39 protein-coding genes and 1 tRNA gene are annotated in these 42,802 nt (G+C 56.3%); 29 read left to right on the forward strand and 11 right to left on the reverse strand.

Going from position 1 to position 42,802, the window contains the following annotated elements; translation table 11 throughout:
* The coding region (locus tag ACZM8Y_RS10515) for a hypothetical protein (RefSeq protein ID WP_489501724.1) at window positions 1–361 on the forward strand (361 nt) is incomplete at its 5' end.
* 253 nt (window positions 362–614) lie between these two features.
* Here the strand turns inward: ACZM8Y_RS10515 and ACZM8Y_RS10520 are convergent.
* Window positions 615–1,988 carry an ECF transporter S component gene (locus ACZM8Y_RS10520; protein WP_482330677.1) on the reverse strand — a complete coding sequence of 458 codons (1,374 nt, stop codon included), beginning with the start codon at window positions 1,986–1,988 and terminating at the stop codon, window positions 615–617.
* 332 nt (window positions 1,989–2,320) lie between these two features.
* On the opposite strand from ACZM8Y_RS10520, the gene ACZM8Y_RS10525 reads away from it, so the two are divergent.
* The 5 genes from ACZM8Y_RS10525 (at window position 2,321) to ACZM8Y_RS10545 (ending at window position 5,526) form a co-directional block, all read left to right on the forward strand.
* Complete coding sequence (locus ACZM8Y_RS10525; RefSeq protein ID WP_479858520.1) at window positions 2,321–2,665, forward strand: hypothetical protein; 345 nt, start codon at window positions 2,321–2,323, stop codon at window positions 2,663–2,665.
* Between the two features lie 18 nt (window positions 2,666–2,683).
* Complete coding sequence (locus tag ACZM8Y_RS10530) at window positions 2,684–3,184, forward strand: (R)-mandelonitrile lyase (protein ID WP_479858519.1); 501 nt, start codon at window positions 2,684–2,686, stop codon at window positions 3,182–3,184.
* A gap of 240 nt (window positions 3,185–3,424) precedes the next feature.
* Window positions 3,425–3,733, forward strand: a complete 309-nt coding sequence (locus ACZM8Y_RS10535) for a cupin domain-containing protein (RefSeq protein WP_479858518.1) — start codon at window positions 3,425–3,427, stop codon at window positions 3,731–3,733.
* 380 nt (window positions 3,734–4,113) lie between these two features.
* On the forward strand, window positions 4,114–5,085 hold the full coding sequence (locus ACZM8Y_RS10540) for a DUF362 domain-containing protein (protein WP_479858517.1): 972 nt from the start codon (window positions 4,114–4,116) through the stop codon (window positions 5,083–5,085).
* A 243-nt stretch (window positions 5,086–5,328) separates the two neighbouring features.
* Window positions 5,329–5,526 carry a hypothetical protein gene (locus ACZM8Y_RS10545; protein WP_479858516.1) on the forward strand — a complete coding sequence of 66 codons (198 nt, stop codon included), beginning with the start codon at window positions 5,329–5,331 and terminating at the stop codon, window positions 5,524–5,526.
* A 632-nt stretch (window positions 5,527–6,158) separates the two neighbouring features.
* On the opposite strand, the gene trpS is transcribed toward ACZM8Y_RS10545, so the two are convergent.
* Complete coding sequence (trpS, locus tag ACZM8Y_RS10550; RefSeq protein ID WP_302553103.1) at window positions 6,159–7,250, reverse strand: tryptophan--tRNA ligase; 1,092 nt, start codon at window positions 7,248–7,250, stop codon at window positions 6,159–6,161.
* 207 nt (window positions 7,251–7,457) lie between these two features.
* Between trpS and ACZM8Y_RS10555 the strand changes: the two genes are divergently transcribed.
* The 3 genes from ACZM8Y_RS10555 to ACZM8Y_RS10565 all read left to right on the forward strand — a co-directional run bounded on the left by ACZM8Y_RS10555 (window position 7,458) and on the right by ACZM8Y_RS10565 (window position 10,580).
* Complete coding sequence (locus ACZM8Y_RS10555) at window positions 7,458–8,198, forward strand: hypothetical protein (protein WP_479858514.1); 741 nt, start codon at window positions 7,458–7,460, stop codon at window positions 8,196–8,198.
* A 479-nt stretch (window positions 8,199–8,677) separates the two neighbouring features.
* Entirely contained in the window at window positions 8,678–9,937 is a 1,260-nt protein-coding gene (locus ACZM8Y_RS10560; protein WP_487479879.1) for an aromatic amino acid transporter, read from the forward strand.
* A gap of 217 nt (window positions 9,938–10,154) precedes the next feature.
* Window positions 10,155–10,580 (forward strand): hypothetical protein, encoded by a 426-nt coding sequence (locus tag ACZM8Y_RS10565; RefSeq protein ID WP_302553101.1) that lies wholly within the window; start codon window positions 10,155–10,157, stop codon window positions 10,578–10,580.
* A gap of 145 nt (window positions 10,581–10,725) precedes the next feature.
* On the opposite strand, the gene ACZM8Y_RS10570 is transcribed toward ACZM8Y_RS10565, so the two are convergent.
* Both ACZM8Y_RS10570 and galE read right to left on the reverse strand, forming a co-directional pair.
* Complete coding sequence (locus ACZM8Y_RS10570; RefSeq protein ID WP_482330678.1) at window positions 10,726–11,874, reverse strand: iron-containing alcohol dehydrogenase; 1,149 nt, start codon at window positions 11,872–11,874, stop codon at window positions 10,726–10,728.
* A 38-nt stretch (window positions 11,875–11,912) separates the two neighbouring features.
* A complete protein-coding gene (gene galE, locus ACZM8Y_RS10575) occupies window positions 11,913–12,917 on the reverse strand; it encodes a UDP-glucose 4-epimerase GalE (protein ID WP_482330679.1) in 1,005 nt (334 codons plus the stop codon).
* A 1,692-nt stretch (window positions 12,918–14,609) separates the two neighbouring features.
* Between galE and ACZM8Y_RS10580 the strand changes: the two genes are divergently transcribed.
* The 3 genes from ACZM8Y_RS10580 to ACZM8Y_RS10590 all read left to right on the forward strand — a co-directional run bounded on the left by ACZM8Y_RS10580 (window position 14,610) and on the right by ACZM8Y_RS10590 (window position 16,773).
* Window positions 14,610–15,374 carry an SDR family NAD(P)-dependent oxidoreductase gene (locus tag ACZM8Y_RS10580; RefSeq protein ID WP_302552886.1) on the forward strand — a complete coding sequence of 255 codons (765 nt, stop codon included), beginning with the start codon at window positions 14,610–14,612 and terminating at the stop codon, window positions 15,372–15,374.
* Window positions 15,375–15,800: 426 nt separating this feature from the next.
* A complete protein-coding gene (locus tag ACZM8Y_RS10585; protein WP_487479878.1) occupies window positions 15,801–16,220 on the forward strand; it encodes an MGMT family protein in 420 nt (139 codons plus the stop codon).
* A gap of 13 nt (window positions 16,221–16,233) precedes the next feature.
* Window positions 16,234–16,773 (forward strand): methylated-DNA--[protein]-cysteine S-methyltransferase, encoded by a 540-nt coding sequence (locus tag ACZM8Y_RS10590; RefSeq protein WP_302552885.1) that lies wholly within the window; start codon window positions 16,234–16,236, stop codon window positions 16,771–16,773.
* Window positions 16,774–16,788: 15 nt separating this feature from the next.
* Here ACZM8Y_RS10590 and ACZM8Y_RS10595 read toward each other — a convergent pair whose 3' ends face one another.
* Both ACZM8Y_RS10595 and ACZM8Y_RS10600 read right to left on the reverse strand, forming a co-directional pair.
* Window positions 16,789–17,739 carry a glucokinase gene (locus tag ACZM8Y_RS10595; RefSeq protein ID WP_482330681.1) on the reverse strand — a complete coding sequence of 317 codons (951 nt, stop codon included), beginning with the start codon at window positions 17,737–17,739 and terminating at the stop codon, window positions 16,789–16,791.
* An 855-nt stretch (window positions 17,740–18,594) separates the two neighbouring features.
* Window positions 18,595–19,554 carry a LysR family transcriptional regulator gene (locus ACZM8Y_RS10600; RefSeq protein WP_486850554.1) on the reverse strand — a complete coding sequence of 320 codons (960 nt, stop codon included), beginning with the start codon at window positions 19,552–19,554 and terminating at the stop codon, window positions 18,595–18,597.
* A gap of 133 nt (window positions 19,555–19,687) precedes the next feature.
* Between ACZM8Y_RS10600 and ACZM8Y_RS10605 the strand changes: the two genes are divergently transcribed.
* The 12 genes from ACZM8Y_RS10605 (at window position 19,688) to ACZM8Y_RS10660 (ending at window position 32,129) form a co-directional block, all read left to right on the forward strand.
* Complete coding sequence (locus ACZM8Y_RS10605; protein ID WP_479858890.1) at window positions 19,688–21,355, forward strand: FAD-binding protein; 1,668 nt, start codon at window positions 19,688–19,690, stop codon at window positions 21,353–21,355.
* A gap of 81 nt (window positions 21,356–21,436) precedes the next feature.
* On the forward strand, window positions 21,437–23,125 hold the full coding sequence (locus ACZM8Y_RS10610) for an FAD-dependent oxidoreductase (protein ID WP_302552881.1): 1,689 nt from the start codon (window positions 21,437–21,439) through the stop codon (window positions 23,123–23,125).
* Between the two features lie 179 nt (window positions 23,126–23,304).
* Entirely contained in the window at window positions 23,305–24,765 is a 1,461-nt protein-coding gene (locus tag ACZM8Y_RS10615; protein WP_302552880.1) for an SLC13 family permease, read from the forward strand.
* A gap of 347 nt (window positions 24,766–25,112) precedes the next feature.
* Window positions 25,113–25,526, forward strand: coding sequence for a hypothetical protein (locus ACZM8Y_RS10620; protein WP_005026399.1), 414 nt, complete (start codon window positions 25,113–25,115; stop codon window positions 25,524–25,526).
* 235 nt (window positions 25,527–25,761) lie between these two features.
* Window positions 25,762–26,271 carry a TRAP transporter small permease gene (locus ACZM8Y_RS10625; protein ID WP_475563617.1) on the forward strand — a complete coding sequence of 170 codons (510 nt, stop codon included), beginning with the start codon at window positions 25,762–25,764 and terminating at the stop codon, window positions 26,269–26,271.
* 3 nt (window positions 26,272–26,274) lie between these two features.
* Complete coding sequence (locus tag ACZM8Y_RS10630) at window positions 26,275–27,543, forward strand: TRAP transporter large permease (protein WP_479858892.1); 1,269 nt, start codon at window positions 26,275–26,277, stop codon at window positions 27,541–27,543.
* A 235-nt stretch (window positions 27,544–27,778) separates the two neighbouring features.
* Window positions 27,779–28,147, forward strand: a complete 369-nt coding sequence (locus ACZM8Y_RS10635) for an ApeI family dehydratase (RefSeq protein ID WP_302552876.1) — start codon at window positions 27,779–27,781, stop codon at window positions 28,145–28,147.
* Window positions 28,144–28,872 carry an SDR family NAD(P)-dependent oxidoreductase gene (locus ACZM8Y_RS10640; protein WP_479858893.1) on the forward strand — a complete coding sequence of 243 codons (729 nt, stop codon included), beginning with the start codon at window positions 28,144–28,146 and terminating at the stop codon, window positions 28,870–28,872. Before ACZM8Y_RS10635 ends, ACZM8Y_RS10640 begins: the two co-directional genes overlap by 4 nt.
* A 7-nt stretch (window positions 28,873–28,879) precedes the next feature.
* Window positions 28,880–29,266, forward strand: coding sequence for an acyl carrier protein (locus ACZM8Y_RS10645; RefSeq protein ID WP_482334862.1), 387 nt, complete (start codon window positions 28,880–28,882; stop codon window positions 29,264–29,266).
* Window positions 29,259–30,470, forward strand: coding sequence for a beta-ketoacyl-[acyl-carrier-protein] synthase family protein (locus ACZM8Y_RS10650; protein WP_487479877.1), 1,212 nt, complete (start codon window positions 29,259–29,261; stop codon window positions 30,468–30,470). The genes ACZM8Y_RS10645 and ACZM8Y_RS10650 overlap by 8 nt, the downstream gene beginning before the upstream one ends.
* A 16-nt stretch (window positions 30,471–30,486) precedes the next feature.
* On the forward strand, window positions 30,487–31,005 hold the full coding sequence (locus ACZM8Y_RS10655) for a hypothetical protein (protein ID WP_487479876.1): 519 nt from the start codon (window positions 30,487–30,489) through the stop codon (window positions 31,003–31,005).
* A complete protein-coding gene (locus tag ACZM8Y_RS10660) occupies window positions 30,957–32,129 on the forward strand; it encodes an aminotransferase class I/II-fold pyridoxal phosphate-dependent enzyme (RefSeq protein ID WP_482333876.1) in 1,173 nt (390 codons plus the stop codon). Before ACZM8Y_RS10655 ends, ACZM8Y_RS10660 begins: the two co-directional genes overlap by 49 nt.
* A 967-nt stretch (window positions 32,130–33,096) precedes the next feature.
* Here ACZM8Y_RS10660 and ACZM8Y_RS10665 read toward each other — a convergent pair.
* From ACZM8Y_RS10665 to ACZM8Y_RS10685, 5 genes are all read right to left on the reverse strand, one after another.
* Window positions 33,097–33,744: an IbrB-like domain-containing protein gene (locus ACZM8Y_RS10665; RefSeq protein ID WP_302552870.1), complete on the reverse strand. Its 648-nt coding sequence runs from the start codon at window positions 33,742–33,744 to the stop codon at window positions 33,097–33,099.
* Window positions 33,734–34,162: a hypothetical protein gene (locus ACZM8Y_RS10670; protein WP_337432126.1), complete on the reverse strand. Its 429-nt coding sequence runs from the start codon at window positions 34,160–34,162 to the stop codon at window positions 33,734–33,736. Before ACZM8Y_RS10670 ends, ACZM8Y_RS10665 begins: the two co-directional genes overlap by 11 nt.
* On the reverse strand, window positions 34,159–35,349 hold the full coding sequence (locus ACZM8Y_RS10675) for a phosphoadenosine phosphosulfate reductase (protein WP_302552868.1): 1,191 nt from the start codon (window positions 35,347–35,349) through the stop codon (window positions 34,159–34,161). Before ACZM8Y_RS10675 ends, ACZM8Y_RS10670 begins: the two co-directional genes overlap by 4 nt.
* Complete coding sequence (locus ACZM8Y_RS10680; RefSeq protein WP_479859197.1) at window positions 35,346–36,773, reverse strand: SNF2-related protein; 1,428 nt, start codon at window positions 36,771–36,773, stop codon at window positions 35,346–35,348. Before ACZM8Y_RS10680 ends, ACZM8Y_RS10675 begins: the two co-directional genes overlap by 4 nt.
* Window positions 36,774–37,350: 577 nt before the next feature.
* Window positions 37,351–37,423, reverse strand: a tRNA-Glu gene (locus ACZM8Y_RS10685).
* A gap of 205 nt (window positions 37,424–37,628) precedes the next feature.
* On the opposite strand from ACZM8Y_RS10685, the gene ACZM8Y_RS10690 reads away from it, so the two are divergent.
* The 5 genes from ACZM8Y_RS10690 to ACZM8Y_RS10710 all read left to right on the forward strand — a co-directional run.
* On the forward strand, window positions 37,629–38,858 hold the full coding sequence (locus ACZM8Y_RS10690; RefSeq protein WP_479859198.1) for a tyrosine-type recombinase/integrase: 1,230 nt from the start codon (window positions 37,629–37,631) through the stop codon (window positions 38,856–38,858).
* Between the two features lie 84 nt (window positions 38,859–38,942).
* Window positions 38,943–39,968: a Fic family protein gene (locus tag ACZM8Y_RS10695; RefSeq protein WP_479859199.1), complete on the forward strand. Its 1,026-nt coding sequence runs from the start codon at window positions 38,943–38,945 to the stop codon at window positions 39,966–39,968.
* A 230-nt stretch (window positions 39,969–40,198) separates the two neighbouring features.
* Window positions 40,199–41,281, forward strand: a complete 1,083-nt coding sequence (locus ACZM8Y_RS10700) for a PspA/IM30 family protein (RefSeq protein ID WP_482333880.1) — start codon at window positions 40,199–40,201, stop codon at window positions 41,279–41,281.
* A gap of 246 nt (window positions 41,282–41,527) precedes the next feature.
* Window positions 41,528–41,752 (forward strand): helix-turn-helix domain-containing protein, encoded by a 225-nt coding sequence (locus ACZM8Y_RS10705; RefSeq protein WP_479859201.1) that lies wholly within the window; start codon window positions 41,528–41,530, stop codon window positions 41,750–41,752.
* 127 nt (window positions 41,753–41,879) lie between these two features.
* The coding region (locus ACZM8Y_RS10710; RefSeq protein WP_489501725.1) for a toprim domain-containing protein at window positions 41,880–42,802 on the forward strand (923 nt) is incomplete at its 3' end.

Genomic DNA, 42,802 nt, shown 5'->3' on the forward strand with positions numbered 1-42,802 from the left:
TGATTATGTATGGTATGTCGGAGAGCGATTCCACCAACGAGAGCAAAGCCCGGGTGATGGAAATATGCTCATTGCAATATGTTGGTATTGTACTTTTTTTCTTCCCTTGGTATCTGTCGTAAACAAACTGAAAATTTCATTGGTACTGCAACTGTTAGGAAGTATTATTCTTATTGTTGTTCCATTTGTATTTTGTCATATCAGATACAATCAGAAGAATAAATATTTGATAGGGTTGCAATATAAAAATAAAAAGCATTGGGGACGCCGTCTGCTTATAATATGGAGTTTCTTGCTTGCTGTAATCATAATGGAATTTATTGTTATGATAAAAATTGGATTTTGGCATATTGGAGCCTAACTATAGGCTTTACCTATCGAGGACACAAAAAGGCCGAAACAATAAACTATCCGCTATGCGGGCGGTTGTTATTTGGGACTATATCCTTTTAACTGCGAGGGTGTTGGGTAGTTACGAAGTGAAAAAGAATGGAACACGTTCAAGAAGAGGGATGGTTACGGCGTGTCCGGGAGTTGAAAAAGAGCTGGATGTCTATCCCAAAAATATTCATGCAAGCACACGGGCGAGAGAGGATGTGATTCCCTACGCATTGTTACTGGAATCCATCGTTAAAAGAGGGGAGGGCTCTTTCAAATGAACAGCGATTTTTACCTAACTCTTTAGAATGGTACAACGCTTGATCCGCCGCAGTATATGCTTCCATAAAATTCCGCTTTCCTTCACAGAACGCGACACCAATACTGCATGAAACATCGTATGTCCCCGATATGGACAGTGCGGCTATATCTTTGCCTATCTCGTCAGCTTTCTCAATCATCTTTGCCTTGGATAGATTGCTTACATAGACACAGAATTCATCTCCGCCCAAACGGCCTACCATCCCGTGTCCATCAAAATGAGCCTGAAGAATACTGGCAATAGATATTAAGACCTTATCCCCGGCGGGATGGCCGTATGTATCGTTAAGCCGCTTGAAGTTGTCTACATCCAGTATAAGCAAGAAACCAGAATTGTTATCGCGTAGAGCCATGTCGACATACCGCGTCAGGGTCATTTTATTGTACAACCCTGTCATCAAGTCGCGCTTAGCCTGCTGAGTCAATTTCAGGAGGTATTTTTCAGTTAGGATCAAGACAATGGAGACGACCAAAAATAACGAGATAACGGCTACTAAAAACTGTGCTCCCAACTGCCAAAATTGGCTTAGGATTTTTTCTGATATGGCAACACCTTCACAACGCAATATCATTTCTGTTCGATTGTAAAAATGATACCATAGCCCTAATGTCAATAGAAACATCAATAGGATAAATCCGGCCAAACCCAATAAGATTTTCGGGTGTGCTGCAATACCTTCCGTCTTTTTTATTTCATCACGGATAAAGAGTATTTCTTTGGAATTTGATACGGCGTAAACGCCTATTATGAGCAGGCCGACGACACCCCATTCTATAAAATTTTGTAGAGACAATTTTCGTAATAGTCCATAAAACAGAGTAATGCCGGATTCAGGAAACAGGATTTGTATGGCTGTGATTACCAAAAACGAGTGCAGAAAGTCTGCTAGGATAGCTGCGAACGCTATGCACGCTTTTTTATATCTGGTGTTCTTTTTTGCATGAAGGAAGAGGCAGCCCGCCAGAAACCCAAAGGCCATCCGCATTCCAACGCTGACTATGAGGCTGGATACTGGAGCACCACTGATGAACGGTGAAAAAATTTGATCGGCATACGCTGTAGCAGTCACGGATGCTTTCCACATGCTCGTCAGCCCAAATATTCCACCTAGAACCAGGCCTTCCGCAGGCCCAAACAGTAATGCCCCTATAAGAACCGGCAGTGGCATGAGGGTAAAAGAGATAGGCGGAATAACAATATAACCGAATGCGGAAAAGGCGAGTACCAGCTCCACGGCCACAAGGATGGACAATATTGGAAGATAGAGTGGAGAATTGCGCATAGACATGATGATATTTCTTTAGTGAGTGTAATTTCAAATAGTTTGCTAAAAATTACGCTATCTGTCCATAGCTGATCAGCTGGCCAGTGGGAATTTTATTTTAGGTTGGCTTGAAAATACGGATGATTACCCGATATTCCATTTGGATTCAGTGGTTACATCGGCAAGGGGAATTGGGATAGGCCAGTCGCCGGTACAGCTTTCAGTGACGCCCACATCGGCTATTTCATGCCCGGCGTCGGTTATAAAAATGGATCATACTGAAAATTCAAGCCTTCTCTTGAGCGGGACATTCACTTCTGCAATGAAAGCCGTATTTCAACTATCTGAAATTCAAAATGAATTTTTTAGGAAATCATCGAAAAGGCGAATGTCTCCTTGAGCGCCTTTTCAGTATCTTAAAAGCATGTGGGCCGACAGAGCAGTTCGTCGGCCCGTTTTGCATTGTTAGTGGACTGGTTAAGCAAGCGGCATGTGGGCCGTTGGGTTTTGTTTTGTGCTGGAGTGGGAAGGTTTATGCGGGGAAAGCATCCACGGCCTGTCCACAACAGGCGGGGATTGCTTTCTTTTTTGTTTTAGATCGCGTTTTTTCAGAGAAAAGAGAGGATCAGGCAAGATTAAGAGAGAATTGTGTCTACCGCACGGTTTCGGCTAACGCTATCGTATATTCCATCATCACTTAACCATTAAGGATATATGCTATGAATCGACTCTCAGCAATGATGTTGGCCGTGCTTTGGGCTGTTTCTCAGGGGGTGCTTGCTGTTCCGGCTGAGGCCGCGGAATCCGGCAAGACGGGACAAGTCATCGTGCGAAATGGTGAACAGGCTTCCATCAAGGGGGCGGATACGATTTTTACAGGCAGCGTACGCATTGATCCCCTCTACGCGGCGAACAATGATATGCGCTCCAGCGGAGGCAGCGTCACATTTGAACCGGGGGCCCGTTCCAATTGGCATGTCCACCCTGTGGGGCAGGTGCTGATTGTTACTTCCGGTGTTGGCCGGACTCAGGAGTGGGGCAAGCCGATGCAGGAAATCAGGGCGGGGGATGTAGTCATATGCCCTGTGGGAGTCAAACATTGGCACGGCGCCGCACCGAATAGCGCTATGACGCATATTTCTATTTGTGAGGAAAAGGAGCCCGGCAAGGTTGTAGAGTGGATGGAAAAAGTGACCGATGCCCAGTATAACGGCAAGTGATGCGGGCTGAAAAGAAGTATCTGAAGCCATTCCCTGTTTCCCCGTAAAGTCTGCTGGGGGAAACGGGCAGGAAATAAGGTGCTGTCTGCTCTTCGGAGTAGGAAGCCGTTTCTCCCCCTATAGGGAAAACGGCGATAATGGAGTCCGTCATATGGAAAAAGATACTTCTTCCACCGTCGCTGTGGGTGATTCGGCCATCCTGCGTACAGTTCACAGCCTTCCATATAAGGGGCCGGATACATGGTTTTACCGGCACGGTTCAGATCCTACGTTCCCGGTCGCGTCGTATGTGCTTCAAGCGCATATGCCACCTCTGAGCCGGGAGCCCGTGCTGCATGGCATCCCCATCCTTTGGGGCAGGCTCTGATCATTACGGTTGGAGTCGGCAAGGGGCAGGGAGGGCCGATTCAAGAGGTTCGCCCCGGCGATGTGGTCTTGTTTCCTCCGTGTATCAAACACTGGCACGGAGCCGCGCCCGGCGTCGCCATGCCCCATATTTTCGTGGCTGGAGAAGAAGGCGGGAACAACGTCGAGTGGCTGGAAAAGTAGCGGAAGGGCAATACATGGGGAATCCGTTGCCCCAAAAGGCCGGGGATGTGGCCTTGCCTTATATGCCGTGCGCTGGAAACATATTTTTGAAGGCTGTGTTATAGAAAATGGTTGATGCTTTTTTCCTTGAAGTTCCACAGGGATAACCGACAAAATGCCTTAGCCCTGTATTCCACCAAGAGGAAAACCGGAGAAAAAGGCTGTATTTTCACCGCACTGTGGAGATGAAACAACCACAAACTATAACAGAGCCTTTTTGAAAACATACGGCGATATATTTTCTGTTTTCGAGTACGGGATGCCACGAAGCTGCTTTGAAAGAAGAATGAATAAAAAGGTTACAAACACCATTGTGTAAAGGCAATTAAGGAGTGCACAGTATGGCCGGACAGTTTTCGCGTCGGAGTTTTCTGAAGGGTGGAGCGTTCGCTGTAGGGGCCTTCGCCTTGGGTGGGTTCCCCAGAGCCGATTCAGCCATTGCCGCGCCGCAGGAAAAGGCCAAGGTCTTTTTTACGAAGGACATCAGCCTCGAAGGGTTGATGAAGGTCTACGCCCGCGTCAATCAGGGCATGATCGGCAGGATCGCCATTAAGCTGCATACGGGCGAACCGCATGGGCCGAATATTTTACCCCGTGAAATGGTCAAAGGGTTTCAAGCGAATATCCCGAACAGCAGCATTGTGGAATGCAATGTTTTGTATCCCAGCCCAAGGCAGACCACGGAAGGGCATCGTGAAACCCTGAGGGCCAACGGCTGGACTTTCTGCTCCGTCGACATCATGGATGAGGATGGGGACATAAGCCTCCCCATCCCCGGCGGAAAATGGCTTACGGAAGTGTCCGTCGGCAAACATATCCTGAATTATGACTCCATGCTGGTGCTGACCCATTTCAAAGGGCATGCCGTGGGCGGTTTCGGCGGATCGCTCAAAAACATTTCCATCGGCTGCGCCTCAGGGAAGCTGGGCAAGCAACAGATCCATCAGCTTCCGGGCGACGGGAGCTGGCCCGGAGGCCCGCTGTTCATGGAGCGGATGGTGGAAGGCGGCAAAGCCATTACCAATCATTTTGGGCAGCATATTACCTATATCAACGTGCTTCGGAACCTGTCGGTGGATTGCGACTGCGCCGGGCTTGGCGCGGCGGCACCCACCACGCCGGATTTGGGGATCATTGCCTCGACGGATATTCTGGCTGTCGATCAGGCTTCGGTGGACATGGTTTATGCGCTGCCGGAAGCGCAGCGGCGCGACCTTGTGGAACGCATCGAGTCCCGCAGCGGCCTGCGCCAGCTTGAGTATATGAAGCTCCAAGGCATGGGGAACAATCAATACGATTTGATCACTGTGTAAGGCGGCAGGATTCCGCCGATGTGCGCGGAGGGCAGCGGCGGAGGCGGCAAGGCGGTTCTGGAAGTGGGCCGGAAGCATTCGCCTTTTTAATGAGTTTCCCCAAAATTCATTTTGGGCTTCAGATAGTTGAAATGCGGCTTTCATTGCAAAAGTGACTGTCTCGTAGGCCGGTTCGCCTTGCCGCCTCCCGTTCGCGTTTGAAAGGTGAAACGCTTTGGATATTCCATGAAAAGGGGGAAGTGCGTGGCATTGGGCTTGGTGCCTTTGCTCTGTATCCTTGCCGGGGGAGGGTATGCTTTCATGCCGCAGGCTTCATTCGGCAAGCTGCCTGAAGGTGCCCGTCTTGACGCAATATCGCAGTCGCCCCACTATGAAGGCGGCGCTTTCCACAATACGGAGCCGCTGCCGCTTATGGAGGGGGCGGCATTGTGGGCGCGTTGATGAAATACGTTTTTCCGTCGTTGGCTGCGCCAGCAGATGCCTTCAAAAAACTCAATGAAATCCATTGCGGTAACATGGCATCAATAATGTTTTGACAGAGCCTAAGCGAAAGGCTCTGTCATGGTATGTGGTTGTTTTGTTTTTACAGCACAATGAAAATACAGACTTTTTATCGTGTTTTTCCCTTGCGGAATCCCCAGCTGAGGTATTTTGTTGGTTATTCCTTTGGAACTTCAAGGAAAAAGCATCAACCATTTTCTATGACACAGCCAAGCGAAAAGGCCCCGCGCATACCTGCTCAGCCTGAGGGATGTGCGGGGCCTTTCTTGGTGAAGGGATGGCCTGCATTTTTCAGAAGGCTATCATATGGTTGTTTTTTCTGTAGTACACTGAAAATATATACTTTTTATCTGATTTTTCCGCTAATGGACTCCATGATTGGGGCGTTTTATGAGTTATTCCTTTGGAACTTCAAATAACCAGCAAAACGCCTTGGCCGTGGATTCCGCCAATGGAAAAACTGGAGAAAAAGGCTGTATTTTTCACCGATCTGTGGGGATGAAACAACCGCATGCTATGGCTGAGCCTTTCAGAAAAGCTTCCCTTCCGGCTTCATGCGGCTTGAAAGCCCATCAGCACGAGCGGGCGTATTTCTTCGCCTGTTCGCTGATCAGATCCATGTCTTCAAAATAGTTGATCTTCATGGCCCGCCTTACGTCATCCAGCGTCCGGGCGGCGGCTTCGCGGGCCCGTATGCTGCCTTCCTTGAGAATGTCATAGATGGCGGGAATATCCTTTTCAAGTTCCCGGCGGCGGCTGCGGATGGGCTCCAGTTCGTCCTGCAGGACGTTGTTCAGGAACTTTTTGACCTTCATGTCGCCGAGGCCGCCACGGGTATAATGGGCCTTCATTTCTTCGATATTCTGATAATCCGGGAAATGGCGCTCAAAATGTTCGGGGCGGCTGAACGCGTCCAAATAGGTGAATACCGGGTTGCCCTCGACCTGGCCGGGATCTTCCACGCGGAGGTGGTTCGGGTCGGTGAACATGGACATGACCTTCTTTTTGACCTCGTCCGCGTCCTCGCCCAGATAGATGCAGTTGCCGAGCGATTTGCTCATTTTGGCCTTGCCGTCGATGCCGGGCAGGCGCAGGCAGGCCTTATTGTCCGGGAGCAGCATTTCAGGCTCGACCAGCGTGTCCCCGTAAACGGCGTTGAACTTGCGGACGATTTCCTTGGTCTGCTCCAGCATGGGGGCCTGATCTTCGCCAACGGGCACGGCCGTTGCTTTGAAGGCCGTAATGTCGGACGCTTGGCTGATCGGATAGGTGAAGAAGCCGACCGGGATGCTGGCCTCAAAATTGCGCATCTGGATTTCGGATTTCACCGTGGGGTTGCGCTGGAGCCGGGCCACGGTCACGAGGTTCATATAATAGAAAGAGAGTTCGCAGAGTTCCGGGATCTGCGATTGGATGAACATCGTGGATTTTACCGGATCAAGGCCGCAGGCGAGGTAGTCGAGCGCGACTTCGATGATGTTCTGGCGCACCTTTTCGGGATGTTCGGCGTTGTCGGTCAGCGCCTGCGCGTCCGCGATCATGATGAAAATCTTGTCGTATTTGCCGGAGTTCTGGAGCTCCACCCGGCGCTTCAGCGAACCGACGTAGTGGCCGACATGCAATCTTCCGGTGGGCCGATCTCCAGTCAATATAATCTGTTCCATTACAGCTTTCCTTCTCGCCTGTTTCGTTTTTCGGTTGACGCTTGCGGCGTGCGCGGGTGGCGTCGCAGCGCGCCTCTCCATGCTCGGGCCCCGCTTCGTAACGGTTTCTGTTCATACATGATAGGGCGATGAAGTTCAAACGCCCGGAACTACCCTCGGATGGAGGAGGGACGGGCGGATGCCTCGCAGAGGCTTCCTCACGCTCTTTTGCGTTGCGCAGACGGGCCTCGCCGCCCCGATTTCGGGATCAAGATCGCCCGTGATCTGCCCGGCCAGCCCACGGATCTGGACGTCATCGGCTGGGGCATCGAAGAGACGGACGCCTGCGGCATCGGCTTTCTCATGAACATGGGCTACGATGAAGTGAGCCCCGGCTATGTGGGCCGCCATACCATCGGCGGCTCCGCCATGATGGGCCTCGACGCGCTGAACGCCGTGGGCCTCAAAGCCGCCAACTACGCCGATGTCAGCGGCAACCCCGTTGCCGCCAAGATTTACCGCGTCGCCAATGTGCCCCCCTCACAGCCCAATATTGAAGGGTACCTGCTCGGCGGCTTCATGATGGCGAATCAGGAGCAGCGGCGCCACGCCCACGCGCTGGTCAAGGTGCTGCGCGAGAGCCTGCCCAAGAAGCCCGGATTTCCCCGCGTGCTGTTGCTGTGCGGTAACTGTGAAGGCGAATCCCTTGAGATCCTGCATACCGGGCCCGCCGACATGACGGCCCCGGACGGCATCGGCAGGCGCATCGAGATTTACGGGCGGGAACACGTCACGGATACGAAGTTCATCGGTGAACGGCTGCTTGCTCTGTACGGGGAATACACCGCTGAGAAAAAGCATCAGAAGGCAGGGGAGCTCCTTGGAAATCAAAGAAAAATCTTCGACGATCTCGATCGATGTCAGCAAGCGCCTTTCCTGTGGGATCACGGCGTGCGTCGCCGCTTGTAAAAAGTATGCGCGGGTATCCCCGAATTGAAGGACGGCGTGCCCTCGTTCGGACATCTGACGGTGGGAGAAGTGCTCCGTCTCGGCACGGGATGCCTTGCCTGCGAATTCGCCTGTACCTTCCACGGCAACAAGGTCATCGTCGTTGATGTCCCTTTTTTCCCGTGTGCGGAAGCCATAACGATACGGGGGAACGCCGGATGGGGCGGCTGTTTTTTATGTGCTTTGGGCGAGGGGTGGCGAATTCCGTACGGTGGGGTAAATGTTTTTTTGCTTGGCAAGTGTTGTGGCGGCGCATGGTTGGAAGCGTCCCGCCGGCTTTGGCGGACGGCGGGCCCACTGTGCATATAGACCTGTCGTCTGTTTTAGAGGATACTCGCTCCCCTCTATCGTTTTTGTAACCGGGATGCCCCACAGGGGAAAGCAGGCCGTGCGGCATGGATCGATACCGCCGGAGAGATTTCACCCCAAAACCTGCCGTGATGCAGGAACAAATGGGAGAAGGCATGGGTTTTCAAGGCAATGTTTTGGGCGGCACGATGATCATCGCCGGGACGGCTATCGGTGCCGGGATGCTGGCGCTGCCGATGATTTCGGCGGGCATGTGGATTTATTGGTCTTTGCTGCTGATGGCCCTGACGTGGCTGTTGATGCTGCGCGCGAGCCAGGCCATTCTGGAAGTGAACCTGCATTACGAGCCGGGCAGCAGCTTCCACACGCTCGTTCAGGATACGCTTGGCCCCGTCTGGAGCACGATCAACGGGCTTGCCGTGGCCTTCGTCCTGTATATTCTGGTGTATGCCTATGTGAGCGGCGGTGGGTCCACCGTGCAGCAGACCATTATGGCGGTGACGGGCAGCGATCCCGGCATGATGAGCTCAAGCCTGTTTTTCTCGCTGATCCTCATGGCCTGCGTTTGGTGGAGCACCCGGTTTGTGGATCGGCTTTCGGTCATCCTGATGGGCGGCATGGTGTTGACCTTCATCCTGTCCATGACCGGTATGCTGTCGCAGATCCGTTTGCCCGTGCTGCTTGATCTGGGCGAAAACGGATCCGGCGGCGGGGCGGCCATCTTCATTTGGTGTGCGCTTTCCACCTACCTTACCTCGTTTTGTTTCCACGCCTCCGTACCCAGCCTCGTCAAGTATTTCGGCAAAAGGCCGGCCGATATCAATAAGTGCCTGCGCTACGGCACGCTGATTGCCTTGCTCTGTTATGTCGCGTGGATTGTGGCCGCCGATGGGATCATCTCCCGCGAGCAGTTTAAGTCCGTCATCGCCGCGGGCGGCAATGTCGGGGATCTTATCCGTGCCGCCGGTTCCGGCATCGACAGCAGCTTCATCCTCCGTATGCTGGAGGCGTTTTCCTTCTTCGCGGTGGCGACTTCGTTCCTCGGCGCGGGGCTCGGCCTTTTCGACTATATGGCCGACTTGTGCAAGTTCGATGACTCCGTTATGGGCAGGGCCAAAACGACTCTCGTGACGTTCCTGCCGCCCTTGCTCGGCGGGCTCATCAAGCCGGACGGCTTCCTCGCGGCCATCGGCTGGGCGGGCCTCGCCGCAACCATCTGGTCGGTCATCGTCCCGGCCCTCATGCTGTGGGCCAGCCGCAAGAAGTTCCCGGCGGCGGCCTATAGCGCTCCGGGCGGCTCTTTGACCATTTATGTGCTGCTCATATACGGCTGTATTACCGCCGTGTGCCATATCCTTTTCGTGCTGCAGTACTTGCCCATGTACGAATAAGGCTTCCGCCAGCTTCTTTCGTCCTCCCGGTCGGCTGATCGGGAGGGCTTTTTTATGGGCTGCTTGGGCGCGTTGCCAGGCAGGTGCGGCCTGCCTGTTTGATGCACTGGTTCAGAAAAAGCTTGCTTCCCAACGCGAAATGCTCTAAAAATTCACTTTCAGTAACTATTACTAACTACCGGCTTCCCCTAAGAAGGCGGTGCAAAGAGGAGGAAGCATGAGTGAGGTTTTGCTGTGGGTGCATCCGTTGATGCAGGTATGCGCCGCCGTTCTCGGAGTATGGGCCATGTGGCAGGGGCTGAAACGGGTGGCGATGCTGCTCGGCAAGAAGACGCTTTTCCCGTGGAAGCAGCATGTAAGGCTTGGGACAGTGGCCCTCGTTTTGTGGATTCTCGGGGCGCTCGGTTTTTATGTGACGCTGGATTTGTTCGGCAGCACGCACATTACCGGGCTGCATGCCGAATTGGCGTGGCCCATCATCGGGCTGGCCGTCCTTGGGCTGATCACCGGATACATCATGAACCGCTATAAGAAAAAGCGGAAGATCCTGCCCCTCATCCACGGGGCCATCAATGTCCTTTTGATCATCCTTGTCGCCGTGGAATGCTATACCGGCGTACAGGTGTGGAAAGACTTTTCGTAAGTTGGAAACGGGGGAGAGGCAAAGGCGGCCCGTCCTCCGCACCTTCTTTGCCCTGACGGGCGAGGCCCTCCGGTGAAGACCGGATACACGAGCGGCCCTGAGATCTTCGGATTTCAGGGCCGCCCGTTTGTGTGAAGCAGGGGATTTAAAGGCGGCGTTCCAGAATGGCCTTGACGTCGTCGAAAGTCATCGACGCGGGATTGTTGGCGAATACGGCGGGCATACTGTCCAGCGCAGTCCGGGCCAGCCAGTCGAGCTGGCTTTCCTGCACGCCGAGGTCGGACAGGGTGAAGGCGATCTCCAGCGTTTTCAGAAGGGCATCCACCTGTTCGACGGCGCATAGGGAGGCTTCCTCTTCCGTAAGGCCGGAGGTTTCCGCGCCCAGAAGCCGGGCGAGCTCGGCAAAATCCGCCTGTGCGTGGGGCCGCATGAACCGCATGTATTCCGGATAAATGGCGGCAAGCCCTTCGCCGTGCGCGACGTTGAGCAGGCCGCTGATCGGGTGTTCGATGCCGTGCGGGGCGGTACAGCCCGCGCTGCCGATGGCGATGCCCGCGAACGTGCTTCCCAGCGCCACCCGTTCCCACGTTTCGAGATCGGAGGGGTTGGCCTGTACCTTGGGCAGGCCTTCATTCAGCCAGAGGATTGCCTGACGCGAATACAGCTTGCTGAACGGGTTGGCGCGGACGGAGAGGAACGATTCGATGGCGTGGGCCAGCGCGTCGAAGCCGGGCCCCGCAATGCCCCGGCTGGAGAGCGTGGTCATGAGCTCCGGATCGACGATGCTTTCCCTGGGGTATAAGGCGGGCAGGGCGAATCCCTTTTTTACATGATCCGTGTCGGTGAACACGGCGGTCCAGTTGCCTTCGCTGCCCGTCCCCGCCGTGGTGGCGATGAGCAGGATGGGCAGGGCCTGCCCGCCCTGTCTGCGCCCGTAGATGTAGTCGAAGATCGGTGCGTCGTTGTAATAGGCGAAGGCGATGCCCTTGCTTGCGTCCATGACGCTGCCGCCGCCGATCCCGATGACCATGTCGCACCCGTTGACGCGGGCCGCCTGAGCGCCCTCGGCCGCCATCGAGCCCAGCGGGTTGGGACGGATGCCGCTGTAGTGCGCCCAGCCGATCCCGGCGGCTTCCAGCGAAGCGCCCGCTTCTTCGGCGAGCGACCGGGAGTGTGCGCTGCCGGTGGTGACGATAAGCGCCTTTTTTCCGTATTTCGCGGCCAGCGCCCCGATCCGGCGGCGCATGCCGGGGCCGGAATGGATACTGACGGGATTGTGGAAATGGCACTGCATGGGAATCCCCTCCTTACGTCGGCTCGATCGCATCCGGTTTAGTTCTTCGCGCCCTTCAACTGCCACAGCCAACTGTCGCGTACCATGTCGTCGAGGTTTTTCACGGCTTTCCAGCCCAGCTCCTCAAACGCCTTGGACGGATCGGCATAGCAGCTAGCCACGTCGCCGGGGCGTCTGGCAACGATGCGGTAGGGTACGCTCACACCGTTGACGGCCTCAAAGCGGCGGACCATCTCAAGGACGCTGGTTCCGTTGCCCGTGCCGAGGTTGTGGATGATGCAGCCGGGCTTCGTTTCCAGCTTTTTCAGCGCGGCGATGTGCCCGGAGATGAGATCGGTCACATGGATGTAGTCGCGCACGCCCGTGCCGTCGGGCGTGTCGTAGTCGTCGCCGAACACCTGCAATTCCTTGCGGATGCCCGCCGCCGTCTGGCAGACGAACGGCATGAGGTTATTGGGGATGCCGTTGGGGTTTTCGCCGATGAGCCCGGACTCATGCGCGCCGACCGGGTTGAAGTAGCGCAGGATGGAGACGTTGAATTCGGGATGCGCCAGTGCCACATCGCGGATCGTCTCTTCGATGTACAGCTTGGTGCGGCCATAGGGATTGACCGCGCTGAGGGGATGGTCTTCGGTGAGGGGGAGGAAGTGGGGCACGCCGTATACCGTGGCGGACGAGCTGAAGACGAGGGCGCTACCGTGCTTGAGGCACATTTCAAGGATAGTCAGCGCGGAGTCGTAGTTGTTGCGGTAGTACATGAGCGGGTGCGCCACGGATTCGCCTACGGCCTTATGCCCTGCGAAGTGGATGACCGCGTCGATCCGGTGTTCGGCGAACAAGGCACGCATGGCGGCGACGTCGCCCGCGTCGGCCTTGATGAACGGGATTTCTTTGCCGCAGATTTCCTTTACGGCGAGGAGGACGGACGGATTGCTGTTGTGGAGGTTGTCCACGCACAGGGGCTCGTAGCCCTGCTTGACGAGTTCCACAAGCATGTGCGTGCCGAGATAGCCGGTTCCTCCGGTGACGAGAATCTTACCCATATTGTTTTTCTCCTGACGCCCGGTCTATCCGGGCTGAATCTTTTGGCTCTGTCATAGTGTGTGGTTGTTTCATCTCCACAGCACGGTGAAAAGACAGCCTTTTTCTCCTGTTTTCCCTTTGGCTGAATCCATAGTTGAGGCGTTTTTCTGGTTATTTCTTTGGAATTTCAAAGAAAAAAGCACCAAATCATTTTCTAGGACACAGCCAATCTTTTTTGCTGCTTAATCCAGCCGGGCGATCCGCGCAAGGGCCGGCGATGAGGTTCCGTCGGCGATTGGGTGACGTTTGTACGGCAACATATCGGAAAAGCTGTTTTGCCATAGGAAGATAAGGCGGCCCTAGCCTTGGTGGGATTGCCCATTTTGCCAATCCGTTTTCTATTGGAAAAGCTCCATCCAGATAGTGCATGGCTGTGCCGTAGGAAATGGCAGATGCTTTTGGGGCTCTGCCATAGAGCGTGGTTGTTTTATTTTTTATAATATACTGAAAATATAAACTTTTTATTAGATTTTTTTTCGCTGATGGACTCCATAATTGGGGTATTTTATGAGTTATTCCTTTGGAGTTTTAGGAAATAAAGCATCAACCGTTTCCTATGGCGCAGCTTTTTTTGAAGTCACATAGGAATAAAATCAACAAGATATTTCTGTTATGAAGCCCGCCAACGGAAAAATGGATAAAATTCTCTCCTTTCACGGTGCTGTGGGGGATGAAACGAGTATATCTTATGACAGAGCCTAGGCTGTGTCGTTATGTTGCATGTAACTATTTTAAAATTATTAAAAACAATCTTTTTATGGCCTTAAATGATCTAATAATTTCAATATATTATATTAAGTTGACGACACGGCCTAATCTGTAAACCTATTCTAAAATTTTAGGCTCTGTTACAGTTTGTGGTTGTTTCATCTCCACAGTGCGGTGAAAATACAGCCTTTTTCTCCAGTTTTCCCCTTGGCGGGATCTACGGCTAAGGCCTTTTTCCGGTTATCCCTTTGGAACTTCAAGGAAAAAAACATCAACCACTTTCTATAACACAGCCAAATTTCAAGCCCAAGTGCGATACAGCGTGCTTGAACCGCAGCGGCAAAGGAGCCTGGGGCCTTTGTGCACCTTGTCGCAAGGCTCTATCCCTTGAGATGGGCGGGGGGTCCCACTGGCCTTTTTATCCTGAGCAATGGGGCCTTCCAAAGCGGTCAAGCTGCATCAATCCCGTGCCGCCGTTGCGGATTTTCCATAAGGAATTCTTCCGCATAATGTCATAATAAATAAGGTTGTGTCGTGAATCAGATTTAATCTATTGAAATTACTTAACTATTTTCAAGTTGTAAAAGATTGTTTTTCATTTATTTCAAATAGTTACATATAAGACGACGACACGGCCTAGAAAATGGCGGATGCTTTTTCCCTTGAAGTTCTAAAGGAATAACCGGAAAATGCCTTAGCTAAGGATTCAGCCAAGGGGAAAACTGGAGAAAAAGGCTGTATTTTCACCGTGCTGTGGAGATGAAACAACCACATGCTATAACAGAGCCCAGCATAAAATGATTATAGATACTGCTCGGCAGGGCTGGGGAGCCCTGCGGGAGGGGCTTGAGGATTTTCGTGCTGGAGCCGCGCTTGTCAGGGATGCCCGAAGGCGTATAAGGAAAGAAATTTTCCGAATACAGCAAAACACAGTGAGAAGGACTATGAAACTGCAAGGAAAAACAGCCATCATCACTGGAGCGGCCAAAGGCATCGGCGCTGCGGCCGCCCGCCGTTTCGCCGCCGAAGGCGCTCGGATCGTCTTGGCCGACAAGGATGAAGCCAACGGGCATGAGACCGCAAAGGCCATCGTCAAAGAGGGAGGGGAAGCCGTATTCTGTCTGTGCGACGTGGGGAACGAGGCCGATGTGCAGGCGGTGTTGGACACGGCGGCCCGTACATACGGGAAGCTGGACATCGTGGTGAACAATGCCGGATGGCAGCTCAACAAGACGCTTTTGGAAACGACGGCTGAAGAATTCAACGCCGTACTGAATACGAACCTGACCAGTATGTTCCTGTTCACAAAAGGGGCGGCGAACGTCTTCATTGCCCAGAAGACGGGCGGGGCCATCGTCAACGTCTGTTCGACCTTCGCCGTGGTGGGCTCTCCGGGATACGCCGCGTACCATGCCTCCAAGGGCGGGGTGGCCTCGTTCACACGGGCGGCGGCGATTTCCCTGATGCCGCACAATATCCGCGTCAATGCCGTCGGCCCCGGAACCACGGAAACCCCCGGACTGCACGACGGCGCAAAGGATACCGGCGACGAGGCCAAAGGTATGGCGGGCTTCCTCGCCCTGCAGCCGCTCAAGCGTTTCGGCAAGCCGGAGGAAATCGCCTCGGTGATCGCCTTCCTTGCCAGTGATGAAGCCAGTTTCGTCACGGGAGCGTTGTGGATGGCTGACGGCGGCTATACCATCGTTTAGAGGCGTTTCTTTTTCATCTTTCTATTCCGCTTATACGGAGCAAACGATACGGCATCTTCCCGGTGCCTGCTTGCCCCAACCCCTATCCCGTTTGTATGTGGGGCAAACGGGATAGAGTGAGGGCTGGCGGGAAAGGCGGCGAAGGGCCAGTAGCCGTAATAGCGGATCAGAAATCGGCGGGTGGATTCATGCCTGCTGTCCGTTACATGAAATGGGGACGGCAGGGTATCCTGACAATGATCCGCCGCATCGCCCACGAGAGCCGCCCGGATCCGGAAAGTCCGCTGAAAGGTGTTTTTACCTGCCGTACCGCACATGAGCTGCACTCGCTCGAAGTGCCGTTTTCCCGCGCATCCTGCGCGATATGGCCTACGCGATCATTCGGGAAAACGGCATCCCCACAACCACGCCCCTCGTCGTGCGATTATGGCCTGCGCGATTATCCTGTCGGCGTGGACAACAAGCGCAGGCTGGTGGAGATTGGAGGGACGAAAAACGGCCTTTCCCGTCAAGGGTGCGGTGCTGGAATATGCCGTGGGGTGCCGTATGGTACACAAGGATTTGATATACGAAATACTTTCTGTTGTTGAGGAAATACCGGAAGGATGCGTTGCCACGTATGGCCAGATTGCGCGGCTGATCGGCAGGGACAAAAATTCCAGGCTGGTGGGAAAGGTTCTGAGCATGGCGGAATACTATGGTGACTATCCGTGTCACAGGGTCGTCAACCATGCGGGGCGCCTTGTGCCCGGATGGCTGGAACAGCGCCTTTTGCTGGAAGCGGAGCAGGTCGTCATGAAGGACGACAGCCATGTGGATTTGAAAAAATGCCAGTGGGATTACTGAAAAGGAGAGGGCGGTGAACCGCATAACGTACCACACAACGCCTTTGGGGCGGGTCATGCTTGCGGCGAAAGGCGATGCCCTTACCGGGCTCTGGATGGAAGGCCAGAAGTATTTCGCGGCTACCCTGAAGGGAGAAGTCCGGGAACAGGACGATTTCCCGGTGTTCATTCAGGCCAAGGGGTGGCTCGATCGGTATTTTGCCGGCGAGAAGCCCCGCATAGGAGAATTGAGGCTTGAGCCGGCAGGAAGCGGATTCAGGAAGGCGGTATGGGAAGCCCTTTGCCGGATTCCTTATGGTGAAGTCGTAACCTATGGGGAATTGGCCCAAAAAATGGCCGTGCTCCACAATAGGGAACGGATGTCCGCGCAAGCGGTAGGCGGCGCAGTAGGGCACAATGCCATTTCCATCATCATACCTTGCCACCGTGTCGTCGGAGCCAACGGAAGTTTGACAGGCTATGCCGGTGGGATCGATAAAAAAATAAAACTGCTGACCCATGAAGGGGCATATTCAAAAAGCTTTTTTGTGCCGAAAAAGAGTACCGCCCCATAACCCGCTGGCTTCGCGCTATGCTGTCATCCGCATCCCGAACCATGCCGATCCCCACAGCCCGCTGTTCATGTCGGTGAAACGGCGTACGGGGATGCGTTCGAGCAGCCTCCGGTGCGGGCCTTCATAAAAGGCTTCCCGGAAAGCGGCGCACTCGGTCACGAGGGGATTGCGGAGGGATATGCCGCCGGTGATGAACAGCCCGCCCGTGCAAAGTGTGGACAACGCCCAGTTCCGGCAGGCCCGTGCGTAGAAACGGGCATACCAGCGCAATGTTCCTGTTTCGCTTCCGAGCGCTTCGGCGGCGATTTCGTGAGCCTCCCGGCGTTCTCCGGTGAGAAACAGGTGGAGCAGGCGAAGCCCGCGCCCAGACAGCACATCATCGCCGCTCAAGCAGGCGAGCCCGGACTCCTGCGCCGCGAAATCCCGAAACGCCGCCTCCTTTTTGCCGATGAAAGGAAATATGACATGCCCTCCCTCGGCTGGAAGGGGGAGCCATGAGCCGTGGCTGTCCCGGATGAGCGAGGCTGTGCCCAGCCCCGTGCCTGCGCCGATGATGCCGATGGGCCCGCCGGGAAGCGGGCCGGGAGCGCCGAGCACGCAATGGGCGCTCGAACCGGCTTCGGTCAGGCACGCGCAGGCTTCCGCCGTGAAATCGTTGATTATCCGGCAAGAACGGATGCCGTACCGTTCCTCGGCGTCGGTCAGATCCACTTCCAGAGGCGCGTTGGTCAGCCGGGCTTTCAGCGGATCGGCGACGGGGCCGGCCATGCCGACGACGAACGCGTCGGCGGTGCGGGGATGCCGATCCAGGGCCGTCCCGCAGGCGCTGATGAGGGCTCCCGTGTCCGGGAGTTCCGCCGTTTTGCGCTTGCCCATGCGGTGCAGGGAGAGGTTTCCCTTGTCCAGGGTGAACCCGGCGAAACGGCAATTGGTGCCGCCGAGATCGACGGCTATAATGTACGGCATAGGGTCTCCTCTTTGGGGGCGTGGCAACCCCGGAGCATAAAAGGAAGTATGCCAGTTGATGCGGGCCGGAGACAAGCGGGGAGAAGGCGCTTCCTTGATGGGGGAGGGGCATCTCAAACAGGCGGGCACCCTGTAACGATGAGGAATACCCACAAAAGAGGGCCTACGGCAGGCTGGAATCTTCCGCAGCGGGAACCCACCGGGGTGCTTTGGATTCCTTTAGGGGCGTTCGCCGCCATGCAGATTTGATGGGCATGGGGTCTGTGGCTGGTTTCGTTGGCGTTCGCCGTCATACGGTTCCGAGGCTTCACGGCATGTGTTGCCGTCGGTTGGGCAGGGACGCATAGGCTTGTTCCGCGTTGCAGTTGCAGCGGGTTAGCGGGGCTGAAAAGACGAAAGGGTGAGGCATTCACCTTTTCGATGATTTTCTAGATCGTGTCGTCAATTAAATATAATCCATTGAATTATATAATTATTTTTTCAAGCCATAAAAGGGTTGTTTTAATAATTTCAAATAGTTATATAAAATGACGACACGGCCTAGGCTGTGTCGTCATTTTAGGGATGCAAAAAGGCTCTGTTATAATATGTGGTTGTTTCATCTCCACAATGCGGTGAAAATACGGCCTTTTTCTCCGGTTTTCCCCTTGGCGGGATCCACGGCTAAGGTATGTTATCGGCTAATCCTTTGGAACTTCAAGGAAAAAAGCATCAACCATTTTCTATACACAGCCTATAAAAACCGTTGGGCGGGGAATGGACTGTGCGGGCGGTCTGGGGGACAACGGGATATTCCGCTTTTTCCTCAGAAAAGATCCCCTGCTCTCCAATCCCCTCCTTCCAACAGCCGCACGCTCAGGGCAGATTCTTTTTCCTCAGCTCTTCACGGATACTCTCAATAAGCCCTTTGGCCTGCGGGCTCAGGTGTTTGCGTTTGCGGACAAGGATGCCGTAACGGACTGTGGGGAGGAAGCCGTCCAGCGGGTAGCTGACGAGAGGCCGCCAGTCCGTCCCGTAGGAGCTGGCCTTGAGGCACATTTCGTCCATGATCGCCGCCCCTACGCCGTGGAGGACGTAACGCAGCATCAGGTGGTAGTTGTTGACGCTGAGTACGGTGTTTTTGACGAAAAGGGTTGCGTCCATATTCTCAAAGTAGGGATCGCCGCTGTCGTCCATTCGTTCCGAGAGGAACGAAACGAAGGGCAGGCGTTCCAAATCGCTGAGCTTCGGCTTCTTGGGAAGGTGATAGGCGTTGTCCCGGTGGACGATGAGCAGGGGACGCGCTTGAAAAAGTTCTTCCAGTTCGCTGTGATCGGGAAGAACTGTAACTCCGGTGAGGCCAAAATCCACCTTGGAGCTTTCCACATCGTCGACCACTTCGTAGGTCAGGGCGCGCCTGATGCGGATGTTGACGTCGGGGTGCCGTTCCCGAAACCCGGAGACAATGCCGACAACTTGTGCTGCAAAGGGCAAGTTGCTGGAAAATGTAACAGTCCCTTGCAGCTTTCCGTTCAGCGTCCCAACCTCAGAGCGCAGCCCGCGCAATGTTTCAAACGTGTAAACAGTCCATTCAAAAAGTTTTTTGCCCTCTGGAGTGATCCGGAGGCTTTTTTTATAGCGATCAAAGAGGACGGTGTTGAGTTCCTCTTCCAAGGACCGGAGCTGATAGCTGATGGTCGAAGGGTTCCTGTTCATCATCTGGGCGGCCCGGCGGATGCTCCCTGTCTGGGCAACGTAGTAAAAGCCACGTAGCCATTGGAGAAAATCACCGTTCAGCTCTTCAATCATGGCGGCCTCACTGTATGATTTTTTCAAATGATAAATGTTTTTTTTCGATTTGACAATACAAGTGTTTTTGATGATGTTTTTTTCACAAGAGGGGGCGTGGGATGCCGCCGATCCTCGGCGCGGCCCGCCCCCGCAGCGAACCTCACAACAGGAAGGAACCATGAATACCTCAACTCATCCTCTCGGTACGCTCATCGAAACGGACGTGCTCGTCATCGGCTCCGGCGCGTCCGGCTGCGGCGCGGCTCTCGGCGCGCGCGAGCAGGGGTTGCGCGTCCTCCTCATGGACAAGGGCAAGTTGGAAAGCTCCGGCTGCATCGGCGGCGGGAATGACCACTATATGGCGATCCTCGATGAGGAAGGCGTCGCGCACGATGCCGCCGAGGATTTGATCAAGTTTTACGCCAAGCCTTTGAACGGCTGGACCCCCGCCATGCTGCGCAACGGCTGGTACGCCCACATGAGGCCCATGCTTGAAAAGCTGGAGGCGGCAGGCGTCAAATTCGGCAGGACGCCGGACGGCCGCTACCTCCGCACGCAGGGCTTTGGGCAGCCGGGGACGTGGTGGGTGCACATCGCCAACGGCATGACCATCAAGCGCGTGATGGCGCGGATCGTCCGGGAGAGCGGGGCGGATGTGCTCGACCGCGTGATGGCGGTCAAGATCCTCACGGACGGCGGCAAGGCCTGCGGCGCGCTCGGCTGGAACGTGAGCACCGGCGAATTCTACATTATCCGCGCGAAGACGGTCGTTTCGGCGCAGGGCCGTTCCGCCACGCGCGGCACCGACAACTCCACGCACAACCCGTACAACGTGTGGATGTATCCCTACAACACCAGCGCGGGCGTGGTGCTCGGCTACGACGCCGGGGCCGCCGTGACGGAGCTGGATACCTACCAGCGCGCGACCATGCTGCCCAAGGGCTACGGCTGTCCGGGCATGAACGGGATCAACAGTTCCGGCGCCCACGAGATCAACGCCCTCGGCGAGAGGTTCATGGGCAAGTACGATCCCATGTGGGAAAACGGCGTACGCAATAACCAGATTCAGGGCACTTTCCAAGAGCAGCTCGAAGGATCCGGCCCGCCTTTCTATATGGATATGCGGCATGTGGACGAAGCCGTGGTTCGCGAGTTGCAGGACATCCTGATGCCCGGCGACAAGGCCACGTTCGGCGACTGGGCGGAATGCACCGGCACCGACTTCCAGCACAAGCTCCTCGAAGTGGAAATCGGCGAGCTGATCTTCGGCGGCACCATCGCGGTGAACGATCAGTTTGAAACCTCCGTGCCCGGCCTGTTCTGCGGCAGCATCTTCCTCTACTGTTCCGGCGCGATGTGCGGCGGGTTCGAGGCGGGCAGGCAGGCTGCCTTGAAGGCGTCCGGTATGTCCGCGGCTGGCAAGGTGGATGAGGCTCTGGCCGCCCGCGTGCGTGAGGCAATCTTTGCGCCGATGGGGAACGACGAGACGCTTTCCTATAAGGAGCTGGAAGAGGCTGCCCGCAACGTCATGAATTATTACATGGGATTCCGCCGCTCCATGACCGGCATGGCCCGCGCGCTGGAGAAGATCCGTTTCCTGTCCGATCAGGCTTCCCGCCTGCACGCCGATACGCTGCGCGATCTCATGCGCTGCCACGAGGCGAAGGATGTGCTCACCGTATGCGAGCTGGCTATTCAGGCCACTATGGAGCGCAAGGAGTCTGGGCGCTGCGTCTACCGCCTGACCGACTACCCCGATCTCAACCCCGATATGGCGAAGCCGCTCCTGCTGACGCGCGGCGAGAATGGCCCGGTCTATCAGTGGGGCAAGGCCCCGCTTCTGTAAGGTTCATGGCGCGTTTCCTCCCGGAGGGGAGGCCGATGCGCGGATGTCGTCGAATGCGCCCTGAGCGCCAAGGAGTTTTCTATGCCCCCGAGATATAGCCGAGAAATCGAACAGCCCATCGTCATGGGCGACAGCCTTAAGGATCAGTTCCGCACCTCGCCGTGCGAGGCGTCCTGTCCTGCGGGAAACCCGATCCAGAAGATGCAGTCCCTTGTGGAAAAGGGACGCTTTGGTGAAGCGCTGCGCTACCTGCGCGCCAAAAACCCGTTCCCCGGCGTGACCGGGCGGGTGTGCCCCCACTTCTGTCAGGCGAAGTGCAACCGGGATCGTCTGGAAGGCTGCGTGAACACGCGGGCGCTGGAACGCGCCGTCTACGATCACGCGCCCAAGGGCATCGAACCTTTCACCCGTGCGCCGGAAACGGGCAAGCGCGTCGCCGTGGTGGGCGGCGGGCCCGCCGGGATGACGGCGGCCTATTTCCTGTCCCTGCTTGGGCATGAGGTGACCGTGTACGAATCCGGCCCCGTGCTTGGGGGGATTCCCCGTTACGCCGTCCCGGATTTCCGCCTGCCCCGCGACGTGGTGGACCGCGAGATCGGCTGGATACTGGAAACGGGCGTCCGCGCCTGTGTCAACGTCACCGTGGGTAAGGACATTTCTTTCGCGGAATTGCGTGCTTCCTCGGACGCCGTTGTCGTCGCCACCGGCACGCCCAAAGAGAACGCCTTGCCCATACCCAACGCGGAATGCGGCCTCAAGGCGGTGGAATTTCTGCGCAAGGCCGCGCTCGGCCAGCGTCCCGACGTGGGCAGGACGGTCGTGATCATGGGCGGCGGCGGGGTGGCCTTCGACTGTGCGTTCACGGCCCGGCGCCTCGGCGCGGCCGATGTGCATGTGCTGTGCCTTGAGGCGGAAGGCGCCATGCGCGCCCCGGAAGAGGATCTGGAACAGGCCCGCCGCGAAGGTGTCCATATCCATAATAGCTGTACGATGTCCGGCGTCCGCATGGACGGCGACCGCGTCTCCGGCGTGGACTATTTCGACGTGCAGGAATGCCGTTTCGATGAACAGGGACGCTTGTCGCTTATCCCGGTTCCCGGCGGGGAACATTCCCTTGCCTGCGACACCGTGATTTTCGCCGTGGGCATGAAGACGGATCTCAGCTTCTTCGGGGATGAAGTGCCGGAGTGCACCCCGCGCCAGTGGATCGTTGCGGACGCCGCCCAGAAGACGTCGCTTGAGGGCGTATTTGCCGCGGGCGATGTGGCTTCGGGGCCGTCGTCCATTGCCGGGGCCGTCGGAGCGGGGCGCAGGGCCGCTTTCGGCGTCCATGCCTACCTGACCGGGGAAAATTCCAGAGTCTACGTCATCAATGAAGAAGGCCGGATCGAGGCGCGCGACCGTCTCGCCGGGGCCCAGCCCCCTTATGTGGTGCCCTTTGAGGAAATCTATGGGGTGGCGCAGTACGGACGGGCCGAGCCGCAGCGTCAGGGCATCCGGGAAGGGCTGTCCTTCCGGGAGATCAACGAAGGCTACACGCCGGAACAGGCGCAGGCCGAAGCCGCGCGCTGTATGCACTGCGGGCACTGCAAGGGGTGCGGGACCTGCGTGGACGATTGCCCCGGCTATGTGCTTGAGCTGAAGCATCTTGAGGATCGGGATCGCCCGGAAGTGGCCTTTGGCGACGAATGCTGGCATTGCGCCAACTGCCGTACCAGCTGCCCCTGCGGGGCCATCGGCTTCTCGTTCCCGTTGCGGATGCAGGTGTGAGGGCACGGGGCTTTCCTTGTGGGGAAGCCCCTGCCCTACGGGAAATGTTGAGGCGTGCCGGGGAATCGTGGCGAGCGGGGATGATGCCCCCTCCCCATGAGGAACCCGGTATGCCGAGAGGTTCCCCGCCTCCGTTTCTTCAGAATCGAATGTAACCGAATCGAAAGAAGGATGACGCCATGTCCGCGAATGCTCAGATGACGGCAAGAGGCGATGCCATGTATTATGTGCATTCTTTTCTTTGCCTGTTGATCATGTTCGGCTTTGGTCAACTGCCGCCTGTCGAGCCGTTGACGGCGCTCGGCATGCGGCTGATCGGGATTTTCCTCGGCCTGCTGTACGGCTGGATCTTTATCGACATCGTCTGGCCGAGCATGGCCGGATTGCTTGCGCTCATGCTGGTGGGCGGCATGAAGCCCGTAGCGCTGCTCAACCGCAGCTTCGGCGATCCCATTGTTGTGATGATGTTCTTTATCTTCGTGTTCTGTGCGACCATCAACCATTACGGCCTGTCGCGCTTCATCTCCTTGTGGTTCATCACCCGGAAGTTCGTTGCGGGCAGGCCGTGGGTATTCACCTTTACGTTCCTGGCCTCCATGTTCATTCTCGGCGGATTGACCAGCGCTTCGCCCGCCGCCATCATCGGCTGGAGCATCCTGTACGGGATCTGTGACGTGTGCGGCTACAAGAAGGGGGACGGCTATCCGACCATGATGGTGTTCGGCATCGTCTTCGCGTCGCAGGTGGGCATGTCCCTGATCCCCTTCAAGCAGGCCGCCCTCACCGTGTTCAGCGCCTACGAGACCATGTCCGGCGTGGGGATCGACTACGCCAAGTACATGCTCATCGCGGCCTGTTCCTGTGTGCTGTGCTCGCTCCTGTTCATTGCGCTCGGCAAGTACGTGTTCAAGCCGGACATGGAAAAGCTCAAGAAGCTGGACGCGAGCAAGCTGGACACCGACGGCGCGCTTGAATTGAGCAAGGTGCAGAAGCTCATCCTCTGTTTCCTCTTCGCGCTGGTCGCCCTGTTGCTGCTTCCGAATTTCCTGCCCGCCGACCTGTTCATTTCCAGGTTCCTGAAGTCCATCGGCAACACGGGGATCTGCGTGTTCCTCGTCACCGTGATGTGCTTCCTCAAGGTGGACGGCAAGCCTTTGCTGAAGTTCAAGGCCATGATCGACTCCGGCGTCGCATGGGGCATCATCCTGCTGCTCGCCGTGGTGCAGCCGCTTTCCGGGGCTATGGCCGCGCAGGAGAGCGGGATCACGAACTTCCTCATGATGATCGTCGAGCCGATTTTCGGCGGCAGTTCCCCGGTGGTGTTCGCGCTGTTCATCGGCTTTGTGGCCACCGTGCTCACGCAGGTCATGAACAACGGCGCCGTCGGCGTGGCCCTCATGCCCGTCATCTTCAGTTACTGTTCGAGCATGAAAGCGGCCCCCGAACTGCCCCTCATCATGGTCGTCATGGGCGTCCACCTTGCTTTCCTGACGCCCGCCGCCAGCGCCAGCGCCGCGCTCCTGCACGGCAACGAGTGGTCTGATTCGGGAAGCATCTGGAAGACGGCCCCCTTGATTATTTTGTTGTCGTGGATAGCGATTGCGGTTGTGACTATCCTGTTGGGCGAAGTGCTGTTCTAGGCATGGCCCTGCGGAAGCAATGAAGGACGCCGGGGAGCTTTCCCCGGCGTTTTTCGTTGGAAAAAAGAATGCGGAGGCAGTTTTTTTCCTTTGTCGACATTGTAGCGGAACTCTTCAGAGGCCCTTGGTGATGGCAGAGAATTTTTAGAACGTCTTTGGAAAGAGGAGGATAGCGCATTGCCGCAGATGGACGGCATCGGGGGAGTAAGGGGAAATACGTTATGGATGGCACGGGGTTGTTGTTTTTCGATGGAAAATGGAAAAGAAAGTGTTCTTTAAATCACAATTATATTGACAGAAAAAACAGCAGGCTATAGATTGGATTCAAATCAAAGGGAAGAGATCGTATGCAGAGTCAGGTATTGCGATACATTCGCTTTTTTATCTTCGGGTGCTGGGGCATCTTGCTGTTGCTGATGCTTCTGTACGGCCCGTGGATGATTCAGGCGAAGCAGATCACCATTCCTGACATCAGCATCACGAACTTCATGATTCGTGATACGTCCAGTTTCTTCCCCATGCATCAGGAAGCCGCCGAACAGCTCATTGGAGAAGGCAAGGCTGTCCTGTCCGCAACTGAGGCCGTACCCAACAAGTTGCCGAATATGCGGCTTGTCGTTTTTCTTCTGCTTCTCTTCCCTCTGTGTACGAAGGTTCTGCGGACGCGTTTTTCCGAGTCCCTCCTCGTACCCCACCTCTCGGACATCAGAGGAATGCTGCCCCTTCCTCTCGCTCCCCCGTCCGGCCTGTGCTTTTCCTGATCCGTCTCTGTTTCCCGCGCTTCGGTTATTGAAGGAGCGGACCCGGTCCGAAAGGATTGCGGCGGGTATCCTGCGGCATTTTCTCCTCCATGCCATCTTTCGTCATGGCAGGGCAGGGATGCTTGCCGGGAATCCCGGATTGCGCCCGGAGTCTTCTCCCGTACCCTCCTTCCAGTGATCCGAAGACGGTGCCTTCCCCACATTCTTCAAACGGAATCCGTTTATTGGAGAAGTCATGTCAGGAATATTGCGCTGGCTCGATGATTGGGCTGAAGAGTTTGTCGTTTCCGTCATGTTGGCTTTGCTCGTCCTGTTGCTCGGCATGGAAGTGTTCTCGCGCTTCCTGCTCGGCAAGTCGTTCTCGTGGATGGAGGAGCTGTGCCGCTATCTGTTCGTGTGGTCGTCCTATATCGGCGTCGCCATCGCCGTGAAGCACAAGGAGCAGCTGCGCATCCTCATGTTCATGGATGTGCTGCAGAAGCGCTTCCCGCAGCTGGTCAGGGTTCTGTACGTCGTTTCCGAGCTCACGTTCACCGTATTCTGCGCCCTGGTTTTCTATTACAGCCTTGGTATGCTTGAGAATATGGTCCGATTCAAGCAGGTTTCCGCCGCCCTCGAGATCAACGTCATGTACGCGTATCTCATCATTCCGATCAGCATGGCCCTCACCATCTTTCGGACGCTTCAGGGCTTGTATCGCGATATCCGGAACAATACGCTTGAGTTCGAAAGCCGGGAGGACTAACCCATGTTGCTCGTCATATCCTTCGTCGTCTTCATGCTGCTTGGCTTGCCCCTGTTTGGGGTAATCGGTCTGGCCTCCATCATTTCAATGATCGGGATGCCGTTCCCGATGGAGTTCATCCCCCAGAACCTGTATACCGGCATGGATCAGTTCCCGCTCATCGCCACCATCGGCTTCGTGATGGCGGGGTTCCTCATGGAGCCTGCCGGGATCACCGGCGAAATCATTGAAGTCGCCAAGAAGGCGGTGGGCAACATCCGCGGCGGCCTCGCCATGGTGACCATCCTCGCCTGCATGATCTTCGCGGCGCTCAGCGGTTCCGGCCCCGCCACCACGGCCGCCATCGGCAGCATCATGATCCCCGGCATGATCGCCGCCGGATACCGTAAGGACGACGCGGCCGCCGTCTCCGCCACGGGCGGGACGCTCGGCATCCTGATCCCGCCGAGCAACCCGATGATCATTTACGGCGTCGTGGCGAATACGTCCATCGCCGGGCTGTTCATGGCGGGCTTCATCCCCGGTTTCGTGCTGACGAGCCTCATGTGCATCACCGCGTACTGCATCGCCAAGAAGCGCGGCTATCAGGGCACGAACGAGAAGTTCTCCATTGTAGGCTTGTGTAAGGCCATCTGGGACGGCAAGTGGGCGCTGGCGACCCCGGCGATCATCCTCGGCGGCATCTACTGGGGCGTGTTCACTCCTACCGAAGCCGCCGAAGTGGGCGTTCTCTGGACGCTGTTCGTCGGCCTGTTCGTTTACCGTAAGCTGACATGGAGGAACATTTCCTCGGCGCTTATCCGCACCTCGGCCTTTGCCGGTTCCGCCACCATCCTTGTCGGCGTCTCAATGGCCTTCTCGCGGCTCCTGACCCTGTACCACATCCCCCAGACCGTGGGCGCGTTCCTCGCCTCCATCTCCACCGATCCGACGATCACCCTGCTGCTCATCGCGTTCTTCATCTTCCTGTGCGGCTTCGTGGCGGATACGCTGGCGATGGTCGTGGTGCTCGCGCCGGTGTTCCTGCCCATCACGAACGCCCTCGGCATCCATCCGATCCAGCTCGGCATCCTGTTTGTGGTGTGCTGCGAAACCGGGTTCCTGACGCCTCCCTTTGGCGCGAACCTGTTTATTACCATGAAGATCACGGATGTGAAGCTCGAAGAGGTCGCTTTGAAGGCGTTCCCCTATCTGCTGGCGATGTGGCTGCTCATCATCGTTGTCGCGGCTTGCCCGGACTTCGTCATGTTCCTGCCGCGGCTCTTGATGTAATCAAGCCTGCGGCGATGCCCGCCTGACGTGGGCAGATGCCGTATGGCAAATGGAAGTGCGGATCGGATGTTTCCGGTTCGCACTTTTTGGTGGATAATGTTTATGGGGGCTTGATCGTTTGCCCAAGCGTTGGCGGCATGGGGCAAGTTAGGCCGGATAGGAACACCTATACCGGATTTTTGGGGGCTGCGGGGGACGGATTGCTTTTTCGGATTGGTATGGGTACACAAAAAGCATGGAAAATGAAAAGGCTATCCCCGGCGGGCGGGTGGATGGCTCCGGGAACCGCGAGGTGCGGGGCACATGGCGGTTTTCTGGGGAACACCCCTTGTTTGCTGAACATTTCCCCGGTGCCCCAAGGGTTCCGGGAACGCTCGTCATTGAGGCTATGCGGGCCGGTGCGGAAGCCCTCTTTCCCGGCTGGCGTGTTCTGGGCGTGAAGCGGTTCCGCTTCCGGCATTTCATTGAGCCGGGGGAGTATGATTACGCATTCACCCCCCAGCCCGATGCGGCGGCGATCCGGTGCGTCTTGCTGTCCGGCGGACGCCGTATGGCTGAGGGGACGCTCCTTGTTGCGGCGGATCCCGTGCGGGGGGAGGCATGAAACTGCTTTTCAAAGGGCCGGTCATCATTACGGGGGGAAGCAGCCAGCTCGGCATGGCGTTGGCCCGTGCCCTCAGGGAGGAGGGCGCGGAAACGCTTTCCGTCTGCCGTTCGTCCGAAGGGCTTGCGCGCTGTGGGGAAGCCGGGCTTTGCTGCCTTCCGCTCGGCGAACCGGAAAGCCTGCCGGAACGGTGCCGGGGGCTGCTCGGCGAACCGCCCGCCCATCTGGTTGACCTGATGCATTCGCGTTTTGAAAGCCTGATTGCCGGGGCCGCGCCGGAAGCGATCATGGAATGGGCCGCCGTGGATATCGGCCTGCGTGCCCGCCTTGTCCGCGCGGTGGGGCGCTCCATGCTGGCCCGCCGGTTCGGGCGCTGCGTGTTCGTTTCATCCAGCGCCGCCGAGTGCCCGGCTGAGGGGCAGGGGTATTATGCGTCCGCCAAGCTGGCTGGCGAAGCCCTGTACAGGAGCCTTTCTGTGGAACTGTCTGGAAGGGGGATCACCGCCTGTTCCTTGCGCCTGAGCTGGCTGGATGCCGGGCGGGGTGCGGCATTTCTGGAGCGCAGGAGGGAGGGCGCAGAAAAACGGATGCCTATCGGTCGGCTGGTTCGCATGGATGAGGCCGTTGAAACCGTGTCGTTTTTGCTTTCAGCTTCGGCGTCCTCGGTCAATGGTACGGTAGTGACGCTGGATGGCGGGCTTTCGGCGACGAAGACCACATTTTGAGGATAGAATGGAATACTCGGAAATAACGGATAAGGTATGCGGCATTGTTGCCGACATTTTTGAACGCGACCCCCGGACGCTCTCCGGCGCAACCCGGCTCATGACGGATTTGCCTTGTGAGTCCATCGACCTGTTGGAGATCGGCGCACAGCTGGGCCAGACGTTCCACATTCTGGTGGACGACGACGTGGTGTTCCTGCGTTCCCTGCGTTACCACGTGGCGCATGGCGGCGAACCGGAAACGGTTATCCGCCGTGAATATCCCTACCTTTCCCCGGAACGCGTGAAGGCGCTTGCCCTCGGTTTGTCCAACCCGGATGCCGTCCCGCAGCTCTGCCTTGATGACATTGCGGCGTACGTCCGCGCGGCGCTGCCTTCGCAGGAAGATGAATAGGGTCGTCATCACCGGCATAGGCTGCTGTACCAGCCTCGGATGGGAGCAGGGCGGCATTGCGCGGGCGTTTGCCGGCGGATGCCCGGCGTTCGCCCCAAGCGAAGCCCTGCTGGGGTATTCCTCCTGCCCCGTTTCCGATTTGGGGGATGATGCGGCGTATTCCCGTTTTTCGGCATGGCGGCACCGCCGCTATCTGAACCGGGGTGCGGCGTTTGCCGTCTTGTCCGGCCTTCGGGCGGCGGCTTCGGCGGGATTCGATCCGCACATGCCTCCACAGACCTGCCTGATAGGGGCATCCGGCCCCATGCTGGATTTCGATCGGGAAAACGGGCTTCCTCCGGCGGATTCCGAGGCGCTCGACGCCCTATGGCTCTTGCGTTGGCTGCCTAATACCGCCAACTCCGCGTTGGCGCGTTTTCTCAATATCCACGGGGAGGGCCTCGTGATCGGGACGGCGTGCGCGTCCGCGTTGCAGGCTATAGGGGAGGGCTTCCGGCGCGTGCGGTACGGCCTTTCGGAAACCGTCCTTTGCTCGTCCGGGGATTCCCGCCTTTCCCGCGGCGGGATGCTTGGGTATGCCAAAGCCCATGCGCTTAGCCGGAACCCCGTGCCGTCGGAAGCGTCCCGCCCCTTTGACGAGGCCCGTGACGGTTTTGTCCCCGGCGAGGGTGGGACCGCCTTCGTGCTTGAATCCTTGGAGTCGGCGCGGGCGCGTGGGGCGGCGGTGTTTGCGGAGATCCTCGGCTTTGGGGCTTCTCTGGACGGAGGGGCGCTCACCGCGCCCGACGAATCGGCCCGCTTTGCGGAGCAGGCGGTACGGGGGGCGCTTGCCGATGCGGGCCTTGAGCCCCATGCCGTCGATTGGGTTTCCGCACACGGTACGGGGACCTCCCTCAATGACCGGAGTGAGGCCGTATTATTGGAGAGGGTTTTTGCGCAGGCGGGGGCGCGCCCCGCCGTGACCGCCCTCAAGTCATGGATCGGGCATGGCTCCGCCGCCTGTGGGGGGATGGAGCTGGCCTTGATGCTCGCCGCATGGCGATCCGGGCAGTTGCCGCCCATTCGGAACCTGCGCGAACCTTGTTCCGGGCTGTTGGATTTTGCCGCAGCAACGCGCCCGTTTCCCGGCCCGGTGGGGGTATTGGAGAATTTTGGATTCGGCGGGCAAAACGCGGCCTTGGTAGTGCGGTGCGGCGATGAATGACGCCCTTCCCGAAAACGTGCCCCGGCCTTTTGTCCTGCTGGACGCGGTGGGCGCGGCAGAACCGGATCACCTCATTGCGTGGCGCCGTTTTGAATCGGCCCCCATGTGGCAAGGGCTGGAGGCCGCGGCACAGGCCGCCGCCCTGCATCAGCGGTTCCTTGCGGGATTTTCGTGCCATGCCTTCCTGTTGTCGGTGGATGAGTGCCGATTCCCCACAGATGCGCTCAATGGCTTGACGGCATTCCGTGCGGTTTTGCTGGGGCAGTCCTTACGGGCGGCAACGTATCGGGTGGATGTTTGTCTGGTATGTCCCCACCCGTTGCCGGAGGCCGGGAATACGGCGAAAACGGGGAAAGGCCCTTTGGGGATGGAATGCGGGAAAGGGGCTGTTCCGGCGTGGTCGGTTTCCCTCGGCATCGGGCTGGCGCCTTATGACGATACCTTTAGAAGGGATATGTTGGAACCTCGATACAGGCGGCTTTTTCAATGGCTGACGCAAAACGCACCCTCCGCGAATGTCTCGATGAAAGGCTGAAGGAAGGCCGGGCCAGAGGGCTTGAACGGCGGCCGCCTTTGCTGGATATGGCGGGCGAAGGCCCTGTCGTGCATATGGGGGACCGGGCTTTTTTGAACTTTACGCTCAACGACGGGCTGGGGCTGGCCTCATCTGCGGAATGGCGCGCTGAGGTCGGGGAGTGTTTCGCGGCGTTCCCGCCGTCGGCTTCGGCGTCGCGTCTGGCCGGCGGGCGGAGCCGGATCACCGAAGAAGCGGAGCAGGCGGCTGCGGCGTATTTCGGGTTTGACGAATGCCTGTTCCTGCCGAGCGGCTATCAGGGCAACCTCGCTTGCGCTATGGCGTTGATCCATGCGGGGCAGCCCGTCTTTGTGGATCGCCGGGTACATGCCAGCATAGCGCGGGGGCTCCTGTTGGGGAAAGCCGATGTGCGGACGTATGCCCATGCGGATTATGGGCATCTGGAACGGCGGCTTGCTTCCGCCCCTCCCGCAGCGGTACAGCCGCTGGTGATGACGGAGTCCTTGTTCAGTATGGACGGCACGGAGCTCGACGTGTCCCGTATGGCTGAACTCCGCAGCAAGTACGGTTTTTTCCTGATGGTGGACGAGGCCCATGCTGTGGGTGCGCTCGGCCCCGGAGGGCGCGGGCTGTGCGCCGGGGTGCCGGGTACGGCGGACATCGTTCTGGGGACATTCGGCAAGTCGCTGGGGCTGTTCGGTTCGTTCCTGCTGCTTCCCAAGGGGTTCGCCGCCTTTTTTGAAAGCCTTTCCTCGGCGGTCATGCATTCCACAGCCATGCCTCCGGCCCATGCTGCGGCTGTTTTGAAGCTGTTGGAACGCTTGCCGCTGCTTGAAGCCGAACGCGCCCGGCTTCGGGACAACGCCGTGTTTTTTCGCGCCCGTCTGTCCGAGCTTGGGATCCCTACACGCGGCACCGCCCATATCGTTGCGGTACCTACAGGCGGGGAAGCAAGAACAACCCACCTTGGGGAACAGTTGGCGGAAAGGGGCGTGCTGGCACTGGCGGCCCGCTATCCTACGGTTCCCTACGGCGACGGCTTGCTCCGGTTTGGGCTCACCGCCTTGCATACGCACGGCATGTTGGAGCGGACGGCCTGCATCCTTGCGGACTTGTGGGAGTAAGTGTTGGGATTGGCCGTTGATGTCCCCGGATCCGTTCCGAAGTGAAGGACAGTCGCCTATTGCCGCATGATGCCGCCATAGGCGGGGTTCCCGATAAAACAAGGCGGTACGGATACTCCTGACGAAATGCCGACAAGCGGATTGCCGACAGGAGGAGAGGGGCTTGGCTTGTTGGAAAGGCCGTCTTTTTTCAACAGGTTCACACAGCAGCCGATACGTTTACGGCTTTGGCCGCATGTTTTGCCTGTGCAAAACACGCAATGGCTCCGCATGATCCCGCTTTTGCGCCGCAAGGGACGCCTATTGTGGGAAGTGTCCGGGATTCGGGCAGGGCGCTCCTCACCATGCCAAAAGAATTTTTTTTGGCGCTGCCCCGTTCTTTTCTACAGGGCTCTGTTATAGTATGTGGTTGTTTCATCTCCACAGTGCGGTGAAAATACGGCCTTTTTATCCGGTTTTCCCCTTGGCGGGATCCACTGATAAGGCATTTTGCTGGTTATCCCTTTGAAACTTCAGGGAAAAAAGCATCAACCATTTTCTACAACACAGCCTTCCACAGCGTGTAAACGAAAGGCTATGCCATAGGAAACGGCTGATGTTTTATTTCTTGAAATTCCAAAGAAATAGCCAATAAAATGGCCAAACTATGGAGCCCATAGATGGAAAAGCTGGAGAAAACGCCAGTATTTTTCTCCATACTGTGGAGATAAAACAGTCATATGCCCTGACAGGGCCAAACGGAATCGTGGCCCTTATTTGCCTACGTACCGATGCCGTGTTTCCAAAGGGCAAATCGGTATGCGGAAGCCCTAACCATCGCAGGCTGCGGAACCGGCAAGAGGCATGCCGCCTTCCCTTGAGCGGACGGCCTGTACCGGGCATACCTTTTCAAACAGGAAGAAGGCGATTCGGTTGCCATGTTGCGCTTGGCGAGGACAGCCTGACGGGGCACCGTCCTTGCGGGCTTTTATTCCTGCCTTTTTGCCGTGCTCTGGCGGGGCATATCCCATGCCTGCGAAAATTCCCGGTCGGCGAAGGCTTCGGCAAGCCCTTGCATCTGCTTCAGCCGCAACACTTCATCCGGGTCCATGCCGAGTTCCTTGCCTATTTTTTCATTTGTCCAACTGTGCTTGCGGAGCAACGTCACGAGCCTTGCCGTAAGCTCCACCTGATGCGTCCCTCGCGCCATATTATGCCTGACGGTGGAGGTGATGCGATCCTCAATGCTTTTGTCAAGCCTGACCACGGGCAAATATCCGCCGAGGCTTTTCCTTATCTGTGCGTCCATCTTGGCTACCTGCCGCCGATGAAAACCGTCCACCACGACATGCCCCTTGCCGTCTTGGGCCACCACAACGGGCATGGTGAAGCCGTCCTTGCGGATTGACAGCTTGAGCAGCCGCATTTCGGGAGGGGCGACTTTGTTCGGGTTATAGTCGTTCCCCCGGACGTCATCCACCGGGACGAGCTGCGGACATGCCACCGGGTGCGGAATATCAAGATAGGCCGCAGCTAAGGCGACGATGCGATTGTATACGGCAACGCGCCTGTCCAGATCGCCCTTTTCTGTCTTGAGGGCATTCTCCAGTTCAGCCAGAAGTCCATCAATCTCCACGCTCAAATTCCTTTTTAAAGCGCACGAAACGTCCGATTTTTCGGACGGGGGCGAAGCCGTACCGCAGGTACAGCTCTTTCCTCGTCCAGAAATCCGTGGTTGTCAGATGCGTTGCACCGTTTTCCCGGGCCCTTTCAAGGCAACGTTCCAAGACCGGAACGTCCGCCCCTTCTTCCAGTGCGTATAAGTGGAGGATATTGGCCCCCTCCTTCCCCAAGCGAATCGATCCAAAGGCCGTTACCCGCTTTGCTTTCCCTTCCTCCGTCGTGATGAACCAGAGGCGTCCCGGCTCGGAACTGATAACGCCCCCCAGTTTTTCCCGGATGGACGAACTTGCCGCGTACTCCCCCAACAGCCCGAACAGCTCCCGGTTCCTTGCCGGATCATTTTCATGTTTGAATTCCAGCAGTTCCATCATAGCTCCATGTACTTCATGATGAGCTGCGCCTGACGCTCCATATCGCGCTTCGTCTGGCCAAAGCTCAATCCCTTGCACCAGTAATCGTTTTTTAACAATGTCTTGCAGATACGCCTCCAGCTTGGGGCTTTGCGGCAGGATTCCAGCTTGGGTTCGGCCTCCTGCGGGATTTCTTCAAAGCCGTGCTTCGCCCACCATTTCAAGAAGGTATTGATTTTCTCCCTGTAGTGCTCCGCCGTGGGGGGAGGCATGGTGTCGAGCAGAAACTCGGCATAACTCCTCCATGTGTGCCCTTGGGGAAGGCGGATGCGGATATTGCCGAACACGTTTCCTGAAAGCTCAACGTAACGGTTGCCGAAATTGGCCCCCTGCACGCGCCCAACCACCTTAGACCATGTTTCCGGTTCCAGCATCTTGAACAGCCAGAGCCCTTTGCGCTGATCGTCGCCATACGGCTGGCAGAGGCGCATCTGGTGGATGCCCACCCCGGCCATGTGCATGAGGTCGTAAATTTTGTTGTAGTCCCATCCCTGCCTGCCCGTGGCCGTCCATACGTCTTCCGTTTTCCAGTCATAGATCGGATAGATGTTGACGACGCCCGAAGGCGTCACCGTGCTCCAGCTTTTTCCGTTCCATCGGCGCTTGGTCGTAGAGGCGATGGTTCGGAAGCGGTTTAGGGACTCATCGCACCGGATGGCTACGATCGAGGCACAGGAATGCCCCTCCGCGAAATGCTCCGCAAACTGCGGCACGAATTCCTCGAATTCCATCCCCCGCCTGAACCATGGAAAATAGGCCTCGTCCGCAATGACGCCCGGATGGGCGGGGAGCTCGCGGACCCACAAATCCTTTGCATCGGGATCCCAGCATAACCAGTGCGACTGAATCTGCGATACGGAATTCCTCAGGTGGATGGGCAGGCATACCCAGTGCGGACGGACATCGGGCCTAGTCATGATGCGGGTGACGAAGGCATCGGTATGCGCATACCACGCTTCCAGATCGATATGCAGCACATCAAGCGGCAGGCGGCCTTTTTCACGGGCGATATCCAAGGCGAGCTGGACGACGACGCCGGAATCCTTTCCACCGGAAAAAGAAACATATACCCGCTCGAAAGCGTCAAAGGCCTCCTCCAAGCGCAGGCGCGCCGCAGAGAACACGTCCATGTCAAGCCAATGCCTCATACCGCCTGCTCCACCAGTTTCCTTATGGCGTTCTTGTTGCCATTCAGCCTCCTGACCTCCTTTTTCAGCTCCTCAAGCGCGTCGGCCTTTCGGCTAAGCGCAGAACGGATGCGTTCGTCAAACCGGCTTTCGCCTTGAAGCGTAATGTAGTGTACGCTGCTTTTCTGGCCTATCCGGTGACACCTGTCTTCAGCCTGAAGCCTGAGCGCATACCGCCAGTTTTCGGAGTAGAAGAAGACCCGATGTGACTCCGTCAGCGTCAGCCCGTACCCTCCGGTTCCCTGCGTCGCTATGAGCACCCCGCCCCTCTTTTTCCAGAGATCGATCTTCGTCGTTCTCACCGCCGCCGGAACCTTGCCGTGAACCGTATAGACGGGCATCTTGGGGAATACTTTGGGAAAGTCCTCATCCAGTGCGGCGATCGATTCGAGATGATTCACCCAAATAATCACATGGCTGGTTTTGAGCTTCTTGAGTTCGGAGAACAGGGCATCCATCCTCTGGTTCCTCAGCCGTTTCGCCCCCAGAAAGCCGGAAGGCAGAATGCCGCAGGAAACGGAGTGCAGTCCGCTGAATAAACGGAAAATCGCCGTGCCGAGATCGGATGTCCCATAGCTGTCCAGATCGTCCAGGAAGCGGTTCTTCACCGCCTGATAGAGCATCGTTTGCTCTTCGGAAAAACGGCACAGAATACGGCGGTACATTTTGGGAGGCAGCTTCAGGCAGTCTTCCTTACTGACCTGATAGACATAGGGGGCTATGATCCGGCAGACTTCGCCGAGGCTCATGGTTTCGGCGGAAAAAGCCCGCTTGGGGGCTAAGACGGCAAGGGCACCCTGAAAGGCACGCCTAGAGGTATAGCCTAGAATCAACGGGGAAAGAAATTCCATCTGCGTATACAGGTCTTCGATTCCCTGCTGGATCGGCGTCCCGGTGAGAATGAGCCGATAGGGAGTCCGGGCGCCGAACTTGATAAGCCGCCGTGTCCGTTTCGCCCGGTGCCCTTTGATATAGGTCGACTCGTCAACCACAAGGAACGTTTCACCATCGATCAGCTTGTCAAGAAGATAAACCACGCGGGGCGAACTGCTGAGGCTTTCCAGCCCGACAATATGCCACCCTGTCTGCGGCATGTTTTTTTCTCGCGTCCGGGGGCCTATCATGTGGATGTCCGCATCGATACAGGAAGTGTGCCGCAGGATTTCCCTTTTGGTTTCCTCCATAAGGGATACGGGACAGCACCAGACACATTTTGCGATGCGCTTTCTGCGGAGCCAAACAAGCTCAAGGGCCGTACGCGTCTTGCCCGTCCCCATATCCATGAACAGGGCCCCGACCCTGAGCCGCGAGAGCTTTTCTATCGCCGCCCGCTGATGAGCATAGGCAGTCGTTGTCAGTTTCCAGTCAGCGTTCAAACGGATCATCGAAGTCATCCCCATCCATGAGACTATAACGGTTATTATAACACCGATGGAGGAGTGTCAAAAGCGGAGCTTATGGTTCTGGGGGGCGACTGGGGCGCTTCTCGTGATGCGCTGGGGAAACTGGGCCGGAGGCAAGGCTCCTGGCCTCCCTAGAGGACACTTAGCCTGTCCACGCGCACGGCCTCATTCGGCTTGCCTTGGCTTGAGGCAAGCCTTCTCTGTTTTTTCCGAATGAAGGTGCCCTGAGCATAATGGGGATGAGCAGCGAGATTAGCCGTTGCCCGTACTTCGTCAGGTACGAATGAGGGCAGAAACGGCTGTGGGGCATCCACGGATACAGAGCGCTCTGGTGATGAGACTTGTATACGGCCTTACAATTGTCGCTCCGTCATGGGGAAAGGAATTGTAAGAGAAAGGAACTAAGGAAAGACGCCTTAAGGGAGATAGTGACAGAGTGCCTGAAAGGAGGAGCGGCTTGAGGGCGGATAGGGGGAAAGTAAGGGCGAATATTGATATAAAAAAACGCACCACATACCTCGAAAAATCGATGTACTGTGATGCGCCTTCAGTTTTCTGTTGGCGTCCCCAAGCGGATTTGAACCGCTGTTGACGGCGTGAAAGGCCGTGACTGTCATTTTGACCGACTTTACCCCACTTTTACTAAATTATATATTTCATATAGTTATTTCATTTTTCTCCTGCCAAAAAGCCGCCAACTTCGATTGGACTTTATGCCGTTTGTGGGGCATAGTGTGGGGCAGATGAAAACGGCTATTTCAGCCGTTATCAACGTATTAAAGCCCATTCTATCCCGTATATGTGGGGCAGAACACACCAAAAGAGGTTAAAGGCAATATGGCAAGCAGAAAAAGACAGTCGGTCGTAGGCTATGCGGGAGTGTATTTTGTTGAAGTTCCACGTTCAACAGGACATGGGTTGGAAAAGGTCTATTACATTCGATACCGCAAGCAGGGAAAGCTCATCGAGGAAAAAGTCGGCGGGCAATACCGCGACAACATGACCGCCGCCAAAGCCTCCAGTATCCGTGGACTCCGTATGGAAGGCAAAGACGCCTCCAACGAGGAAAAGCGTATTGCCGTTCGCGCAGCAAAGATGGCTGAGGAATCACGATACAGTTTCAACAGATTGTGGAGTCTGTTCGAGGAAGCCAAAAGCTCCAATCGTTCCATCAAGGATGACCGTATCCGCTTCAACCTTCATATCGCTCCTTCTCTGGGAACGAAAAGCATTCCCGAACTGACCATCCACGATATAGACAAGCTCCGCGCCAAACTGGAAAAAGCGGGCAAGTCTCCGCAGACCGTCAAGCACGTTCTGACTCTGGTCAAACGCATACTGAATTTCGCCTTGCAGAAAGGATATGTCGACTTCATTCCCGGCACTCTCCGCATCACCATGCCCACCGTTGACAACAAGGTCACGGAGAATCTTACCCATGAGCAGGTCCAGAATCTGTTGAAGGCGCTGGACGAAGAGCCGGACCAGACGCTGGCGTCTCTCGTGCGTCTGGCTCTGTTCACCGGGATGCGCCGCAGCGCCCTTCTCAACCTGCAATGGGAAGACCTTGATTTTGAGCGGGGATTCATCACATTGCGCGGGACCGTTGCCAAGAAAGGCAAAACGGAAACCATCCCCATGAACGACCAGGCTCGCGCTATCCTGACTGCCCTGCCGCAGACAAAAAGTCCCTACGTTTTCCCCGGTCGCTATGACGACAAACCGAGGGGGAACATTACGGACATGCTCAGGCGAGTGAAAGAGAAGGCGGGATTACCGGAATCATTTCGCCCCCTGCATGGGTTGCGCCATTCTTTTGCCTCATGGCTGGCAAGTTCCGGGCAGGTGTCCATGTACGAGCTGCAAAAATTGCTGACTCATTCCAGTCCGCAGATGACCCAACGCTACGCTCACTTGCATGATGACGCGCTGAAAAAGGCTTCCGGTGTGGCAGGCTCTCTGTTTGGAGCCATACAAAATGCTCCCGAAGCGCCGTCTTCTCAAAACGGGCCGGATACGCTAAAAATTCGTAGAACGAAACGGTCTGGCCGGGAAAAGGGCGCATGAACCATCCTTGCAGCCAACGCCTGTACCCGCATCAAGCTCACCTTGCTGTAACCTGCCTTGATACATCAGGGAGGAATGCGCCGCATGACGTATCCGCCATACACCATCACCAGCGCCATCCTCAAACGTGTGGCGAACATCAGCGAACAGCTTGCCGCACGTGCCGCCCTCAGAGGACTTGCCGTGGATCTCCTGTCTCCGCATCTGCGGCGGGAAAATCGTATTCGTACCATCCATGCATCTCTCGCGATTGAAAACAATGCGCTCAGTCTGGAGCAGGTGACGGACATCATTAACGGAAAAGCAGTCATAGGTCCGCCCCGTGACATCCAGGAAGTACACGGCGCTGTGTCCGCTTACGAAAAACTGGATACATGGCAACCGCACAGGCTGGATGACATGCTGTCGGCTCACGCGATACTCATGCACGATCTTGTGGAAAAGCCCGGCAGTCTCCGTACTGGCGGCGTAGGCGTTTTTCAGGGCAACAGAGTCGTACACATGGCCCCGCCCGCTCACCTGGTGCATGAACACCTGAAAAAACTTCTTGGCTGGCTGGAAAAGACGGACGAGCATCCACTGGTTTCGAGTTGCGTCTTTCACTACGAATTTGAATTCATCCATCCGTTTGCGGATGGCAACGGTCGCATGGGACGCCTCTGGCAAACGCTCATCCTCAGCAAGTGGAATCCTCTTTTTGCCTATCTGCCGGTGGAAACTATTGTCCGTAATAGGCAGGCCGAATATTACGACAGCCTTGGTCGTGCCGATGCACAGGGAGAAGCAACGGCCTTTGTGGAGTTTATGCTCGCGGCCCTGAACGATGCCGTGACCGATATCCCAAGCGACCAAGTAAGCGACCAAGTGAGCGATCAAGTACGACGCTTACTGGAGGCTCTTGGGCAAGGGGAAAAAAGCGCGGCTGAGCTGATGGATAATCTGGGACTGCGCCATGCACCTACATTCCGCAAAAATTACCTGTCGCCCGCACTGGAGGCCGCTCTTGTTGAGCGAACAAGACCGGATGCGCCCCGCAGTCCCTTGCAAAGATACAGATTAACAGCGGCGGGAAGAAGAATCGCCAACGGCAATGCTCACCAGTCAATGTGAACCTGATAATGGCCTGCGTCATTCCTTTGTCGCGTGGCTGGCCAGGTTCTGGGCAGGTGTTCACTCCATTGCCCTGAACGACAGTTGCCCCTCCTACACGACAATTTTGCAGCAAGTTGTTGCAAAATTGCCATGAGGCCATACCATGTTGCTTATCAACAAGCTCAAAATGGAAAACGAGCGTTGAAGAGATTGAAAAAGAACTGGATACAGGTAAACAGGAATAACACATGCTTCCTTCATCAACAAAATTAACCCTTTTGCAGCGTGGCCTAGCACAAAAATGTGCGGTATTTTGCACATACATTATCAGCATTACTGTTATAGCATTTATCCTCGATTGGTTGGACAAGAAAACATTTCTGAAGATCGTTCATGAAGTACATAAACAAGGCTCTATTTCTGAGCAGGCTGTCAATGCTTTTACCATTCTCATTGAATCGCGTGATGGGATATTCTTTCTCAATTTTATCTTTATTGGAATCATTTGTGGAGTTGTCGGCTTGCTTATCATTCGACAATTCGCAAAGCTCCAATGGTCAAAACCAGTTGTTCTCCCCAAGGTTATTGAATTCAAACAGGCCATGCAGCATATCGGTATACATACTCCTGAAGACAGGATAGACTTTGTTCGCAAGCAGGGAGTTCCCATTTTTATAGCATCCGAACCATTTCTTGAACTGGAACAATATAATGTTCCCGTGCGCCTGTATGCTTTTGCGTATGACTCAAATCTTAGCGATGCGAATATTTTCAGCACGTATATCGGCCAACAACGTCTGTGTCTTGACGCTGCCGATTATGAATATCTTCTGAAAAAGTATGGACAGGAAGCCCTTTCTGCTTATGCAGCGCGTATCCGCGATCTGGAAGAGACCATCACCAATCTACAGGGCGCATTCTCGGTACAGCAGACAAAAATGAATGAACTCACGGAGCAAAATCAGACATTGCTCGCTGAAAAAGTTGAATACCAAAATAAAAAGCGAACCCTTTCCGGCAGAGAAAAGAGCTTGGAAAGCCGGGAAAACGTCAAGTTGCCTGTCCGGCGTATTTTCTATCCTCTGGTGAATCGGCTCATTGCCGAGGCCGAGCCGGGAACAAAGTACACCCGTACCAGAATTCAGGAAGAATTTTTGCGGGAACTTGACTCCTTCCCCGAACTCAAGCCTGCGGTTCGGGACGCACTTCATACCCCCCAAAAAGCCAAAAACAATACTCCCTTTGAGTTGGTAGGCTGGGCTATGGAAGAAATTCGTCTTGCCCTGGGAGAGTACGCTCAAACAAGTCCAGGGCGCGACAGGGAAAGCTGAATTTCCGTTCTAATCTCTCAGCTCTGTGAAATATTTTTTGCGGCACCCCACACAACTCAGTATTTTTTAATAATCTGAAATTATTCAATAAATATAAAAATCTCCGAGATTGACAGAACTCGGAGATTTTTTCTTTTCTCCGGCACAGCACCGGGAATTTTATTCTTTTTCAAGACCGGTATCCTTCCTTCAAACACCGCCTGACATAAGTTCACGCGGGCAATCCTATGAAAGAAGGATACAACCATGACTCCCAAACAAAAGCTCAATACTCAGGAAGCGGCTGCCTATCTCGGCATCCAGCCCAACACTCTTGAAGTCTGGCGCTGCAAGCATAAAGGGCCTCGCTACGCCAAACTCGGCACCCGCGTCATTTATGACAAGACAGACCTTGACGAGTTCTTTGCTTCCCGTTCCATAGAAACGCTGGAAAGCGCCAAACGCGATCGCCGTTACAGGAACCAGCGATGAATCCCCGTCTTTTTCATAGTAGGCAGTTTTTGCCTGCCCATCCCGGAGGCGAAGCATGAGCGCGGATATTCAGCAAGCCTTTGCCGAGTAGCTCCGGGCAGCCGGGCTGATTGTCGAGCAGGTGGAAATGGACGGGAGCCTGCACCGTTGCGGCACGGAAGGCAGACCGCATCGCAGGGACGGAGCGTACAAGGCGTTTCCTGATGTACCCGCCTCGCTCTGGTGGAAGAACTGGCGCACGGACGACGAAGGAACGTGGACATACAAACCTGAGAAGGAACTGACCGCCGCCGAGCGGGATGCTCTGCGCGAACGCATCAGGGCTATCCGGGCGGACAAGGAAACGGAGCAGACCCGCCGCTGGCAGGCGGCCGCAAAGCTGGCCGCGAGCATCTGGAATCATGCCCTGCCCGCTGATGACGGGCATCCCTATCTACAGCGGAAGGAAGTCCCGGCCATCGGATTGCGCCGGACAAAAGACGGGCGTCTGATTATCCCTGTCCTGAACCAGTCCGGCAGGATACAAAGTCTGCAATTCATCCTGCCGGAAAAAACTACCGAGGGTACGGACAAGTTCTTTCTCAGGGGAGGACGCACGGCGGGAGGCTTCTTCTCCCTCTCCGCCAGAGACGGGAAGAAAGACGGTCCTCTGCTGATTGCCGAGGGGTATGCTACAGCGATCAGTCTTCATCTGGCGACCGGTTATGCCTGTCTTGTGGCCTTCAACGCCGGGAATCTGAAAGCCGTGACCGTCATGGCCAGAGAGAGGTATGCAAAGCGTGAAATCATCCTCTGTGCCGATAACGACATGGAGACACAAGGGAATCCCGGCAAGAAGATGGCCTCTCTGGCGGCTCAGGCCGTGGGCGGCAAGCTGGCCGTCTGCCCGGTTCATGAAGGCAAAGCGACGGACTTCAACGACCTGCACCGGCTGCGTTCCCTTGAAGCCGTCCGGGCCGTTGTGGAAGAAGCGCGAAAGCGGGATGACGACTGCCCCATGCCGGAAGGCTTTTTTCTGGTGAAGGAAGGCAGACGCGCCGGGCTGTACAA

The sequence above is a fragment of the Bilophila sp. genome (assembly GCF_057864385.1).

What these genes read in the sequence shown, in the direction of transcription:
- ACZM8Y_RS10540 (WP_479858517.1), top strand. Translation starts at nt 4,114, where the DNA reads ATGGCCGGACAGTTTTCGCGTCGGAGTTTTCTGAAGGGTGGAGCGTTC.
- ACZM8Y_RS10700 (WP_482333880.1), top strand. Translation starts at nt 40,199, where the DNA reads ATGCTTCCTTCATCAACAAAATTAACCCTTTTGCAGCGTGGCCTAGCA.
- ACZM8Y_RS10605 (WP_479858890.1), top strand. Translation starts at nt 19,688, where the DNA reads ATGAATACCTCAACTCATCCTCTCGGTACGCTCATCGAAACGGACGTG.
- ACZM8Y_RS10640 (WP_479858893.1), top strand. Translation starts at nt 28,144, where the DNA reads ATGAAACTGCTTTTCAAAGGGCCGGTCATCATTACGGGGGGAAGCAGC.
- ACZM8Y_RS10650 (WP_487479877.1), top strand. Translation starts at nt 29,259, where the DNA reads ATGAATAGGGTCGTCATCACCGGCATAGGCTGCTGTACCAGCCTCGGA.
- ACZM8Y_RS10615 (WP_302552880.1), top strand. Translation starts at nt 23,305, where the DNA reads ATGTCCGCGAATGCTCAGATGACGGCAAGAGGCGATGCCATGTATTAT.
- ACZM8Y_RS10565 (WP_302553101.1), top strand. Translation starts at nt 10,155, where the DNA reads ATGAGTGAGGTTTTGCTGTGGGTGCATCCGTTGATGCAGGTATGCGCC.
- trpS (WP_302553103.1), bottom strand. Translation starts at nt 7,250, where the DNA reads ATGGAACAGATTATATTGACTGGAGATCGGCCCACCGGAAGATTGCAT.
- ACZM8Y_RS10535 (WP_479858518.1), top strand. Translation starts at nt 3,425, where the DNA reads ATGGTTTTACCGGCACGGTTCAGATCCTACGTTCCCGGTCGCGTCGTA.
- ACZM8Y_RS10670 (WP_337432126.1), bottom strand. Translation starts at nt 34,162, where the DNA reads ATGATGGAACTGCTGGAATTCAAACATGAAAATGATCCGGCAAGGAAC.
- ACZM8Y_RS10660 (WP_482333876.1), top strand. Translation starts at nt 30,957, where the DNA reads ATGGCTGACGCAAAACGCACCCTCCGCGAATGTCTCGATGAAAGGCTG.
- ACZM8Y_RS10690 (WP_479859198.1), top strand. Translation starts at nt 37,629, where the DNA reads ATGGCAAGCAGAAAAAGACAGTCGGTCGTAGGCTATGCGGGAGTGTAT.
- galE (WP_482330679.1), bottom strand. Translation starts at nt 12,917, where the DNA reads ATGGGTAAGATTCTCGTCACCGGAGGAACCGGCTATCTCGGCACGCAC.
- ACZM8Y_RS10525 (WP_479858520.1), top strand. Translation starts at nt 2,321, where the DNA reads ATGAATTTTTTAGGAAATCATCGAAAAGGCGAATGTCTCCTTGAGCGC.
- ACZM8Y_RS10695 (WP_479859199.1), top strand. Translation starts at nt 38,943, where the DNA reads ATGACGTATCCGCCATACACCATCACCAGCGCCATCCTCAAACGTGTG.
- ACZM8Y_RS10585 (WP_487479878.1), top strand. Translation starts at nt 15,801, where the DNA reads ATGGCCTGCGCGATTATCCTGTCGGCGTGGACAACAAGCGCAGGCTGG.
- ACZM8Y_RS10610 (WP_302552881.1), top strand. Translation starts at nt 21,437, where the DNA reads ATGCCCCCGAGATATAGCCGAGAAATCGAACAGCCCATCGTCATGGGC.
- ACZM8Y_RS10705 (WP_479859201.1), top strand. Translation starts at nt 41,528, where the DNA reads ATGACTCCCAAACAAAAGCTCAATACTCAGGAAGCGGCTGCCTATCTC.
- ACZM8Y_RS10675 (WP_302552868.1), bottom strand. Translation starts at nt 35,349, where the DNA reads ATGAGGCATTGGCTTGACATGGACGTGTTCTCTGCGGCGCGCCTGCGC.
- ACZM8Y_RS10580 (WP_302552886.1), top strand. Translation starts at nt 14,610, where the DNA reads ATGAAACTGCAAGGAAAAACAGCCATCATCACTGGAGCGGCCAAAGGC.
- ACZM8Y_RS10530 (WP_479858519.1), top strand. Translation starts at nt 2,684, where the DNA reads ATGAATCGACTCTCAGCAATGATGTTGGCCGTGCTTTGGGCTGTTTCT.
- ACZM8Y_RS10595 (WP_482330681.1), bottom strand. Translation starts at nt 17,739, where the DNA reads ATGCCGTACATTATAGCCGTCGATCTCGGCGGCACCAATTGCCGTTTC.
- ACZM8Y_RS10570 (WP_482330678.1), bottom strand. Translation starts at nt 11,874, where the DNA reads ATGCAGTGCCATTTCCACAATCCCGTCAGTATCCATTCCGGCCCCGGC.
- ACZM8Y_RS10635 (WP_302552876.1), top strand. Translation starts at nt 27,779, where the DNA reads ATGGAAAATGAAAAGGCTATCCCCGGCGGGCGGGTGGATGGCTCCGGG.
- ACZM8Y_RS10680 (WP_479859197.1), bottom strand. Translation starts at nt 36,773, where the DNA reads ATGATCCGTTTGAACGCTGACTGGAAACTGACAACGACTGCCTATGCT.
- ACZM8Y_RS10520 (WP_482330677.1), bottom strand. Translation starts at nt 1,988, where the DNA reads ATGTCTATGCGCAATTCTCCACTCTATCTTCCAATATTGTCCATCCTT.
- ACZM8Y_RS10630 (WP_479858892.1), top strand. Translation starts at nt 26,275, where the DNA reads ATGTTGCTCGTCATATCCTTCGTCGTCTTCATGCTGCTTGGCTTGCCC.
- ACZM8Y_RS10645 (WP_482334862.1), top strand. Translation starts at nt 28,880, where the DNA reads ATGGAATACTCGGAAATAACGGATAAGGTATGCGGCATTGTTGCCGAC.
- ACZM8Y_RS10625 (WP_475563617.1), top strand. Translation starts at nt 25,762, where the DNA reads ATGTCAGGAATATTGCGCTGGCTCGATGATTGGGCTGAAGAGTTTGTC.
- ACZM8Y_RS10560 (WP_487479879.1), top strand. Translation starts at nt 8,678, where the DNA reads ATGCAGGAACAAATGGGAGAAGGCATGGGTTTTCAAGGCAATGTTTTG.
- ACZM8Y_RS10620 (WP_005026399.1), top strand. Translation starts at nt 25,113, where the DNA reads ATGCAGAGTCAGGTATTGCGATACATTCGCTTTTTTATCTTCGGGTGC.